Below are 55549 nucleotides of genomic sequence, written 5' to 3'. Positions count from 1 at the left end.
GCCGAGGAACGCGGCCGACGCGCCGGGGGTGCCGTGGTCGCGCCAGAAGCCGCGCACTGGTCCGGAAGCGGTCTGGACGATCGGGGAGGGCTCCACGGTTGAAGCGTAGCCGGGTGGGCTGCTCGACTCTCCACAGCCTCTGAGAGGGGCGGGCTCAGCGTGCGTTGCGTCGGGCTTCCCAGCCCGTCCGCACCATCTCGTCGACCGTGTAGCGCATCTTCCAGTCCAGGTCGCGGGCGGCGAGGTCACCCGCGGCGACGATGCGGTCGGGGTCACCGGGGCGACGCGGTCCGATCTCGGGCGTGAAGTCGACGCCGGTGACGCGCACCATGGCGTCCATGATCTGCTTCACGGACAGCCCGTCGCCGGAGCCGAGGTTGTAGGCCGCCTCGATCGGTGTGCCGGCGGCGAGGCGCTTGGCGGCTTCGACATGTGCGGCAGCGATGTCGCCGACGTGCACGTAGTCGCGCACGTTCGTGCCGTCGGGGGTCGCGTAGTCGTCGCCGTTGATGCGCGGGGTCTTGCCGGCCAGCAGCGCCTCGAACACGATGGGGAAGAGGTTGTGCGGGCTGACGTCGTAGACGGTGGGGTCGGCGGAGCCGACGACGTTGAAGTAGCGCAGCGAGGTGTGACGCAGCGGATGCTCGGACTCTGCCGTCGCGATCGCCTGGTCGCGCAGCATCCACTCGCCGATCAGTTTGGATTCGCCATACGGGCTCGCGGGCTTCTTGGCGGTGTCTTCGACGACCAGCTCTTCATCGGGCGTGCCGAACACTGCGGCCGACGACGAGAAGACGATGTTGCGGACTCCGGCCGCCTCCATCGCCTCGAGGATGACACGGGTGCCCTCGACGTTCTGGGCGTAGGTGTGCAGCGGACGCTGCACCGAGACGCCGGCGTACTTGAAGCCGGCGACATGGATGACGCCGTCGGCGTCGTGGTCGCGCAGCGCCTTCTCGACGAGCTCACGATCGAGGATGCTGCCCTGTACGAACGGCACGCCTTCCGGCACGAACGACGGGATGCCGCTGGAGAGGTCGTCCAGGACGACGGGGGCGAGCCCGGCATCCGCGAGTGCGCGTACGACGTGCGATCCGATGTAGCCGGCGCCGCCGGTGACGATCCAGGACATGAACTTCCTCTCGGTTCTTGCGTCTCCCATCCTCCCATCCTTGCGAGATTGCATTCCGCGGCCGAGATGCCCGGCATTTCAGCCGATCTCGGCCGCGGAATGCAATCTCGGGGTGGGTCAGGCGTCGTGGTGGGCGCCGGCGGACGGCGTGACGGTGAAGAGGTGCGGTGCCGCGAACCCGGATGCCGCGAACGCGGCAGTGACGGCATCCGACACGGCCTGCACGTCGCCCTCCTCGACCAGCGCGATCGCGGCCCCGCCGAATCCGCCGCCGGTCATGCGGGCACCGAGCGCTCCGGCATCCAGGGCGGCGCCGACCGCCGTGTCGAGCTCGGGGATCGAGATCTCGAAGTCGTCGCGCATCGAGGCGTGCGAGGCGACGAGCAGGTCGCCGATCGCGCGCGCACCGCTCACACGCAGCGTGCGCACGGTGTCGAGCACCCGCTGGTTCTCGGTGACGATGTGCCGCACGCGGCGGAAGGCCACGTCATCCATGAGTTCCCTGGCGCGCGGGAGGTCGTCGACCGAGACGTCGCGCAGGGCGGGGACGCCCATGATGGCGGCGCCCTTCTCGCACGATGCGCGCCGCTCGCGGTACCCGCCGGTGGAGTGCGCGTGCGAGACGCGAGTGTCGATGACCAGGAGGGAGAGGCCCGTCATCCCGAGCGGCACTGCGTGTGCGTCGAGCGTGCGGCAGTCGAGGAACAGGGCCGCGTCGGACTCGCCGAGCATCGACGCCATCTGGTCCATGATGCCGGTCGGTGCGCCGACGGCCTCGTTCTCCGCGCGCCGGCCGATGCTTGCGAGTGCCGGGCGGTCCAGGCCGGTGCGCCAGAGGTCGTTCAGCGCGGATGCGGTCGCCCCCTCGATCGCGGCGGAGGAGGAGAGGCCCGCGCCGACGGGGACGTCGGAGGAGATGGCGATGTCGACGCCGCGGATGTCGGCTGGTTCGCCGGTCGCGGCGTGGGCGAGCTGGAGGGCCCACGCCACGCCGAGCGGATACGCCGCCCACTCAGGGACGGCCGGTCCGTCGCCGGCTGCGGTCGGGAACAGGCGCGGCAGCTCGTCCAGGGCGAACTCGACCGGCTCATCCGCGAACGTCGACGCCACGCGGATGCGACCGTCATCGCGTATACCGACTGCGGCATAGGTGCGGTGCGGGGTCGCGAACGGCAGCACGAATCCGTCGTTGTAGTCGGTGTGCTCGCCGATCAGGTTCACCCGTCCCGGCGCAGACCAGACCCCATCCGGCGTGCGGCCGGTGAGCTCGCGGAACAGGGCGGTCGCGGCATCCAGCGTCGTCATCAGGCGACCTCGCCGACCCGGGCGATGGCGTCGCGGAGCCGCTCGGCGGACTGCTCCGGGGCGACTTCGGCGGTCCATGCCCACATCGCCGCCTCGGATCCGGCGAGGAACTTCAGCTTGTCGGCGGCGCGGCGCGGGCTGGTCACCTGAAGGTGCAGTCGGACGGAGTCGCGGCCGACGTTCACCGGCGCCTGATGCCACGCGGCGATGTACGGGGTGGGCGTCTCATACAGCGCATCGACACCGCGGAGCAGCTTGAGATACAGCGGGGCGAGCTCATCGCGCTCGGCTGCGGTGGTCTCGGCGAAGTCGGGCACGTGGCGGTGCGGCATGAGATGCACCTCGAGCGGCCAGCGTGCCGCGAACGGCACGAACGCCGTCCAGTGCTCGCCGCGGAGCAGGACGCGCTCCGAGCCCTGTTCGAGATCGAGGATGTGCTGGAACAGCTCCGGCGCCGTGCGGTCGATGCTCTCCAGCAGGCGGGTCGTGCGCGGGGTGATGTAAGGGTAGGCGTAGATCTGCCCGTGCGGATGGGGCAGGGTCACGCCGATCGCCTCGCCGCGGTTCTCGAACGGGAAGATCTGCTCGATGCCCGGTAGCTGCGACAGCGCGGCGGTGCGATCGGCCCAGGCCTCGATCACAGTGCGAGCACGGGTGACAGACTGCGTGCCGAACGATCCGGAGTGGTCGGGGCTGAAGCAGACGACCTCGCAGCGCCCGACGGCTGTGCGGCTGCGACCGAGGCCGAGGGCGGCGAGGTCGTCGAGACCGCGCGGAGGATTGGCGGCGGCGGGCGCCGCTCCGTGGGATTCAGTGAGGGCAGGGCCGAAGGCCGGGGAGCGGTTCTCGAACACCGCGACGTCATACAGTGACGGCACCTCTGACGGATTCGTCGGGGTCTGCGGGGCGAGTGGGTCGGCATCGGCGCCGGGCATCATGACCCGGTTCTGCCGGCCTTCGGCGACGGTGATCCAGTCGCCGGTCAGCACATCCAGGCGCATCGTCGCGGTGCCGGGACGTGGGTCGAGCGTGCGTGCGTCGACCGAACGGTCGGGGCCGAGGGCTGTTCCCGGGTCGTCGTAGTAGATGAGCTCGCGGCCGTCGGCGAGTGTCGTGGGGCGCTTGATGACGCCGGCGCCGAGTTCGCACGCAGGACGTTCGGTTGCGCGGTCTTCGGCGGCGCCGCGCAACTCACGAGAATCTTCCATGTTCACGTCAACACGGTAACTCGCTGGCGGTGATAACGTCAACACGCAGGAGTTGTGCGGCGCGTTAGGACGCCGCGCATGTCAGGACCAGGAGGGATGCCGTGACCGACGACGTCTTCGGGCTCGAGCGCCCTCGCCGCCGCAGCGCGCCGTCCGGACGCGTGTCGATGGCGATGGTCGCCGGTCGCGCCGGGGTGTCGGGGCAGACCGTGTCACGGGTCGTCAACGACAGCCCGCGGGTGGATCCCGCCACACGCGCGCGGGTCGAGCAGGCCATGGCCGAGCTCGGATACCGTCCCCACCGCGCGGCCCGTGCGTTGCGCACCGGGCGGTCGCAGACGCTCGGGATCGTCGCGACGACGCTGGCGACGGTGGGGAACTCGCGGATGCTGCAGGCCACCGCAGAGGCGGCGGAACGCCGTGGCTACGCGCTGATGGTGGTGACCGCGGTAGGCGATGTCGCCGCGGCGTTCGAGCGTCTCCAGGATCAGGGGGTCGACGGGGCGATCGTGCTGAACGAGGCGTCTGCGCTCACCAGTGCATCTGATCAGCCGGAGGGGCTCCGTCTCGTTGTCGTGGATGCCGCCGCCGACAGCGGGTTCCGCGCGGTGAGCAGCGATCATGCCGGGGGTGCGCGGGCCGCGACGCGTCACCTGCTGCAGCTCGGGCACGCGACCGTGCACCACGTCGCCGGTCCGGAGGGATCGTTCGCCGCAGCCGAGCGTGAGCGCGGATGGCGCGAGACGCTCCAGGCCGCTGGCATCCAGGCCCCGCAGGTCGTGCGCGGGGACTGGTCGGCGGAGTCCGGCCATGCCGTTGCCGCCTCGCTCGAACAGGCCGCTGCGGTGTTCAGCGCGAACGATCAGATGGCTCTCGGTCTCATTCGCGGGCTCGCCGATCGCGGCCGCCGTGTGCCGGACGATGTGAGCGTGATCGGCTTCGACGACGTGCCGGATGCCGCCAACTTTCGCCCTCCGCTCACGACGATCCGTCAGGACTTCGCCGCGCTCGCCGAGGTGGCCGTGTCCGCGCTCGTCGCTGAGATCGAGAGCGCCGATGGTGATGCCGACGCGGGCTCGCACGTCGTGCCGACCGAGCTGATCGAGCGCTCGAGCACTCACTGACGGAGTTTTCCGGCCCGGAACTAGGCTCGAACCATGCCCACCACCGTCGTCGTCGCACCAGACAGCTTCAAAGGCTCGATCACCGCGGCAGAGGCAGCGGCGGCACTCGCCGAAGGGTGGGCGGCAGTCGAGGCGGATGCCGCGTTCGTGCTGCGCCCGATGGCCGACGGTGGCGAGGGCACGGTGGACGCGTTCGCCGCTGCGGTGCCCGGCGCGCAGCGCATCCCGGTCACGGTCGCCGGACCCGCGGGTGCGCCGGTCGACACCGCGTGGCTGCTGCTGCCGGATGGCACGGCCGTCGTCGACCTCGCCTCGACGTCCGGCATCGAGCTGGTGGGCGAGTTGCGACCGTGGGATGCCGACACCACCGGTTTCGGCCAGGCCATCGCCGCTGCGCTCGATCACGGCGTCACACGTCTGGTGCTCGGCATCGGCTCCAGCGCGTCGACGGACGGGGGGATCGGTCTTCTCGCCGCACTCGGCGCGCGCTTCACCGATGCTGCGGGTGTGCCGGTCGTACGAGGTGCAAGCGGGCTGTGCGACGTCGTGGATGCGGACCTCAGCGGGCTGCGGCGCGCGCCTGACGTCCTCGTGCTGTCGGACGTCACCAATCCCCTCACCGGGCCGCGGGGCGCCGCTGCGGTGTTCGGTCCGCAGAAGGGGCTCACGGATGCCGTCGATATCGCGCGCGTCGATCGGGCGCTTCTGCGGCTTGCAGAACTGGTCGGACTCGATCCGGAGCTGCCCGGGGCCGGTGCAGCGGGCGGCGTCGGGGCGGCGCTGGTGCGGTGGGGTGCCGAGCTCGCGCCCGGTGCGGCAGAGGTCGCGCGGTTGATCGGTCTGGCGGATGCCATCGGCACGGCGGATGTCGTCGCGACCGGCGAGGGATCGTACGACGGACAGTCCGGCGACGGCAAGGTCCCGTCGTTCGTGGCTGCGGCGGCCGCGGACGCGGACGTGCGCGCGGCGGTGGTCGCTGGGCGCATCACCGCTGACGCGGACACATCGCTGTTCGCGGCATCCGTCTCGCTCACCGAGCTCGCGGGCTCCGCCGAGGCGTCACAGGCGGATCCTGCCCGCTGGCTGCGCGAGGCAGGGGCGGAGCTCGCCCGCAGATTCCGCGCGTGAGTCGGACGAGTCGAAGCCTTCGGGGCAAGAGCAGAGGCTTCGACTTCGTCGCTGCGCGACTGCGCTCAGCCCGTTTCGTCTGCGCGGCCTGCGGCCGCTTCGCTCAACGCCCGGCGACTGATCCCCACGCGGGCGTGAGCCGAAACGGGGTGAGCGAGCCGCAGGCGAGTCCAAGCCTCTTCCCCTCCGCTCAGGCCTCCAGCGCCGCGGTGACCACGGCGCGGGCCTCCTCCTGCACCTCGGCGAGGTGCTCGGGTCCCTTTAGGCTCTCCGCGTACAGCTTGTAGACGTCCTCCGTGCCCGACGGGCGCGCGGCGAACCAGGCGTGCTCGGTCTGCACCTTCAGCCCGCCGATCGCGGCGCCGTTGCCCGGGGCGTGCGACAGCTTGGCGGTGATGTCCTCGCCGGCCAGGGTCGTGGCGGTGACGGCATCCGGAGCGAGACGCGACAGCGTCGCCTTCTGCTCGGGGCTCGCTGGCGCGTCGACCCGCTGGTACGCGGATGCGCCGAACGCCTGCTCGAGCTCGGCATAGCGTTCCGACGGCGACTTGCCGGTGACGGCGATGATTTCGGCGGCGAGCAGGCACAGCAGGATGCCGTCCTTGTCGGTCGTCCACGCGCTGCCGTCGCGGCGCAGGAACGACGCTCCGGCTGACTCCTCGCCACCGAACGCCACAGAACCGTCGAGCAGACCGGGCACGAACCACTTGAATCCGACCGGAACCTCCAGCAGGCGGCGTCCGAGCGACTCCGCGACCCGGTCGATGATCATCGACGAGACGAGGGTCTTGCCGATCGCGGCATCTCTCGGCCACTCCGCGCGGTGCGAGAACAGGTAATCGATCGCGACGGCGAGGTAGTGGTTGGGGTTCATGAGGCCGGCATCCGGGGTGACGATGCCGTGCCGGTCGGCATCCGCGTCGTTTCCGGTGAGGACGTCGAAGTCGCCCTTCTTAGCGACCAGCGAGGCCATCGCGGACGGCGACGACGGGTCCATGCGGATCTTCTCGTCCCAGTCGAGCGTCATGAAGCGCCAGGTCGGGTCGACCTCGGGGTTCACGACGGTCAGCTCGAGCCCGTGCATCTCCTTGATGAGGGCCCAGTAGTCGACCGATGCCCCGCCGAGGGGATCGGCGCCGATGCGGACGCCGGCCTTCTTGATGGCATCCACATCGATGATCGAGGGCAGATCGCGCACGTAGGCGTCGCGGAAGTCGTAGCTCGGCAGCGCGTCCCAGTCGATGTCGGCGAAACTCTGCGCCTTCACACCGGTCATGTCCGCCTCGATGAGTTCGTTGGCGCGGGCGGCGATCCAGCCGGTGGCGTCGGTATCGGCAGGGCCGCCGTGCGGCGGGTTGTACTTGAAGCCGCCGTCGCGGGGCGGGTTGTGGGAGGGGGTCACGACGATGCCGTCCGCGCGGCCCGCGGCACCCGCGGCGAGGTCGCGATTGTGGGTGAGGATGGCGTGGCTGAGCGCGGGGGTCGGCACCCACGAGTCGCGGGAATCGACGCGGATGTCGACACCGTTCGCGACGAGCACCTCGATCGCGCTGCGCTCTGCCGGCAGTGAGAGGGTGTGCGTGTCGCGGCCGAGGAACAGCGGTCCGGTGATCCCCTGCGAGCGGCGGTAGTCGACGATCGCCTGCGTCGTGGCGAGGATGTGGTTCTCGTTGAAGCTGCCCGTCAGCGACGAGCCGCGGTGGCCACTCGTGCCGAACACGACGCGCTGGGCCGGGTCGGAGGGGTCCGGATGCCGGTCGTAGTACGCGGCGATGAGCGCGTCGACGTCGATGAGGTCAGATTCCTCCGCGGGGAGGCCGGCACGGCTGGTCATGTGAACAGTCTGCCCCGATCCGGCTGCACGCGCATCCTGCCGCGCGAGACTGCGCCGCCTGCCCGCGAGACTGCATCCCGCGGCCGAGACGCACCGGAATTCCCGGTATCTCGGCCGCGGAATGCAGTCTCGGAGAAGGAGAGGTCGGGCGGGGCTAAGGTGAAACGCGTGACTGAACGGCGCACCTACAGCTACCTGGGCCCTGCGGGCACTTTCACCGAAGCGGCACTGGACCAGGTCGCCGAGGCCCGCGGCCAGGATTGGCGCCCCGTCCACAACGTCGGCGAAGCGCTCGCCGACGTCCTCGAGGGGCGCAGCCACGCAGCCATGATCGCGATCGAGAATTCGATCGAGGGCGGCGTCTCGACGACGCAGGATGCTCTGGCCACTCTGCCCGGTCTCCGGATCATCGGCGAGTACCTGGTGCGCGTGAACTTCGTGCTCGTCGCTCCGCACGGCACGAAGCTCGAGGACGTCTCGGTGATCGCCGCGCATCCCGTCGCCTACGCGCAGTGCCACGGCTGGCTGGGCGAGCACCTGCCGAACCACGCGCATGTGCCCGCCGCGAGCAACGTGGCATCCGCCATCGGCGTGCTCGACGGGTCATCACCCGCGCAGGCGGCCATCGCCCCGCCGAACATCGTGCAGCACTACGACGTCGACGTCCTGGCATCCGAGATCGGCGACAACACGTCCGCCGTCACCCGCTTCGTGCTTGTCACGCGCACGACGATGCCGCCGGACCCGACCGGTGCCGACAAGACCTCACTGATCGTCGAGCTGCCGCACGACCATCCCGGTGCCCTGCTCGACATGCTCGAGCAGTTCTCGACGCGCGGCATCAACCTGTCGCTGATCGAGTCGCGTCCGATCGGCGACGCCCTCGGCCGCTACCGGTTCGTGATCGACGCCGACGGGCACGTGGCGGACGAGCGGATGGCCGATGCGCTGCTCGGCATCCGCCGCTTCAGCCCGCGCGTGGTGTTCCTGGGGTCGTACCCGCGGGCGGATCGCCGGATCGTGCAGTATCCGGATCGCTACGCCGACGACGTCTTCGTGGAGGCGCGCGACTGGCTGCGCGCGCTCATCAGCGGGGAGCCAGAGGCCTGACGCGGATGCCGGGGCGGACCGTCTCGCCGCGCCAGCGGGTCGAAGCCTTCGTCAGTGCTGCTCGTATCTCGGCCAGGAGCTGCCGGGACGCATATGCGAGTACAGCGCGCCCTTGGCGACTTCGAGACTCGGGTATCGCCCGGTCTCGGCATCCGCTCCGACCATGACGACGACGTAATCGTCCTCCTCGTGACGGATGCTGCCGACGACTCCGTTCGTGCCGTGCGCGACCCACAGGCCGCGGGTGCCGATTGTGCTCATGACCGAACTCCTTCCGACAGTGCCGACCGTACTCGCGAGCGCGCGTTCCGGCTAGCCCTCCGGCCCGCGGCATCCGATGCCAGAAGGTTCCCGCCGGTTATGCGCGACGACAACCGACGAAATCCATACCGTCTAGGCTCCGGCGCACTCAGACCGCGGCGGCGACGAGCTCCAGGGTCTGGGCGCGGCCGGTCGCGGCATCCATCGCTTCCGATTCGTACGCGCCGGCGACGGGCGAGAGCATGACCTCGTCGACGCCGAACTTCGCGGCGAACTCGCACAACTCGGTCGCGATGGACGATCCGGTGCCGACGAACCAGCGTGAGCGGGCGGCTTCGACGACCTGATCTGTCGCGGGGTCGGATGCCGCGGACAGCGCCTCCTCGACGGTCTCGAGCGCGACGAGCGGCTTGTTCAGGCGCAGGCGCGCCATCATCCGCAACTGAGGCAGGGCGCGGGCCTCGGCCTCCTCCGCGGTCGGGGACGCGACGACGTTGACGGTCAGGAACGTGCGCGGCTCGGGGTGCGCCTCGCTCGGCTGGTAGCCGGTGCGGTACAGGTCGAGTGCGCGCTCGAGTCCCTGGCCGGAGAAGTGGTTGGCGAACACGTACGGCAGGCCCTGGGATGCCGCGAGCTGCGCCGAGTAGTCGCTCGAGCCGAGCAGCCACACCTCGGGGGTGCTGACCGCTGCGGGCGTCGAGTGCACGTTGTACTCTCCGCCGGAGGTGAAGCGCACGGTGGCACCCTCTCCGCCCAGGAGCAGCGAGATGTCCTGCACGTGGCGGGGGAACTGCTCGACGTCGCTCGTCGTGCCAGATCCGCGCAGCAGTTGCGTGATGACCGGATCGCTGCCGGGTGCGCGACCGAGCCCGAGGTCGATGCGGCCGGGCGCGATGGCCTCGAGGGCTGCGAACTGCTCGGCGACGATGAGCGGTGCGTGGTTCGGGAGCATGACGCCGCCGGAGCCCAGGCGCATCGTCTTGGTGCGCGAGGCGGCAGCGGCGATCAGCACCGGGGGAGTGGTGGACGCCACGGCCGGCATGTTGTGGTGCTCGGCGAACCAGTAGCGGCGGTAGCCGAGGCGGTCGGCGATCTCGGCGAGCGACAGGGAGGCGGCGATGGCCTCGGCGCTGGTCTGGCCGGTGCGCACCGGGACGAGGTCGAGCACGGACAAGGCGGGGGCTGAAGCAGTCATCGCTCGGTGCAACTGCTCCGGCGTCCGGCCCATTCCCGGCCGTCGCACGCAGATATTCTTTTTCAATGGACGCCACCCTCTTCTACGTGCTCGTCGGTGCTGTGATCGTGGCGGCGATCGCGCGTTGGCGAGGGTGGCCGGCGCCTCTACTGGTCACGGTCGTCGCGCTCGCGGCATCCTTCCTCCCGTTCATTCCGGAGATGGATCTCGACGGGCATCTGCTGCTGAATCTGGTTCTTCCTCCGCTGCTGTACTCGGCGGCGCTGGATGTCTCGTTCGTCGGGTTCAAGCGCAGCCTGCCTCAGATCCGCAGGCTCGGGATCTGGCTGGTGCTGCTCACGACCGCCGTGGTCGGACTCGTGGCGTGGCTGATCATGCCGTCGCTGACGCTGCCCGGCGCGCTGCTGCTGGGGGCGATCGTGGCGCCGCCGGATGCCGTCTCAGCTGCCGCGATCGGTCGCAAGCTCGGGTTGCCGAGGCGGATCATGACTGTGCTGTCAGGGGAGAGCCTCATCAACGACGCCACCTCTCTGACGCTGTATCGGGTCTTCGCGGCAGTGATCGCGGGCGCCACGCTCACGGTCTGGGACGGGATCTGGCAGTTCGCGATCGCGGTGGTGGTCGGCGTGGTCGTCGGGCTGGTGTTCGGCATCATCCTGCACCAACTGCGGATGCGCGTGGCCGACCCCGTGGTGATCGGAACGTTCGGGCTGCTGGTGCCGTTCGGCGCGTATGCGATCGCTGAGCACCTGGGCGGATCCGGTGTGCTCGCGGTCGTGGCGATGGGGCTGTATGTGGGTTTCAACGCTCCGCGCACCGATTACACGACGAGGCAGCAGGAGGCGCCCCTGTGGCTGTCGGCGGACCTGCTGCTGGAAAGTTTCGTGTTCGCGTACATCGGGCTGCAGTTCCGTCGCGTGCTCAGCGATCTGGGGTCGGAGTCGGTGGAGCACATCCTCCTGCTGTCGGGTGCGGTGCTGCTTGCGGTCCTGTTCGTGCGGCCGCTGTTCATCTATCCGGCGCACGCGTGGGCGCGGTGGCGTGAGCGGAGCCGGCTGCGGCGGCTGGAGCGGATGGTCGCAACCGGGCGGTTCGATGCGCGTCGGCAGAAGCGCGGGCGCGAGACGATCACCGAGGAGCAGATGCGCAGGCGCCTGACAGAGCCCGCGCTGGACTGGAAGGACAATGCGGTCATTTCGTGGGCCGGAATGCGCGGTGTGGTGACGCTGGCGACGGCGCTCGCCGCGGCGGACCTGGCGGCGCTCGATGTGAGGTCGTCGCACGCGATCGTCGTGGTCGCGTTCATCGTCACGGTCGCGACGTTGATGCTGCAGGGGCTCACACTGCCGGTCCTGATCAAGCGGCTCGGTGTCGCCGGTGACGTCGACCACGAAGAGGATGCCAAGGCGATCGCTGCCGTGCGCGCACGCAGCCGAGAGGCAGGAAAGGCGTTCCTCGCCGCGCAGCGCGAGCAGTGGGCGGCCAAGTACGGGGAGGCGGAGATGAAGGCCTTCGACGCGTTCACGATGCGGATGACGCGGGTGGAGACCGACACCGATCGGGTTCAGGAGGTCGAGGAGTCGATGCCGCGACCCTCGTACGACGACCTCGTCGCGCTGTCGAAGGGCTGGCTACATGTGAGGCGCGAGGTGCTGCTGGCGGAGCGCGACGCGGACAACCTCGACGAGGAGCTGATGCGTGAGCTGATGACGGCGATCGACGCTGAGGAGCTCGCGCTCGACACGAAGGGTGCGACCAGGCCGCAGTCGCGGGCTTAGGTCAGCCGCCGGCGCGGTGAGTCCGCGGCGCGTCCGTCGCGGCCAGCACCGATGTGAGCCCGTCTCGCACGTCGTCGACGAAGTACGCCGGCGCCTCGAGAGACGGGAAGTGCCCTCCGGAGCGGGGCTCGCACCAGCGGACGATGCGCCGGAATCGTTCCTGCGCCCACGGGCGCGGCCACCTCTCGATGTCGCGGGGGTAGGTGCTGATGGCGGACGGCACGTCGACGCGAAGATCGGGATCCAGCGAGGCGTGGCTTTCGTAATAGATGCGGGCGGCCGATGCCCCGCTGCGGGTCAGCCAATACAGCGTGACGTTGTCGAGGATGCTGTCGCGGGAGATCGTTTCGAAGGGGCTGTCTTCGGTGTCGGTCCATTCTGAGAACTTCTCGAGGATCCACGCGAGGAGACTCGCCGGGGAGTCGACGAGTGAGTAGCCGATCGTCTGCGGGCTGGCCGCCTGTACCTTCGCGTAGGCCGCCCGTCGGCTCCAGAATTCTTGGGACTCGTCGACCCAGTCGCGTTCTGCTGCTGTCAGTCCATCTGGGGACAGCCCGGGAGGCGGCTGCGCGACGGTGGTGTGGATGCCGATGACCCGCTCGGGGTAGCGGCCGCCGAGGATCGTGGTGATCACGCCGCCCCAGTCGCCGCCGTGGGCGAGGAACCTGGTGTACCCGAGCCGGTCCATCAGCTCCACCCAGGTCGCGGCGATCTTTTCGATCCCCCATCCGGTGGTCGTCGGTTTGTCGCTGTATCCGAAACCGGGCAGTGACGGGGCGACGACGTGAAACGCAGGTGCGGCGGGGTCGCGCGGGTCAGCGAGGTCGTCGATGACATGGGCGAACTCGGCGACGCTGCCCGGCCAGCCGTGCGTCAGGATCAGCGGTGTGGCATCCGCACGCGGTGATCGACGGTGCAGGAAGTGGATGCCGAGGCCGTCGATGGTCGTTCGGAACTGGCCGATTCCGTTGAGGCGCGTCTCGAACGCTCGCCAGTCGTACTCGGTGCGCCAGTAGTCCAGGACCTCGGTGAGGTCGGCGAGTGGAACGCCCTGTGCCCAGCGCTCGCGCCCGGCGGCGGCCCCGCGGACGGTCTCCGGCTCGGGCAGCCGGGCCGCGTCGAGTCGCGCGCGAAGGTCGGCGAGGTCGCGGTCTGGTGCGTGTGCAGTGAATGCCTGAATCTCGTGATCATTCATGAGATGACGAGCGTATGACGCGCCGCCGACATCGTCGAGGACGTCGGCCGGATGCTGCCGAGATTCACCGCCCGACGGCATCCATCCTGCCTGAACTGCCGAGACTCAGCGCCCGGCGTCCACCTGCGCCGGCTCGTCGTGTGCGTACGGGGCACCATCCCGTTCGAAGCCTCAATGTCGGTGGCCCCTGGGACTATGAATTATGGCCACCTTCACCGACGTCGCGGCGCTGATCCCCACCCTGTGTGGGCAGCTCGTCGACGGCGGTGATGCCGATTTCGCGCAGGCGTCGATGATGCTGATGACGGATGCCGACGTCGTGAAAGTTCTTGAAGAGACCGCCGCCGTGGCGCAGCAAGTGGAGCAGATCCAGGTGGCGGCGGCGGGCGTGATCGATGTGCGATCGAAGCGTGAGCGCGGTCACTCAGGCCTGTCGGCAGCACGGGGACATCGTTCGGCGGCGGCGTTGATCCAGGACGTCACGGGGTCGACGAAGGCAGATGCTAATCGGAAGGCGCGAGTCGGAGAAGCGCTCCTGGACGACGAGCCGGGGCCTGTCGACGGTGCAGCGCCGCAGCCGGAGGATGTCGGGGCGAGCGACGAGCGCCCCACGCCCAGTCCGTGGTTTCAGCCGTTACGTGACGCGCTGCGGGATGGCCGTCTGACTTCGTCGCAGTTCGATGCGATCCGACGCGGGCTGGGAGAGCTGCCTGAGATCGACTCCGACCCTTTGGATGCGGACGCAATTGCGTGCGCGAGGGAAGAGGCGCGCGCAGCATGGGCGGAGGCCGCCGAACAGCTGGTCGACGAGGCCGCCGCGCGGACCGTGGAAGAGCTGTGGCAGCAGGCACGGACGATTCGCGATCTGCTCGATCCGGAGGGAGCCGAGGCGCGCTATCTCGAGCGTTTCGAGAACCGCTCGTTCCGCACGTACCGCGGGCAGGACGGGCAGAAGCGTGCGTCGATGGCGCTCGATGATGAGGGCGATCTGTTCATCGAGACCGTGATGGCCGCCGCTCTGCGTCCGCGCCGTGGCGGTCCACGATTCGTGGATGCCGACGAGAAAGAGCGCGCCGCCGCGCTGACGGACGATCCTCGTACCAACGACCAGCTCGCGTACGACCTGATCATGGACGTCATCCGGGCCGGTGCGCTCGCCGATGCAGAGAACGTGTTCGGCACACGTCAAGCAGGTGTGCGGCTTGTGCAGACCGTGGATGCGGACGGCAAAACCGCGTCCGTCGCCCACAGTGAGGACTACCTGGTCTCGGTGCCCGGCGCCGTCGCGGAGCAGCGCATCTGCGACTCCGGATCTGTGACAGTCACGGTCGATTCGTGCGGGAACCCGCTCGATGTCGGTCGAGAACAACGACTGTTCACTTCGAAACAGCGCATCGCGCTCGCGATTCGCGACGGTGGATGCCGCTGGCGAGGGTGTGATCGGCCGGCGTCCTATTGCGAAGCCCATCACATCGATGAATGGGACCGGGACAAGGGCCGAACCGATATCGACCGGGGCATCCTGCTGTGCCGATATCACCACATGACGCTGCACCACGGTGGCTGGCGCATCACCCGCCGCGAGAAGGAAGACTTCGTCCTCCATCACCCATCGGGGGAGACGTTTGTAATGCGACCGCGAGCGGTGTTGACGTACGCCTGGGGTGGGATCGATCCACCGCCCAAACGGTTCAGGCCCGCCGCGTAACCGGGACCGGGTTCGACCCTTCGACAGGCTCAGGGATCGAGCATCTATCGCTTATTTCGCGGATGCTGCTTCGCCGTGCGCTCATTGCCGTGCTTGTAGTTCCCCGTCCAGCGAGCCATCGAACCCTGCGGATCGGCGCGCGCCTCATCGAGGAACTCCTCGGCTCGCGCGCCGCGGAGAACAGTCGCCTTGCGGCCATGGTGCGTGATGATGACGCTCCCGTCCGAGCGAACCTCGTACTCGAAGCCCCTGGCCATGCCCATCAGTCGTCCCTCGAGAGCACGAGCAGCTCACCGACCTCGCACTCAAGCGCGTCGCAGATCGCTCGCAGTGTCGAGTATCGAATAGCCCGCGCCCGATCGTTCTTCAGCACCGACAGATTCACGATGCTCACCCCGACCCGGGCGCTCAGCTGCGTCAGCGTCATGCCCCGCTCGGCGAGCAGCTCATCCAGCCGGCAGTGGATGCCGGTCTCCTCCTCGTCGGAAGCCGCTGGAGTCATACCAGCCCCTCCGTATCCTTCTGAAGCACGGAACCGCGACGGAACACGATGACCAGGACGCCGACTGCGAACGCCGCGATCAGTGTCGGAATCGCATCCATCAACAAGGCCGTCTGGCCATCGAACTCTCCCCCGATTGCTGCGAACACGCCATTCAGGCCCATGTTGTGGAACCACATGCCGCCGAGACCTGCGACCAGCAGTCCCACAGACGCGGCAAACGCCAGGCGAGTGTTCACTCGATCGAAGACGACGTTGCGCAGCAACCGGCGACAGACGAGCGTCGCGAAAACGGCAGTCGCGATGAGCCCGAGGGTCGATATCACGACGCCCAGCAGAAGGCTGACGATGCTCACGACGTTCACGTCCTCGACGGACAGTATGACGATGTCGGTGGACGCTGGCACCCCATCAGCGATGTCGGCGGTGATCGTCTGTGCCGATGCCGGCGCCCGGACGGTCACAGCATCCGGAGCGGAGAAAAGCTCCGTGATCTGGCGGACGCCATCGAAGAGAAGAAACCCGATGGCCAGAGCCCCGACTCCGATCGCCGTGGCGAGGTCTCCCCGGTCGCGCTTCGTTTGGAGGGCCGGGTCGCGCACAGCCATCAGACCAGCCCTTCCGTCTCGCGCTGCAGCCGCTGACCCACCTCGAACGCCGTCGCCACCAGAGCCAGAGCGATGCCCCATCCGACGGGTGCGAGATCAGCCGAGTAGAGGAATTCCCAGAAGCTTCCTGTGTCCGCGCCTGCCGTGGCCAGCTGCTCGACCGCCTGAGCGCGACCGATCGCGCCGAACAGTGGGCTGATCAGGCCGCTCACCACGAGCGCGAACGCCGCCGTCGCCAGAACCGGCACCATGGAACGCCGGAAGGCCAGCTGCCTGATCAGCGACAACCCCAGCCACCACAGCGACATGCACACGATCACCGTCGCCAGCGCCGGCAGGGCCACCTCCAGCAGGAAGAGCCAGCGTGTGCCGGCATCCAGAGCCTCGAAGCTCACGACCGACTGCGTATACGAAGCGGCCGCGACGCCGGACGCGTCCGCCAACGACTCCATCGGTGCGCCGTCGACCGGCAGGTTCACGGCCACCGGCGATCCGAAGATCTCCACACCGGCGCTGACCGCCCCCACGAGCGCGCCGACTCCGATGCTCACCGCACCGGTCGCGACCAGCCCCAGCGCCACCGCCTCGACCATCGATGGCCGTCCGTAACGAGACATCACACCCTCCTTATCGACATTCGTTGTTATCGATGTTCGTTAACATAACGACTCTCGATAACCCGGTCAAGACCCGGCTATGCCGACGGCGAACACGGCCTTACCCGGCGACGCAGATAGTTACTCTCGATGTACAGGCGCTGAAGAGCCGTCTGGCGTCAGTGCATTCGCCCCGTGCGAGCCAAGGAGTTGACAATGTTCGAGAGATTCACGGACCGAGCCCGTCGTGTGGTCGTCCTCGCCCAAGAAGAGGCGAAGATGCTCAACCACAACTACATCGGCACCGAGCACATCCTGCTCGGCCTCATCCACGAGGGTGAAGGCGTCGCAGCAAAGGCTCTCGAGAGCCTCGGCATCTCTCTCGACGCCGTGCGCGAGCAGGTGCAGGACATCATCGGCCAGGGCCAGCAGCAGCCCACCGGCCACATCCCCTTCACCCCGCGCGCCAAGAAGGTGCTCGAGCTGAGCCTCCGCGAGGCGCTGCAGCTCGGCCACAACTACATCGGCACCGAGCACATTCTGCTCGGCCTCATCCGTGAGGGCGAGGGCGTCGCCGCCCAGGTGCTCGTCAAGCTCGGCGCCGACCTCAACAAGGTCCGCCAGCAGGTCATCCAGCTGCTCTCGGGTGCCCCCGGCCGTGAGCCCGCCGCCGTCGGCGCGCAGGCCCACGACACCGCGCAGGCCGCACAGGGCGGGTCGGCAGTGCTCGACCAGTTCGGACGCAACCTCACCCAGGCGGCGCGCGACAACAAGCTCGACCCGGTCATCGGCCGCGAGAAGGAGGCCGAGCGGGTCATGCAGATCCTCTCGCGCCGCTCCAAGAACAACCCGGTCCTGATCGGTGAGCCCGGCGTCGGCAAGACCGCCGTCGTCGAGGGACTCGCCCAGGCGATCGTCAAGGGCGACGTGCCCGAGACGCTGAAGGACAAGCAGCTCTACTCGCTCGACCTCGGCTCGCTCATCGCCGGCTCGCGCTACCGCGGTGACTTCGAGGAGCGCCTGAAGAAGGTCACCAAGGAGATCCGCACCCGCGGCGACATCATCGTCTTCATCGACGAGATCCACACCCTCGTCGGTGCGGGCGCTGCCGAGGGCGCGATCGACGCCGCCAGCATCCTCAAGCCGCTGCTCGCCCGTGGCGAGCTGCAGACGATCGGTGCCACGACGCTCGACGAGTACCGCAAGCACTTCGAGAAGGATGCCGCGCTCGAGCGCCGCTTCCAGCCGGTGCAGGTCAACGAGCCGAGCCTGCCGCACGCGATCAACATCCTGAAGGGGCTGCGCGACCGCTACGAGGCGCACCACAAGGTTCAGATCACGGACGGCGCCATCGTCGCGGCGGCGAACCTCGCCGACCGCTACGTCTCCGACCGCTTCCTGCCGGACAAGGCCATCGACCTGATCGATGAGGCCGGCGCGCGCCTGCGCCTCAGCATCCTGTCCAGCCCGCCCGAGCTGCGCGAGTTCGACGACAAGATCGCCGACGTGCGCACTCAGAAGGAAGCCGCCTCCGAGGAGCAGGACTTCGAGAAGGCCGCGGCACTGCGCGACGAGGAGAAGAGCCTCCTCGCCGAGCGCCTGCGCCTCGAGAAGCAGTGGCGAAGCGGCGACGTCGCGACCCAGGCAGTGGTCGACGAAGGCCTGATCGCCGAGGTTCTCGCACAGGCCACCGGCATCCCGGTGTTCAAGCTCACCGAAGAGGAGTCCAGCCGACTCGTCTTCATGGAGAAGGCCCTGCACCAGCGCGTCGTCGGCCAGGAAGAGGCCATCGCGGCCCTCTCCCGCACGATCCGCCGCCAGCGCGCGGGTCTCAAGGACCCGAAGCGCCCCTCGGGCTCGTTCATCTTCGCCGGCCCGACCGGCGTCGGAAAGACCGAGCTCGCCAAGGCGCTCGCGGAGTTCCTCTTCGACGACGAGAACGCGCTCATCTCGCTCGACATGAGCGAGTTCGGCGAGAAGCACACCGTCTCGCGGCTGTTCGGTGCCCCTCCCGGGTTCGTCGGCTTCGAAGAGGGTGGCCAGCTGACCGAGAAGGTGCGCCGCAAGCCGTTCAGCGTGGTCCTGTTCGACGAGATCGAGAAGGCCCACCCGGACATCTTCAACTCGCTGCTGCAGATCCTCGAAGAGGGTCGCCTCACCGACGGCCAGGGCCGGATCGTGGACTTCAAGAACACGGTCATCATCATGACCACCAACCTCGGATCGTCCGCGATCGCCGGAGGACCTGTGGGCTTCCAGATCGAGGGCAACGCGCAGACCAGCTACGAGCGGATGAAGGGCAAGGTCGACGAAGAGCTCAAGCGCCACTTCAAGCCCGAGTTCCTCAACCGCGTCGACGACGTCATCGTCTTCCCGCAGCTGTCGAAGGAGGAGCTCGTCCAGATCGTGGATCTGTTCGTCAAGCGCCTCGGCGACCGTCTGCTCGACCGCGACATGACGGTGGAGCTGACGCAGGCGGCCAAGGAGCGGCTCATCGAGATCGGCTTCGACCCGGCGCTCGGCGCTCGTCCGCTGCGTCGTGCGATGCAGCGCGAGATCGAGGACCAGCTGTCCGAGAAGATCCTGCACGGCGAGCTGAACCCCGGCGACCACGTGAAGGTGGATGCTGACGGTGCACAGTTCCTGTTCGAGACCACCGCACGCGGCGAGAAGGTCGCGGTCGGCGTCAACACCACGGGCGGCGCGATCTCCGCGACCCCCGACCTGACGGCCGCATCGGGCGAGTAACTCGCAGATACGACGAACGGGCGGATGCTTCGGCATCCGCCCGTTCGTCGTTTGCGGGCGGGTGCCAGGGAAAGCCGCCCGACCGGTTCTAGGCTGAGAACGTGAGTGAGTACACCGTCCGCCCCGCCCGCAGCGCCGACATCCTCGGCATCCATCATCTGCTGGCGCCGCTGGTCGAACGACGCATCCTGCTGGGCAAGGATCTCGCGGTGCTCTACGGCGCCGTGCAGGAGTTCTTGGTCGCGGAGCAGGATGGGCAGCTCATCGGCTGCGGCGCCCTGCACGTGATGTGGGAGGACCTCGGCGAGGTGCGCACGCTGATCGTGCGCGACGACTGGCTCCGTCACGGCGTCGGCCGCGCGATCGTGGAGCGGCTGGAGGAGCGCGCCGAAGAACTCGGCCTCACCCGGCTGTTCTGCCTGACCTTCGAGGTCGACTTCTTCACCCGCCGCGGGTTCGAGCCGATCGGCGAGCAGGTCGTCGACCCCGACGTGTACTCGCAGCTGCTGCGCAGCCCGGATGAGGGCGTCGCCGAGTTCCTCGACCTCGCGCACGTCAAGCCGAACACGCTCGGCAACACCCGGATGCTGAAGAGCCTGTGATGGCTCGTCCCAGCAAGGCCGTCTACCGGCGCCGACGCCTCGTCTTCTTCACGGGGCTGATCGTGCTGCTCGCCGCGATCGGCGTCGGAGCGTGGCTGCTGATCGCGCAGCCGTGGGCTGCCACGGCTGGGCAGGACGCCGCGCCGACGAGCACCGCGACGAGCACGCCGGCGACGTCGCCCTCGCCGGAGGAGACCGGCGAGGAGAGCCCGTCGCCAGAGCCGACCACGTCAGCTCCCGCCCCGTGTCGTGCCGGCGACATCGTCGTAGACGCCGTCACTGACGCGGAGACATACCCGGCCGGCGTGTCGCCGCAACTGTCGATCTCACTGTCGAACAAGGGGGCGGTCTCGTGCACCCTGGATGTCGGATCGGCGACACAGGTGTTCACCGTCACCAGCGGCGAGGACGTGTGGTGGCGGTCGACCGATTGCCAGGAGAATCCGAGCAACATGGTGGTGACGCTCGAGGCCGGGCAGACCGTGACCAGCGCCGAGCCCGTGGTCTGGGACCGGACCCGATCGGACGTCGGCACGTGCGACCAGGAGAACCGGGCGCGCGCGCCGGGAGGCGGCGCCTCGTATCACGTCGCCGTCTCGATCGGCGGTTTCAACTCAGCGAACTCTCGGCAGATCCTGCTGTACTGAGGCGCGCCGGATCCTCACAGGGCTGACACGTTCCAGCTCTTTGGGATACCATTGAACGACTCTCGGGATACATCGGTGCAGCCATCCCCAGTGGCGTCGTATTCAGCGTCCCCAGCGCTTCGACATCCACCGATCGAGAGTAGAGGGCCCTTTCGAGTACTCCAGTCCCCAATGGATGACTCGAGAGGGCCCCGTTTATTTATGCTTGAAGTCATGGCAGCGAAGAAGTCGAAGTCGGCGGGCAAGCCCGCACCAGAGGAGTTCCGCTCCGATGCGCTCGCGCAGGCGCTCGAGAAGCAGGACATCGCCGCGGTCGCGCTGGCGCTCCGCCACGGGAACACCGTCGTGCCGCTGCTGCGTTCGGGAGACCGCGACAACCCGCTGGACGGCGGTGAGGTCTGGACCTTCCGCGACCCGAACACCGGTGACGTGGCGTTGCTGCTGTTCAGCGATGCCAAGAACAAGCCCGCGAACCTTCCGCCCGGGGTCGGGATCTATTCGCCCGAGTGGCTCCGGCAGTTCCTCGAGAATCACCGGGAGACGATCACCACGGTCTTCCTGGACATCGCAGGACCGCACCCGATGCAGGCGTCACCGGACGAGCTGCTGAAGGCGCTGGCGTAGGCGGAGGCGGCTGTGGACGTTTCGACTCGCTGACGTTCGCTCAACGCGTTTCGTCTCCGTCGCTGCGCGACTGCGCTCAACGACCCGCAGGGGAGCTGGGCGTCTCCGTCGCTGCGCGACTGCGCCCAACGACCCGCGAGTACAGGTTTGCGTTTCTTCCCGCGATTCCAGGTGGGCGTGCGGATGAGAGCTGCAGCGGTTCGGGTCGTTGAGCGGAAGCGGCGAAGCCGCTGAAGACGAAACGGGTTGAGCGAGCGGAGCGAGTCGAAACCGTGCTCACCTCAACAGGCCGAGCGGAGCGAGTCGAAACCTTGCTCACCTCGACAGCCCGAGCTGCGCGAGTCGAAACCTCGCGAACCTCAGAACGGCGGGATGTCGTCTTCGCGCCGGCGCGAAGCGGGCTGTGAGCGCCGGGGAGGGCGCGTCTTCACCGCGGCCAGAGCATCCGCCAGCTTCTCCGACCGCTCGTCGACGACCTGCGTGTAGCCGAGCCTTGCCGCCTCGTTGCGACGCTGGCCGGCCTGCGTCACCGGCCGGATCTCTCCGGCGAGCGACAACTCGCCGACCGCCGCGACGGTCCGCGGCACCGACACCCCCGTGATGGCACCGGCCACGGCGATCGCGATCGCCAGGTCGGCCGCCGGTTCCGTGAACCGCACACCCCCGACCGTCGACACGTATACATCCAGCTTCGAGGTGGGGATGCCGCCCCGCTTCTCGAGGATCGCCAGCACCATCGCGACCCGCGCGGCATCGAGCCCCGACACCACCCGACGCGGGTTCGGCGCCGCCGTGTCGACCGTCAGCGCCTGCACCTCGACCGGCAGGGCGCGACGCCCCTCCATCGCGATCGCGACGCACGTGCCCGGCTCCGCCTGACCATGCCCGAGGAACATACCCGACGGATCGGGCACCTCGGCGATGCCGTCTCCGGTCATCTCGAAGCAGCCGACCTCGTCGGTCGGTCCGAACCGATTCTTCAGCGCGCGGATGAACCGCAGCGCCGTCTGCCGGTCGCCCTCGAAATGACACACGACGTCGACCAGGTGCTCGAGGATGCGCGGGCCGGCGACCTGCCCGTCCTTCGTGACGTGCCCGACGAGGATGACCGGCAAGTGCCGTTCCTTCGCCACCCGGATCAGCGTCGCGGCGACCTCGCGCACCTGGCTGGGCTGGCCGGCCGCCCCGTCGGACAGCGAAGAGGCAACGGTCTGCACGGAGTCGACGATCACGAGCTGGGGCTTCACCTCGTCGATGTGCCCGAGGATCGTGGCGAGGTCGGTCTCGCTCGCAAGGTACAGCTCGTCGTGCAGCGCTCCCGTCCGCTCTGCCCGCAGTCGCACCTGGGCCTGCGACTCCTCGGCGCTGGCGTACAGCACGCGCCTTCCGCCGCGAGCGGCCTGGGCCGCCACTTCAAGCAGCAGCGTCGACTTGCCGACACCCGGTTCGCCGCTGAGCAGGATCGCCGCGCCCGGCACGATGCCGCCGCCCAGCACGCGGTCGAACTCGCCCACGCCGCTCGATCGGCGAGGCGTCTCGGCCGTGGTGATCTGCGTGATCGGCTTGGCGGCGCGATCGGCCCCCGGCGCGATCGGGCTCATCTGCCGGACGATGCCGGTCTTGGCCGCTTGCTCCTGCACCGTCCCCCACTGCTGGCACTCGCCGCACCGGCCCACCCACTTGGATGTCGTCCACCCGCATTCGGTGCAGACGAACGCGGGAGGAGCGGGTCGACGGGTTGCCATGAAGCAAGGCTAACCGCGGCATCCGACGTCGGTGCTCCGCCGCGGCAGTGTGGATATCTCCGGCGGTGGCGGGCCCGGGCGGCGCGGGCACGGGGATAGCCTGAGTCGCACGAGACCCGGGAGGAACGATGGGCGATCCGGTTCGACTCGTCCGGCATGCGGACGTGCTGGCCGCTGCCATGGATGCGACGACCTTCTCAAGCCGCACCTCGACGCACCTGCACGTCCCCAACGGCATGGACGGCGATGAGCACCGGATGTTCCGGGAGATCGTCGACCGGCAGATGACCCCGCAGATCGTGGCCGAGCTGGAGCCGATGCTCGCCGAGGTGGCCCGCGGCGTCGTCGCCGAGCTCCCGCGGGGTACGGTCGTCGACGCGGTCCGCGACCTCGGTGAGATCTTCGCGGTGCGCGCGCAATGCCGGTGGCTGGGATGGGCTCCCGGCATCGAGGCCGAGATGCTCGACTGGATGGCGGAGAACTACGCTGCGGCCAGGGCAGGGGATCCCGAACGCAACGCCGCAGTCGCGGCCGCATTCGACGAGATCGTCGCGAGTCAGGTGGCGGCGCACCGGGACATGTCCAACCGCACAAAGCCAGCCGACGCCACATCACGCCTGCTCGACGAGCAGGTCGAAGGACGTGAGCTGTCGCACGAGGAGATCGTGTCGGTTCTGCGCAACTGGACGGCGGGCGACCTCGGCTCGTTGGCGCGGTGCGTCGGCGTCGTCGTGCATCGCCTCGCCGAGCATCCGCGTTGGCAGCAGCGGGTGAGGATGCTGTGCCGCGCCCTCCACCAGCCGAACCGGTCACGGGCGGCGGAGAACACGGCCGAGCTCGACGCGATCCTCGCCGAGTGCCTGCGCATCGACGACCCGTTCGTCGCCAACCGGCGCGTGGCCACCTGCCCAGTGACCACACCATCGGGAGTGACGATCGATACCGGCGACGGCGTCCTGCTCGACTGGGTCGCAGCCAACCGCGACCCCGAGGTCTTCTCCGATCGATTCGACCCGGCCGCGCACGCCGACGACAACCTGGTCTTCGGAGCCGGTCCGCACGTCTGCCCGGGTCGCGACCTGTCGTTCGCCGAACTGCGGGCCGTCATCGGCGCGCTGCTCGATGCGACCGAGCAGATCGAACCCGCTCCCGGTCGGACCCCGACCCGCCACCGCCCGCCGATCGGCGGCTGGGAGGAGCTCCCGGTCGTCCTCCGCTGACCTCAGCCGCCGATCGCGTTCATCCCGCGATCGGGCTGCAGGAACGACGGGTCGTTGATCGCGTGCCCTGGAAGCTTGGCCCAGATGCAACGCCGCAAGGCGTCATCGATCGACACGTCGGGGGCTCCGCTGCGCAGCGTGGGCAGCAGATCGAACTCGTGCGTCGAGAACAGGCAGTTGCGCAGCTGACCGTCCGCGGTCAGCCTCAACCGGTCGCACGCACCGCAGAACGGGGCGGTGACGGATGCGATCACGCCCACCGTCGCGGGGCCGCCGTCCAGCATCCACCGCTCGGCCGGCGCGCCGCCGCGGCCGGGCACCGCCGTCAGCGACCAGCGCTCGGACAGCGCCGCCAGGATCTCGTCGCGGGTGACCATCTCCGACCGGCTCCAGGTGTGCCCGGCATCCAACGGCATCTGCTCGATGAACCGCAGCTCCGCCCCGTGCTCGGTCGCGAACGAGACGAGGTCGACGATCTCGTCGTCGTTCACTCCGCGCATCGCCACCGTGTTCAGCTTCAGCGGACGCAGACCGGATGCCGCGGCAGCGGCGACCCCGCGCAGCACGTCGTCCAGCCGATCACGACGGGTGAGAGCCGCGAACCGGTCGCGCTGCAGCGTGTCGATCGAGATGTTCAGGCGCGACAGCCCGGCGTCGATGAGCGCATCCAGATGCTCGGCGAGCACGATGCCGTTGGTGGTCATCGCGACCTGCACCGGACCGTCGGGCGACTGGATGGCCGCGAGACGGCGCACCACGTCGACGATGTCGCGCCGCAGCAGCGGCTCTCCGCCGGTCAGCCGGAACGTCGTGATCCCGGCATCCGCGGCGACCTGCGCGATCCGCACGATCTCGTCGGTCGACAGGATCGACTCCCGCGCCAGCCATTCGTTGCCCTGCTCCGGCATGCAGTACGTGCAGCGCAGCGAGCAGCGGTCGGTCAGCGAGATGCGCAGGTCGCGGTGCACCCGGCCGTGCGTGTCGAGGAGCGCTCCCGTCGACGGCATCCGCGCCGCTCCGAGGCCGGTGGATGCCGGGGGAGCGGTCTGGATGCTGACGGGAACAGCGGTCATCGTCAGGACTTCCTGCCCACGTCGCGCAGCATCCCGGCGACGACCAGCGCGAATGCGCCGACGATCACCAGCAGCCACAGACCCAGGGAGTACGAGTTCGTCTCCGGACTGTACGTGGCGCCCATCACCAGTGGCGGGAAGTAACCGCCGAGGCCGCCGGCCGCTGCGACGACGCCGCTCACGGCGCCCACCTTCTCCTTCGGGGTGGACGGGCCGATCCAGGCGAACACCGCGCCCATCCCCAGCCCCATCGCGGCCGCCATCAGGATGAACGTCACGCCCGTGACGATCCCCTCCGGGGGCTGCTGGCCGACGATGTACGCGAGCGAGACGATGCCGCCCAGGGACACCAGCGACACGATCTTCGGCCCGAGGCGGTCGGCGAGGACGCCGCCGATGGGGCGGGCCACCACGGCCGCGGCGGCGAACAGGGCAGTGCGTGCGCCGGCGCCGAGCGCGTCGACCTCATCCGGGTAGATCGTGGTGAGGTACTTCGGCAGGAAGTTCGAGAACGCCACGAATCCGCCGAAGACGATCCCGTAGAGGAACGCCATCTCCCACGTCACCGGCAGCTTCAGGGCGCCGATGACCTTCGGCACCAGGCGCTCGTTGTTCGCCTCCCACACCGGCGATTCGCGCATCAGGAACCACACCAGCGCGGCCATCACCACCAGCGCGCCGGCGATGACGAAGTGCGTCGGCAGATACCCGATCGAGTCGGCCAGCCCGGGCGTCGCCAGCGCCGAGACGGCGGTGCCGATCATGCCCATGCCGAACACGCCGGTGGCGAAGCCGCGGCGCTCGGGCGGGAACCAGGCGCCCGAGAAAGGGACGCCGACCGCGAAGATCGTTCCGGCGACACCGAGGTAGAAGCCGGAGATGATCAGCAGCGGGAAGCTCTGGATGCTGCCGGCGAGAGCGACCAGCAGCACGGCGGGTGCGGACAGCAGCAGCACGGCGGTGAACATGATGCGTCCGCCGAACCGGTCCGTCATGGCGCCGATCACGATGCGCCCGAGCGCGCCGACGAGCACCGGGGTGGCGAGCATGAGCGAGATCTGTCCCTCGTCCAACCCCATCTCGGTGGCGTAGGTCTGCTGCAGCGGCGAGATCGACATCCACGCCCAGAAGCCGATCGTCGAGGCCAGCGTGGCCAGCAGAACCTGGCCGAGTCCGCCTCGCAGTGAGGCCTCGGACGGAGTGCCGGCGCGCGTGCTCGGAGCAGTCATCTCGCATCCTTTCGCTACCGGCGAGAGTAGCGGCACCTCCGTACGCTGACCAGAGCCGAGGCCGTTTCAAATCCGATCGCCATCGACTCGAATAAAACCGGCCCACCCTTGTAGACCGATGCCTCGCACGGCATGATGCTGGGTTAACAGGCGTTCTCCGGAAGGAGCCCATATGACCCCCGGCATCCGCACTGACGGAGCACCGGCGACGGACGGCCCGCTCGCAGATGCACTTCTGAACATGGGCCGCTTCGTACGTCCGGGAGAGACCTCCGAGGACCTGCGGTCGGTGTTCCTCCAGGGCGGCAGATCGGGCGATGCGTTCTACCGGGATCGCTGGTCGCACGACAAGGTGGTGCGCTCGACGCACGGCGTCAACTGCACCGGGTCGTGCTCGTGGAAGGTCTACGTCAAAGACGGCATCATCACGTGGGAGGCGCAGCAGACGGACTACCCGTCCGTCGGTCCGGATTCGCCCGAGTACGAACCCCGCGGCTGCCCCCGCGGCGCGGCGTTCAGCTGGTACACCTACTCGCCGACCAGGGTCCGCTATCCGTACATCCGTGACACGCTCGCGCAGCTGTACCGTGCCGCGAAGGCGCAGCATCCCGACCCCGTTGACGCCTGGGCATCGATCGTCGAGGACCCGGAGAAGGCGGCGTCCTACAAGCGCGTGCGCGGCAAGGGCGGGCTCGTGCGCACGACGTGGGACGAGGTCATGGAGGTGGCGGCGGCAGCGCACGTGCACACCGTGAAGACGTACGGCCCCGACCGGGTCGCCGGCTTCTCGCCCATCCCCGCGATGTCGATGGTCTCGCACGGCGCGGGCTCACGGTTCATGAACCTTCTCGGCGGCACGATGCTGTCGTTCTACGACTGGTACGCCGACCTTCCGGTGGCGAGTCCGCAGGTCTTCGGCGATCAGACTGACGTTCCGGAGTCCGCGGACTGGTGGAACGCGGGATACCTCATCATGTGGGGCTCGAACGTGCCGGTCACCCGCACCCCCGACGCACACTTCATGGCCGAGGCCCGTTACCGCGGCCAGAAGGTCATCACGGTCTCACCGGACTACACCGACAACACCAAGTTCGCCGACGAGTGGGTCGCACCCCACCCGGGCACCGACGCAGCCCTCGCCTTCGCGATGGGGCACGTCATCCTGCGCGAGCACTTCGTGCAGCGGCGCACGACGCGCTTCCAGGACTACATGCGCCGGTACACCGACGCCCCGTTCCTCGTCGAGCTCGAGCAGCGCGGCGAGGGCTTCGTCCCCGGCAAGTTCGTCACGGCATCGGATCTCGACGGCGCCGCCGCCGAGCAGGCGCGCGCCGACTTCAAGCCGGTGCTGATGGATGCCGCCGGCGCCCCGGTGGTGCCCAACGGATCACTGGGCCACCGGTTCAGCCCCGAGGACGAGGGGCGCTGGAACCTCGACCTCGGCGGTGTCGTCCCGCCCCTGTCGGTCGCCGACCTGCCGCAGTGGACGGGCGAGGCCGCCGAGCTGCGCCTGCCGCGGTTCGATCTCGACCCGGAGCCAGGCCAGGAGCACGCCGGCGGTTCGGGCGTCGTGGTCCGCGGCGTGCCGGTGCGCACCATCGCCGGCAAGACGGTCACCACGGTGTTCGACCTCATGCTCGCGCAGTACGGCGTGAGCCGTCCCGGCCTGCCGGGGCAGTGGCCGGCGGATTACGAGGACGCGTCCACACCCGGGACCCCCGCCTGGCAGCAGGAGCACACCTCGGTGCCGGCGGAGCAGGCGATCCGCATCGCCCGCGAGTTCGCCGACAACGCGGATCGCTCCGGCGGGCGCTCGATGATCCTGATGGGTGCAGGCACCAACCACTGGTTCCACTCGGACACCATCTACCGCACGTTCCTCGCGCTGACCACGATGACCGGATGCCAGGGCGTGAACGGCGGCGGATGGGCGCACTACGTCGGCCAGGAGAAGGTGCGGCCGATCACCGGCTACCAGCAGTACGCCTCGGCCGCCGACTGGGGCCGCCCTCCGCGGCACACCATCGGCACGGCGTTCTTCTACCTCGCCACCGACCAGTGGCGCTACGACGGTCTGCCGGCGGACCAGCTGTCCTCCCCGCTGGGAACCGGCCGGTTCGCGGGACGCACCACGGCCGACTGCCTCGTCGAGTCCGTGCAGCGCGGGTGGATGCCGAGCTACCCGACCTTCGACCGCAACCCCCTCGATCTCGTCGACGAGGCCGATGCCGTCGGCAAGGAGCCGGCCGCGCACGTCGTCGACAGCCTCAACGAGGGGACGCTGCGGTTCGCCGTGGAGGACCCGGACGATCCGGCGAACTTCCCCCGCGTCATGAACATCTGGCGTGCCAACGTACTGGGCTCCTCCGGCAAGGGCAACGAGTACTTCCTCAAGCATCTGCTCGGAACCGATGCGGCCGTACGGGCATCCGAAGCCGCTCCCGATGCGCGGCCCGCGAGCATGACGTGGCGCGAGAAGGCGCCGGAGGGCAAGCTCGACCTGCTGATGACGGCCGACTTCCGCATGACCAGCACCACGCTGTTCAGCGACATCGTGCTGCCGGCGGCCACCTGGTACGAGAAGCACGATCTGTCCTCGACGGACATGCACCCGTTCATCCACGCCTTCAACCCGGCGATCGCTCCGCCCTGGCAGACGAAGACCGACTTCGAGACGTTCCGGATCCTGGCCGAGAAGTTCAGCGAGATGGCGCGCACGCACCTCGGCGTCCGCCGCGACCTGGTCGCGGCGCCTCTGCAGCATGACACTCCTGATGCGATGGCCACGCCGCACGGGCGGGTGGAGGATCTGCCGCGCGTTCCGGGTGTGACGATGCCGAAGCTGATCGTCGTCGAGCGGGATTATCCGAACCTGGCCGAGCGGTGGAAGGCCCTCGGGCCGCTCACCGAGAAGCTGGGCCTCACGACGAAGGGCATCACGTATCACGCGGAGCCCGAGATCGAACGGCTGGGCCGCGTCAACGGCACGGTGACCAGCGGCCCGTACGCAGGCTCCGTCCGGCTGGACTCGGACAAGCGCGCGTGCGAGCTGATCCTCGCGATGTCGGGCACGAGCAACGGCCGGCTCGCCGTGCAGGGGTTCAAGGCGCTCGAGAAGCACACCGGGCAGGAGATGGCGTTCCTCGCCGACGAGCACGAGGGCACGCATCTCTCGTTCACCGACGTCTCGGTGCAGCCGCGCAGCGTCATCACCTCGCCGGAGTGGTCGGGATCCGAGCACGGCGGGCGCCGCTACACCGCGTTCGCGATCAACGTCGAGCACCTGAAGCCCTGGCACACCCTCACGGGGCGCCAGCACTTCTATCTCGACCACGACTGGATGGACGAGCTCGGCGAGACGCTGCCGATCTACCGGCCGCCGCTGGACATGCACCGCCTGTTCGGCGATGAGATCCCAGGCACCAGCACGGCGACCGAGGTGGCCGTCCGCTACCTGACCCCGCATTCCAAGTGGTCGATCCACTCCGAATACCAGGACAACCTGTTCATGCTGTCGCTCTCCCGCGGCGGTCCCACGATCTGGATGAGCCCGCAGGATGCCGCGAAGATCGGCGTGCGCGACAACGACTGGATCGAGTCGTACAACCGCAACGGAGTCGTCGTCGCGCGAGCGAACGTGTCGCACCGGATGCCGGAGGGAACCGTGTACATGTACCACGCGAAGGATCGGACGGTGGATGTGCCGCTCTCGGAGACGAGCGGCCTGCGCGGCGGCATCCACAACTCGCTCACCCGCATCCTCCTCAAACCCAGCCACCTCATCGGCGGTTACGCGCAGCTCGCCTGGGCGTTCAACTATCTCGGCCCGACCGGAAACCAGCGCGACGAGGTCACCACCATCCGCCGCCGCAGCCAGGAGGTGCAGTACCGATGAAGGTCATGGCCCAGATGTCGATGGTGATGAACCTCGACAAGTGCATCGGATGCCACACCTGCTCCGTCACCTGCAAGCAGGCGTGGACGAACCGAACCGGCGTGGAGTACGTCTGGTTCAACAACGTGGAGACCCGGCCGGGCGTGGGGTACCCACGCGGCTACGAGAACCAGGAGAAGTGGGGCGGCGGGTGGGTGCGCAACAAGCGCGGCCGTCTGCAGCTGCGCAGCGGCGGTCGCCTGGCGAAGCTCGCACGCATCTTCTCCAACCCCAAGCTGCCCGAGATCGACGACTACTACGAGCCGTGGACCTACGACTACGACATGCTCGTCAACGCCCCCAGTGGCGACCACACGCCAGTGGCACGCCCGAAGAGCCTGATCACCGGCAAGGACATGAAGGTGTCCTGGTCGGCGAACTGGGACGACGACCTCGGCGGCTCGATCGAGACGATGCACGAGGATCCGATCCTGCAGAAGATGAGCGAAGAGGTGAAGGCCGAGTTCGAACAGGCCTTCATGTTCTACCTGCCGCGGATCTGCGAGCACTGCCTGAACCCTTCCTGCGTGGCATCCTGCCCCTCCGGCGCGATGTACAAGCGCGCGGAGGACGGCATCGTCCTCGTCGATCAAGACGCCTGCCGCGGCTGGCGGATGTGCGTGTCGGGATGCCCCTATAAGAAGGTCTACTTCAACCACAAGACCGGCAAGGCGGAGAAGTGCACGATGTGCTATCCGCGCATCGAGGTCGGGCTTCCCACCGTCTGCTCGGAGACCTGCGTCGGCCGACTGCGCTACCTGGGCCTGGTGCTGTACGACGCCGACCGCGTCGCAGAGGCGGCAGCAGTCGAGGACGAGCACGAGCTGCTCGACGCGCAGCGATCGGTGCTGCTCGACCCGCACGACCCCGCGGTCATCGAGGCGGCAAGAGAGGGTGGCATCCCGGAGGACTGGATCGAGGCCGCGCAGCGGAGCCCCGTGTGGCGCCTGATCCATGACTACAAGGTGGCCCTGCCGCTGCACCCGGAGTACCGCACGATGCCGATGGTCTGGTACATCCCGCCGCTGTCGCCCGTGGTCGACGTGGTCAGCGGTTCCGGAAACGACGGCGAGGATGCCAGGACGCTCTTCGCCGCGATCGACAAACTGCGCATCCCGATCGGGTATCTCGCCGAGCTGTTCACGGCGGGCGACGTCGCACCGGTCGACGAGTCGCTGCGCAAGCTCGCTGCGATGCGTTCGTACATGCGCGGGATCAGCATCGACGACGAGCGCGACGAACGGATCGCGCAGGCGGTCGGCATGACCGGTCGCGAGATCGAGGAGATGTACCGGCTGCTCGCGATCGCGAAGTACGAGGAGCGCTACGTGATCCCCGCTGCGCACTCCGAGCAGGCGCACGATCTCGAGGAGATGGCGTGCTCGCTCGACTTCGACGGCGGGCCGGGGATGGGTGGCGCAGGCGGACCGTTCGGAGCGGCCAGCGGCTCGGCCGTCCCGGTCGCGGTGGAGAACTTCCACGCTCTCGCCGACCGCCAGACCGCCGACCAACCGTCCACCTCCGGCCGCGTCAACCTGCTGAACTGGGACGGCAACGGCAGCCCGACGGGACTGTTCCCGCCGACCACCGATCGATCCGAAGAGCGCTCCTACGAGGGCGAGTCGTGAGCACCGTCCTCCCGCCGCGCGTGACGCCGAAGCGGAAGCTGCCCGACACCCTCGCGCCTGCGACGCTGGATGCTGCGCAGCGGAGCACCGTGCACATGCTCGCCTCGCTGCTGCTCGACTATCCGGACGCGCAGTGGTTCGACCGCCTCGACGTGTTCGAAGCGAACGCCGCGTCACTTCCCGCCACGGTCGCGGAGCCGCTGGAGCGGTTCATCCGCAGTGCGCGCGAGGCGGGGCCCTCCGCCTGGCAGAAGATGTACGTCACGACCTTCGATCTCAAACGCAAGTGCTCGCTGTATCTCAGCTACTACGCGACCGGAGACACGCGCCGGCGCGGCACGGCGCTGGTCACCTTCATGGATGCGTACCGGGCGGCGGGGTGGGAGTTCGACGCGGCAGAGCTGCCCGACTACCTTCCTGCGGTGCTGGAGTTCTCGGCGAGGTCCCGGTCCGACGTCGCCGACGCAGTGCTGGCCGCACACCGCGAGGGCATCGAGGTGCTGCGCGCAGCCCTCGAGAGCATGGACAGCCCCTGGGCGGATGTCGTGCGCGCGATCACGCTGTCCCTGCCGAAGGTCGACCAGCGCACGCGCGAACGCGTGCTGGCGCTGGTCAACGAGGGACCGCCGACCGAAACGGTCGGACTCAGCCTGCCCATGCCCGCGTTCCGGGCGGTCGGGACGTCAGCCTCGCGAACGGGGGAGCAGCCGTGAACACCATGCCGATCCTGCTGTGGGTGGTGCTGCCGTACGTCTGCGCGGCGGTGTTCATCCTCGGCCACATCTGGCGGTACCGGTACGACAAGTTCGGCTGGACCACCAGGTCGTCGCAGACGTACGAGAACCGGCTGCTGCGGTGGGGCTCGCCGATGTTCCACCTCGGCATCCTGATGGTGATCGCCGGCCACGTCGTCGGACTGCTGATCCCGCGGGAATGGCTGTACGCGATCGGGATCACCGAGGAGATCTACCACATCGGGGCGACCGTGCTCGGGACGTTCGCCGCCGTCCTCACGCTCGCCGGACTCGCCATCCTCGTCTTCCGACGCCGCACGGTGCCGGCGGTCTTCCTGGCCACGACGGTGATGGACAAGATCATGTTCGTGTTCCTCGGAGCGACGCTGGCCTTCGGCACCGCGGCGACGGTCGTGCACCAGGTCTTCGGCTCGGGCTTCCACTACCGCGAGACGATCTCGCCCTGGATGCGCGAGATGATCATCTTCCGTCCGCGCCCCGAGCTCATGGTCGATGTGCCGCTGCTGTTCCAGCTGCATGTGATCACCGCGTGCGTGCTGTTCGCGCTGTGGCCGTTCACGAGACTCGTGCACGTGTTCTCGGCGCCGGTCGGGTATCTGTTCCGGCCGTACATCGTGTACCGGTCGCGCGACGATCACCGCGGCTCGCGCGATCCGAAGCGCGGCTGGGATCCGGTCGCCCCGCCCGACCCCGCCCGCCTCCGCCGCCCCTAGCGGCGTCGCGTCCAGCGGCCCGCTCAGGTCCCGCGGGACCGCTCAAACGCCGGGCTCCCGTATGGCGATCAAACACCGGGCTCCCGAATGGTCGTCAAAGACCACTCATACCGCGGGTCGTTGAGCGAGCCGCAGGCGAGACGAAACGCGTTGAGCGAGCGGAGCGAGTCGAAACGGACCTGGTCACAATTCACCGAGCGCTCGCGGCCACAGCAGCGGCGAACGGCGTCGCCGGCGAGGCGAGCACTTCGGCCAGCGCCCCCTGTTGTGTGATCCGGCCCCGCTCGAGGATGATCAGGCGGTCGGCGAGCGCCTCGGCATCGGCCACTCCGTGCGAGACGAACAGGGTCGTCGTCCCGCGCAGCTGCGCGCGCACGACGTCTCGCAGCCGCGCGGCCGCTTCGACGTCGAGCGAGGAGAACGGCTCGTCGAGCAGCAGCACCCGCGGCCGAGCCGCCAACGCGCGCGCCAGGGCGACCCGCTGCCGCTGCCCGCCGGAGAGCTGATCCGGCCGCCGCTCTCCGAAGCCCTCGAGCCCGACGCGCAGCATCCACTCCTCGCCGATCGCGCGGGCCTCCCCGCGGGACGCTCCGGCCGACCGCGCGGCGAACGCGATGTTCCCGGCTGCCGTCATGTGCGGGAACAGCAGCGCGTCCTGCCCGAGCAGCCCGATCGCTCGCCGCGACGGGGGAGTGTGCTGCCTGGCGTCGGCCAGCGTCGCCCCGTCGATCGCGACGTGCCCGGCGTCGAGACGCGTGAGGCCGGCGATGGCATCCAGCAGGGTCGTCTTACCCGCCCCGCTCGGACCCATCACCGCGAGGACCTCTCCCGGGGCGAGCGACAGCTCGCCATCCACGGCGGCGTGCGCGACGACGACGTGCGCGTCCAGCGCGCCGGTCACCTCCGCGCCGGTCGCTCCCGCAGCGGTCATTCCCGTCCCGGTCACTTCAGCGCCCCCGGTCGCCAGGCCCGTACGAGCAGCAGCACCACCACCGCGGTCGCGAGCAGCAGGATCGACAGCGCCACGGCCGTCTCGCGGCCCGTGCCCGCCCCGTTGAACGCGGTGTAGATCGCCAGCGGCATCGTCTGGGTGACACCCGGCGCGTTGCCGGCGAACAGCGCTGTCGCACCGAACTCCCCGATCGCGCGCGCGAAGCAGAGGATCACGCCGACGACGATGCCGGGGGCGGCGAGCGGCAGCGTCACCCGCCACAGCACCCGCCACGGCCGGGCGCCGAGGGTCGCTGCCGCGCGCTCGTAGCGTCCGCCGACCCCGCGGATGGTGCCCTCGACCGCGAGCACGAGGAACGGGAGCGCGACGAAGGCCTGTGCCAGCACCACCGCGGCCGGGGTGAACGGCAGAGTGAGGTCGAACCACGCGGACAGGGCCTGGCCGATCGGACTCGTGCGCCCGAACAGGAACAGCAGCGCCGCACCTCCCACCATCGGCGGCAGCACCAGCGGCACCGCGACAAGCGCGCGCAGCAGCGCCGAGACCCGGGGACCGGAGCGGGCCATGAGCAGCGCGAGCGGCAGCCCGAGAACCAGGCAGAGTGCGGTGGCGGCCAGTCCGCTCACCAGTGACAGCCGCAGCGCGTCGAGCGCGGCCGGCGAGGTGATGTCCTGCCAGAGCGTCGACCACGACGCCCGTGCGATGAGCGCGACCAGCGGCAGGATCAGCAGCGCGACACTCAGCACGGCCGGCGCCATCAGGACGAACGGCGTATCCGTGCCGGTGCCACGATGACCCGATCGGCGCGAGCGGCTCACGGTGCGCCGAACCCGTGGTCGCTCATGATCTGCTGCCCCTTCGCGCTCAGCACGAAGTCGACGAACGCCGCACCCGCCGCATCCGAACCCGCGAGCGTGACGATCGGATAGCGGTTCACGACCTCTTCCGCGCCGTCGGGGACGACGCTGTCCACCGCGTCGTCGCCGATGACGTCGGTCGCGTAGACGAGTCCGGCATCCGCCTCGCCGGCGGCGACCTTCTGCAGCACGGCGGTCACGTTCTGCTCCAGGCTGGCCGCGGTCACGTCGACTCCCGCCGCGTCGAGCAGCTGAGCGGAGGCGGCACCGCACGGCACCGCGGGGGCGCACAGCACGGTCACCGCATCCGCCAGGTCGGCGAGCCCGCTCACCCCGGCGGGGTTGCCGACCGGAACCGCGATGACGAGGGTGTTGGTCGCGAACAGCTCGGGTTCCGTGGCGAGACCGGAGTCCACGAGGTCCTGCATGTTGCGCTCGTCCGCCGTGGCGAGCACGTCCGCCCTGGCGCCCTCCTGCAACTGCGTCACCAGCGTGCTCGAACCGTCGTAGACGATCGGGTTCACGGTGACGCCTGGGTTCTCGGCGGTGAAGGCGGCCCTGATGTCGTCGAAGGCGGTGCGCAGCGACGCGGCGGCGAAGATGGTCACCTCGCCCGCGGGCTCGGATGCCGCGGCTTCCGGCGCGGGCGAGTCAGAGGCGGGTGCCGCGCAGCCGGCCAGCAGGAGGAGGCCGACCAGCGGAGCGGCGAGAGCGACGCGACCGAGGGCCTTCACGACCTCTCCCTCGGTGTCTCGACGATGACGTTGGTGGCCTTGATGACGGCCACCGCGAGGGAGCCGGGCTGCAGGTCCAGCTCGCGCGCGGCCTCGGCGGACAGCAGCGAGACGAAGCGGTGGGGGCCCGCCTGGATGTCGACCTGGGCCATCACGCCGTCGATCTGCACCCGTGTGACGAGGCCGGTGAAGCGGTTGCGCGCACTGGAGAGCCGGTCGGAAGAGTCCCTGGCGGACGCGGCATCCTTGAGCACATGCTCGGCGAGAGCGGCCCCGGGGATGCGGGCGGGCGAGTCGCCGGTGACGGGCAGCGCGCCCTGGTCGACCCAGCGCCGCACGGTGTCATCGCTCACCCCGAGCAGTCGGGCGGCTTCGGCGATGCGATAGGACGTCATGGCTCAGAGCCTAGGGATGCCGCAGCCGCAGATCCAGAACAACAGCCGTTATATTTCCGCAGATGCGGGATTGCAGATCGAGACGACAGGCTGAGGTTTTCCCTGGCAGCCGAAGCTGGCGCCGGAAGCGCGGTATCCGTAGCCTCAGAAGCATGGCGCTGTCTCCGCTCGTCGACCCCGTCGACACCCTGAGCGACGCCGAACGCGCCCGCACGGCCCGCCATCAGGTGCTCGCAGGTCTCGGGGAGATCGGGCAGCGCCGACTGCGCGCCGCTCACATCGCCGTCGTCGGAGCCGGCGGCCTCGGCGCCCCGGTAGTCCTCGCGCTCGCCGCGGCGGGCGTCGGGACGCTCACGATCATCGACGACGACGTCGTCGAGCTGTCGAACCTGCAGCGCCAGGTCATGCACCGCCTCGGGGACGTCGGCGACCCGAAGGTCGACAGCGCCGTGCGCGTCGCCGCGGATCTCTCGCCCGAGACCACGGTGCGCGCAATGCGCGAGCGGATCGCCGACGAGAACGCCGATGCCCTGCTCGCGGGCGCCGATCTCGTCATCGACGGCACCGACACGTTCGACACGCGCCTCGTGGTCGCCGCGGCGACCGAGCGCCTCGGCATCCCGTTGGTGTGGGGCGTCATCCAGGAGTTCGCGGCTCAGATCACGGTGTTCTGGTCCGCTCCGTCGGATGGCGCGGATGCCGTCGTGCTCGGCGACCTGTATCCGCCCGGCAGCGTCGGCGAACTGCCGACCTGCGCCGCCGTCGGAGTGTTCGGAGCGCTGTGCCTGCAGGCTGGCGCGATCCTGTCGATGGAGGCGATCAAGCTCATCACCGGCATCGGCGACCCGCTGCTCGGCCGCGTGCTCGTGATCGACGCGCTGCGCGCGAAGACGAGCGAGGTGCCGCTGAGACCGTCGAGGGCACGCAAGACCCCGGCCCCGACAACGGCCGCAGCCGACCCGACGATTCCCGTCGAGATCCCGGTCGCAGCGCTGTCCGCTGAAACCGTCGCCGGCGCACGACTGCTGGACGTGCGCGAGGACGCCGAGGTCGCGACCGGCACCATCCCGGGTGCTCGGCACGTGCCGCTGGCGCAGGTGCTCGCCGAGCCGTCGGCGCTCGGCGCGGGGCGGATCGTGGTGATCTGCCAGGCCGGCGTCCGCGCCCGACGTGCGGCGGCCGCGCTGCGCGCCGCCGGTGCCGATGCCGTCGTACTCGCCGGAGGCATGGATGCCTGGGCCGCTGAGCGGGTGTCATGACCGCGCGCCCGCACCCGATTTCAGTGCCCAGGTGGCGCAATCTGCCGCTCACGAGGACCAGAAGCGACAACTTGCAACACCTCGACCGGGGAGAGGGGCGCCCGCGATGACGTACCGGACTGTCGAGGAACAGCTCGACCGCGTGCTTGCGCAGGTGCGGCAGCATCCGCCGGTCACCGTCCCACTCGACGAAGCGCACGGCCGCACCCTGCGCGTCGACGCGCGCGCCGCCAGCGCCGTTCCGGTCTTCGACAACTCGGCCATGGACGGGTTCGCGGTGCGCTTCGCGGACGTCGTGGATGCCGCGCCCGACCGTCCGGCGGTCCTGACGGTCGTCGCCGACATCCCCGCCGGCAGCGCGCTCGACCCCGCGATCGGTGCGGGCGAGGCGGTGCGCATCATGACCGGGGCTCCGGTTCCGGCCGCCGCTGATGCGATCGTGCCGTTCGAGGACACCGCCGGCGGGCTCGCCGATTCGCTCGGCGAGGTGACCGTGCAGCGCGCACCGAGGGCACGCGGCGCGCACATCCGCCGAACGGCCGAGGACACCGCCGTCGGCGACGTCGTCCTCGGCGCGGGGGCGCTTCTCGGCCCGCGGCAACTGGCCGCTCTCGCATCCGCCGGCATCGGCCTCGTCGAGGTCTCCGAGCGCCCGAGGGTCGCCGTCGTGTCGACCGGCTCCGAGCTCGTCGCCCCCGGCGAACCGCTGCGACGCGGGCAGATCCCGGAGTCGAACAGCACCCTGCTAGCGGGCCTCGTCGCAGAAGCCGGCGGCGAGGTCGTGCTGCGCCGCGTCGTCGACGACGAGGGCGACGGACCGGCGGATGCCGTCGCCGAGGCGCAGCGTTCCGGCGCCGATGCCGTCGTCTTCTCCGGCGGCGTCAGTGCCGGTGCGTTCGAAGTCGTCAAGCAGAGCCTCGGCGACAGCATGGAGTTCACCAAGGTGGGCATGCAGCCGGGCAAACCGCAGGGCTTCGGCACGACCGCGGACGGCATGCTGTTGTTCGGACTCCCCGGCAATCCGGTCAGCGCGGCGGTGTCGTTCGAGGTGTTCGTGCGACCCGCGCTGCTGCGCATGCAGGGCCGCCGCAGCATCCATCGCCCCCGGATGCACCTGCCGGCCGGCACCGGCTGGCGCACCCCACCCGGACGCGTTCAGTACCTGCCCGCGGTCATCGACCGCTCCGACCCCGCCCGACCCGTCGTGCGTCCCGCGACCGCCGGCGGATCGGGATCGCACCTCAGCGTCGGGCTCGGTATCGCCGAGGCGTACGCGATCGTCCCCGCCGAGACGGAGCAGGTCTCCGCCGGCGACCTCATCGAAGTCATGGAGCTGTGATGACCTTCACCCACCTCGATTCCACCGGTCACGCACGCATGGTCGACGTGACGGAGAAGACCCCGACCGTGCGTGCGGCGACCGCGCGCGGCTTCGTGCGCTGCGACCCGTCGACCGTGGCGCTCCTGCGCGACGGCAGCGTGCCCAAGGGCGATGTGCTCGCGGTGGCGCGGATCGCCGGCATCCAAGCAGCCAAGCGCACCCCGGAGCTTCTCCCGCTCGCGCACGTCATCGGCGTGCACGGGGCCGTCGTCGACCTCAGAATCGAGGACGGCGGGGTCGAGGTCGAGGCGACCGTCCGCACCGCCGACCGCACCGGCGTCGAGATGGAGGCGCTCACCGCGGTCTCGGTGGCGGCGCTCGCCGTGATCGACATGATCAAGGGCATCGATCGCACGGTCAGCATCGAGAACCTGCGCATCACCGCGAAGGAGGGTGGCCGCAGCGGGTCATGGGTGCGTCCCGGAGAACAGACTCCGTGAGCACGGGGGCGATCCTGCTCGTCGGCGGACGGTCTCGGCGCATGGGCGGGGGGACCAAGCCGCTGCTCGAGGTGGGTGGGCAGACGCTGTTCGCTCGCACCGTGCACGCGCTGACGGATGCCGGATGCACCCCGATCATCGTCGCAGGACCCGTCCTCGACGAAGACGCGCCGGTGCTCTGGGCAAGAGAAGAGCCGCCCTTCTCCGGCCCGGTCGCCGGGATTGCCGCAGCCCTCGGCGCGCTGCCGACCCCGGAGCCGGAATGGATGATGCTGCTCGCCGGCGACCTGCCGCGTGCTCCCCGGGTCGTCGATCGGCTGCACGAAAGGACCGGGAACAGCGACGACGTCGAGGCGCACGTCTTCACCGCCGACGAACACCCGCAGTGGCTCGCCGGCGCGTACCGCACGCAAGCCCTCCGCCGGGCGCTCGGCGCCCTCGACGGCGGGTTCGAGAACGTGTCCTGCCGTGCGGCGCTCGGCGGTCTGGAGATCTCCTGGCTGAACGACGAGGCTGGAGAGACCGCAGACATCGACACCCCCGCGGACCTTAACCGCATCCGCGCCGAATTCGAGGAGGAATCATGAGCGAGGCATCCCGCACACTGCCCCCGGAAGCGCTCGAGGAGTGGGCGCTGGCGCTGCGCGACAGGTTCGGTCTGGCGGCCGAGGACGTTCCGATCGCGCTGATCCTCGACCTGGCCCGCGACGTCGCGAACGGCGTCGCCCGGCCCGCCGCACCGTTCAGCGCGTTCGTCGCGGGACTCGTCGCAGGGCGCGCCGGAGGTTCCCCCGAACAGGTGCGCGAGGCCGTCGACGGCGTCGTCGCGCTCGCGTCCACATGGCAGAGCGCAGGGGACCGGTCGTGACGGCGGTGCGCTTCTTCGCCGCCGCTCAGGAAGCAGTCGGGCGCGACGCGATGACCACGGATGCCGCGACCCTCGGAGAGCTGAAGGCGGCTCTGCTCTCGGCCCATCCGGCCCTGCACGGACTGCTCCCGCGGTGCGCGGTGCTGGTCGACGGCGCCCGCGTCGACGACGAGTTCGCGCTCGCCGGCACCCAGACGATCGACGTGCTTCCGCCGTTCGCGGGCGGGTGAGGCCCGGCTACCCGCCGATCCCCTTCCACGCCGTCGTGCCGTCGACCTCGACCTGACGCTTCCACACCGGCAGGTCGCGCTTGATGGCCTCGATGACCTCGCGGCAGACGGTGAAGGCCTCGTCGCGGTGCGAGGACGCGACGGCGATGGCCACGGCCGCTTCGCCGACCCCGAGCCGTCCGATGCGGTGGCTAACAGCGATGACGGCATCCGTGTCACCGGCGGCGGCCTCGGCGATCCGGTGCAGTGCGGCCTCGGCGTCGGGATGCGCTGTGTACTCCAGCGCGACGACGGCGTCGGCGGCATCCGGGTCGTGATCGCGGACGCGACCGACGAACGTCGTGACCGCGCCGGCGGCCGTGTTCTCGACGGCGGCGATGTGGGCATCGAGGGACAGCGGCTGATCGCTGATACGGGCGAGTCGAACGGTCATGCGTGGTCTCCTCCGTCGAGTTGATCGAGTACGTGCCCGGCCAGGGACACCACGAGGGGCATTCCTTCGGCGACCGCGGCGGGGGAGCCGGGGAGGTTGACGCCGAGAGCGCTGACTGCCACGCCCGCGATGCCGCGGGTCAGCAGCGCGGCCGGCTTCGCCTGCGCACCGCGCCGTCGCAGTTCCTCGGCGATACCGGGCAGCTCGCGCTCCACGACGCGCGCCGTCCCCTCGGGAGTCTCATCGCGCGGGGCGACACCGGTGCCGCCGGTCGTGACCACCAGGCGGATGCCGGACGCGAGGAGTCCGCGCAGGGCGCTCTCGACGGCATCCGCACCGTCCGGGACGATCTTCGCCGTCTCGCAGGAGAATCCGGCGGCCCGCAGCGCCTCGACCGCAATCGGCCCCGCGGTGTCCTCTCGCAGGCCGGCGGCCGACCGATCGGACACGGTGAGGACGGCTGCCGGGATCATGCTCTCAGCCTAAGCGGCGCGGTCGCGATAGTCGCGATGATGGCGATCGGCAGGCAACGATGCAGGGACGCTATCGACGGGATCCGACATCCCTATCGCGAAAAGCGATTATTCACGGCCCAGAATTCGCCGCCTGATCAGGGGCTCGAAATAATGGATACATGGCCAACGGCGGGCTCGTCTGCGGGCCGATCTCAACGTTCTCCCGGGTGCAGATCCTGCATCTGGTCCAGTCGCAGTCCCCGCGCACGATCGCCGACATCTGCGATGCCACCGGCCTCCACCAGAACACCGTGCGCGAGCACCTGCAGCGTCTCATCGACGGCGGCTACGTCATCCAGGCCACCGAGCGCCGCACCACTCGCGGTCGACCGCGCACGCTCTACAGCGCGGCCACCGGAGCGCCGGAAGCATCCAGCCCTGTGGCCCGCGACAAGGTCACGGCGGCCGCCCGCCGCGGCGACCTCATGCGCCGGGCGCTTCCCGTCACGGAATCCGATCTGGGTCGCCCGGCCACCTATCAGCTCGATGCCCTCATCGAACACCTCGAGGAGAGCGGATTCGAGCCCGTCGTCGACGACCGGCAGCTCACCGTGGACCTCACGCCGTGCCCGCACGCCGCGGCGCGATCGAAGGATCGCCCAGTGCTGTGCCAGGTGCACCTCGGTCTCATGCAGGGGGTGCTCACTCAGGCCGGAGGCCCGCTCGCCGCCGCTTTCGTGCGCGACCCCGCGCTGCCCGAGGAATGCATCGTCCAGCTGACGGATTCTGCGGCCTGACGGTCGCTGGAGAGAGGGAGTCTCGTGATGGAGTGGCTCGATCCACTTGCGCTGGCCAGATGGCAGTTCGGTCTCACGACCGTCTACCACTACCTGTTCGTTCCGCTGACGATCGGCATGGCGCTCGCCGCGGCGATTTTCCAGACCGCGTGGGTGCGCACCGCGAAGGTGCACTACCTGCACCTGACCCGGTTCTTCGGCAAGATCTTCCTGATCAACTTCGCCATGGGCGTCGTGACCGGCATCGTGCAGGAGTTCCAGTTCGGCATGAACTGGTCGGACTACTCCCGCTTCGTCGGCGACGTGTTCGGTGCCCCGCTCGCCTTCGAGGGGCTGCTGGCGTTCTTCTTCGAGGCGACCTTCATCGGGGTCTGGATCTTCGGGTGGGACAAGATGCCCCGCAAGCTCCACCTGATGAGCATCTGGTTCGTCGCGATCGGCAGCATCATGTCGGCGTACTTCATCATCGCCGCCAACGCCTTCATGCAGAACCCGGTCGGCTACGAGTACAACCCCGCCACCAACCGCGCCGAGCTCGTCGACTTCTGGGCGCTCCTGACGAACCCGGTCGCGCTCGCCGCCTTCCCGCACACGATCTTCGGCGCGTTCATGTTCGCCGCCGGTGTCATCATCTCGGTGTCGGCCTGGCACCTCTACCGCGGCCAGCACCTCGAGACGATGCACGTCTCGCTGAAGTTCGGCCTGTGGGCGATGCTCGTCTCCACCGCCGGCGTCGCCCTCACCGGCGACCAGTTGGGACTCGCGATGTACGCCGCGCAGCCGATGAAGATGGCGGCGGCAGAGGCGACATTCGACACGGTCTGCGGGGCGGATGCCTCGTTCAGCCTGTTCACGCTCGGCACTCCCGACGGCTCGTCCGAGCTGTTCTCGATCCGCGTGCCGTACCTGCTTTCACTGCTGTCGACGCACACGCTCGACGCCTGCGTGCACGGCATCAACGACCTGAACGCCGAGTACGCGGTGCAGTTCGCCGACCTCGGCATCGACAACTTCGCGCCGGTGCTCTGGATCACCTACTGGTCGTTCCGCTGGATGATCGGCCTGGGCATGCTGCACGCCTTCATCGCGCTCGTGGGGCTGTGGGTCACGCGCAAGAACGCGAAGAAGCCGGTCGCTAAATGGATGTGGAAGATCGCGATCTGGTCGTATCCGCTCGCCCTGTTCGCCAACATCGTCGGATGGGTGTTCACCGAGATGGGACGCCAGCCGTGGATCGTGTTCGGGCTCATGAGCACCCGTGACGGCGTCTCGCCTGGCACGTCCGGGCTCGAGGTCCTGATCTCGCTGATCGCGTTCACGGCGATCTACGCCGCACTCGCTGTGGTCGAGATCCGGCTCATCGTCAAGGCGGCCCAGAAGGGGCCGGACACCACCGAGACCCACGACGAGGCGGCGCCCGCGCCGTCGGTCGTCTACTGATCGGAAGGAAGCCAAATGGATCTCGCAACGCTCTGGTTCGGAATCATCGCCTTCCTGTTCGTCGGCTACTTCGTGCTCGACGGGTTCGACTTCGGCGTCGGCATGTCGCTGCCCTTCCTCGGCAAGGATGACGTCTCCCGCCGCCAGATCATCAACACGATCGGACCGGTCTGGGATCTCAACGAGACCTGGCTCATCGTCGCAGGGGCCTGCCTGTTCGCCTCGTTCCCGGAGTGGTACGCGTCGCTGTTCAGCGGCTTCTACCTGCCGCTGCTGGTGATCCTGCTCACGCTCATCATGCGCGGCGTCTCGTTCGAATACCGTCACCAGGGCAAGACCGAGAAGTGGAAGGCGGGGTTCGACCGGATGATCATCATCGGCTCGGCGGTTCCCGCATTCCTGTGGGGCGTCGCGTTCGCGAACATCATCCAGGGCGTCGCGCTCGACGAGCGGCACGTGTACGTCGGCACGGTGTTCGACCTGCTGAACCCCTACGGCCTGCTCGGCGGCCTGACGACGCTGCTGCTGTTCTTCACGCACGGTGTCACCTTCGTCGCGCTGAAGACCGACGGGCAGCTGCGTTCGGATGCTCGCCGGCTGGCGCTCCGCGCCGGGCTGATCACGCTCGTGGTGGCTGCGGTGTTCCTGATCTGGACGGTCGCGGCGCACTTCTCGATCGTCGTGCTGGCTCTCGCGGCGCTCGCCGCGGTGTCGCTGGTGCTGTCGCTGGTGGCGAACATGCGCGATCGTGAGGGCTGGGCGTTCGTGTTCGGCGCCGCGACGACGCTGTTCGCCGTGGTGACGCTGTTCGCCGCCCTCTTCCCGAACGTGTTGCCCTCGACGATCGACCTGGCCTTCAGCCTCACGATCGAGAACGCGTCGAGCACGGAGTACACGCTGCAGATCATGACGTGGACGGCCCTGGTCGCCCTGCCGCTGGTGCTGCTCTACCAGGGGTGGACGTACTGGATCTTCCGCAAGCGCGTCACCCGCGCATCGATCGAAGGAGCTCCGGTTCACGCGTGAAGCCCGTCGATCCGCGTCTGCTGAAGTACGCCGGCGCTGCGCGAGGATTCTTCGTCCTCGCCGCAGCGCTCGGCGTGCTCCAGACCGCGGTGGTGATCGCCTTCGCCTGGTTCCTGACGGATGCCGTCACCGGCGCTCTCGCCGGAAGGTCCGTGATTTCTTCCCTGATGTGGATGCTCGGCCTAGCGCTGCTGCGCGGAGTGCTGATCGCGGCATCCGACTTCGCGGGGATGCGGGCCGCGGCGAAGACCGGCACGCAACTGCGCGGAGCGCTGATCAGGGCCATCGGTCGCCTGGGCCCCGGCTGGCTGGCGACGCGGAATCAGGCCTCACTCGCGGTCACGGCAGGTCACGGACTCGAGGCACTGGACCAGTACTTCGCGAAGTACCTGCCGCAGCTGGTGCTGACCGTCATCGCGACGCCGGTGATCGTCGTGGTGATGTGGTGGCAGGACTGGCCGAGTGGATTGACCGCGGTGATCACGCTGCCGCTGATCCCGATCTTCATGATCCTGATCGGCATCGCGACCAGGACCGTGCAGCGCAAGCAGTGGCAGACGCTGCAGCACCTGGCGGCGCGATTCGCCGACACCGTGCAGGGGCTCGCGACGCTGCGGCTGTTCGGGCGCGAGCGGCGGGCGGCTTCGCAGATCGAGGCGACGGCCGACCGGTACCGCCGGGAGACCATGAAGGTGCTGCGGTTCTCGTTCCTGTCGGGCTTCGCGATGGAGCTGCTCTCGTCGCTCGCGGTCGCGCTCATCGCGATCGCGGTCGGGTTCCGGCTGCTCGCGGGGGAGCTGTCGCTCGAGGTGGGGCTGTTCGTCCTGCTGCTCGCGCCGGAGGCATTTCTGCCGATCCGGCAGGTCGGCGTGCAGTTCCACGCCGCGTCAGAGGGAGTCGCCGCGACCGAAGACATCTTCGAGGTGCTTGATGAGGCGGAGGCGTCATCCCCTGCCCCGCACAACTCCGGAGTTTTTCCGCAGAACACCGACTTCTCGGCTCCGGACCGGTCGGCAGCCGCCGATCCTCCTGAGTTGTGCGTGGCGGACCTCCGCGTCCGCGACCTCCCTCCGGTCTCGTTCACGGCATCTCCCGGCACCATCACCCTGATCGAGGGGTCGAGCGGCTCCGGAAAGTCGAGCCTCATCGCCGCCCTCCGGAGAGCCGCGGCGTTCGAAGGCATAGCCGCATTCGAGGGCACGGACGTCCGCGAACTCGCCCCCGCCGACTGGCTCGCGTGGGCAGGCCAGGCTCCCGGCCTCATCCGCGGCACCATCGCGGAGAACGTCTCCCTCGGTGGTACCACCGACGATGCGGCCGTCCGCCGCGCCCTCGACGCCGCCTGCGCCGAAGACCTCGACCCCGCGCAGGAGCTCGGAGTGCAGGGCAGCGGACTCTCCGGCGGCCAGGCGCAGCGCGTCGCCGTGGCCCGCGCGCTCTACCGCCACGCCGCCGGCCCAGACCGCGTACTCGTCCTCGACGAGCCGTCGAGCGCTCTGGATGCCGAGACCGAGCAGCGCCTGTGGGCGACGCTGCGGGCCCGGGCGGATGCCGGCGCGACGATCCTGCTCGTCTCGCATCGCCGCACCGCGCGCGAGGTCGCCGATCGCGTGGTCACCCTGGGGGTGTTCGCATGAGCGGCAGCGTCCGCGACATCCTCCGGCTCGCGCAGCCGCCGATCCGTCGCTTCCTCCCGGGGCTCATCTGGGGAGTCTTCTCGGCCGCCGCCGCGGTGTCGCTGCTCGCGGTCAGCGGCTGGTTGATCGTCAGCGCCTCGATCGTCGACTCGCTCGTGCCGCTGTCGGTCGCGGTCGTCGGAGTGCGGTTCTTCGCGGTGTCGCGAGCGGTGTTCCGCTACCTGGAGCGGCTGTCGGGGCACGACGCGGCGCTCCGCCAGCTCGCCGCGACCCGCTCGGACATGGTGCGCAGGCTCATCCCGCTGTCGCCGGCCGGGCTCGGACGCACCGACCGCGGGCAGGTGCTCTCCGCGCTCGTCGACGACGTCGAGAACCTGCAGAACCTGCCGCTGCGCGTCGTGCAGCCGCTCGCGGTCGCCGGTGTCGTCGCGATCGGCGCGGTCGGCTTCGTCGCCGTGATCTCCCCGCCGGCCGCCCTCACCCTCGTGGTGTGCCTCCTCGTCGCGTCGCTCGTCGCGATCGGCCTCGGCTGGGTCTTCGGCGCGCGCGCCGAAGCACAGGTGTCACACGAACGCGCCGAGCTCTCGGCATCCCTCGTCGACTACTTCGGCAGCCTCGACGTCCTGCTCGCGTACGGCGCCGAGCCTGCGGCGCGCGAGCGCATCGAGCGCGCAGACGCGAACGTCCGGCGCACCGTGACGCGCGCGTCGCTGGCGCAGGCGGTCGCTGCCGGTGTCGTGTCCGTGCTGGCGGGAGTGGCATCGGCGTGGGCGGTGGCCGCGGCATCCCCTGGGCTCGCCACCGGCGCGATCGACGGACCTTGGCTGGCTGTCGTCGTCCTCGTGCCGATGGTCGTGTTCGAGGTGTTCGGCGCGGTGCCGGTCGCCGCGGCATCCTGGCGGAGCGTGCGCGCGAGCGCCGAGCGCGTCGTCGACGTGCTGCCGGCGTCGGTGCCCGAAGAGCTGCGAGCGGATGCCGGCACCGACGATGACCCGGACGGAACGGCTCTGCGCCTCCGCGACGTCCGCGCCACTTGGCCCGGCGGTGCGCCGGCCCTGCGCGGCGTCTCGCTCGATCTCGCGCCGGGGGAGCGCGTGCTGGTGTCCGGCCCGAGCGGCGCAGGCAAGAGCTCGCTCGCCTCCGTGCTGGTCGGGTTCCTCCGCGCCGAGGGCGAGTTCACGATCGGCGGGACGGATGCCGCGACCCTCAGCGGGCCGGCACTGCGACGCACGATCGGGCTGTGCGAACAGCATCCGCAGCTCTTCGACGAGGACATCCGGCAGAACCTGCTGTTCGCGCGCGACACCGCGAGCGACGACGACCTGCGGGGCGTGCTCGATCGCGTGGGCCTCGGCGCCTGGGTGCGCGAGCGCGGCGGGCTGGACGCGCGGGTCGGCGACCGCGGCGCGCTCGTGTCGGGCGGTCAGGCTCAGCGGCTCGCGCTGGCGAGGGCGCTGCTGCGCGGGTTCCCGGTGCTCGTGCTGGACGAGCCGACCGCCGGCGTCGATCCCGAGGCATCCGATGCGCTGCTGCGCGACCTGCTCACTGCGGCCACCGGGCAGTCCGTGCTGCTCATCTCGCACGTCGCCCCGCCGGAGGGGACCGTCGATCGGGTCGTGAGAATCGAGGCGGGTCGCACGGTCTGACTCGGATAGTTGCTCAAGTGCGACAGTTGATGCTCAGCAACCATAGGCGTATAGTTGCTTCAGATCAACTTTCTGACGCAGGAGCAACCCCACTTTGACAACCAACACCTCACCCGCGACCGAAGCCACGCGCTCGGCCCGCGAGGTCTTCACCGCGATCTCCGGCCTCATCGTCGGCATGTTCGTCGCGGTCCTCTCCGGCACGGTCGTATCGACCTCGATGCCGGTCATCATCGCCGACCTCGGCGGCACGCAGTCGCAGTACACCTGGGTCATCACCGCCAGCCTTCTCGCGACCGCGGTGTCCACGCCCATCTGGGGCAAGCTCGCCGACCTGGTCGACCGCAAGATCCTCGTGCAGCTCTCGCTCATCCTGTTCACGGTCGGCACCGTGATCGCCGGCTTCTCGACCGACACGAACATGCTGATCGCCGTACGCGTGGTCCAGGGCGTCGGCGTCGGCGGCCTGATGTCGCTGGTCATGATCGCCGTCGCCCTCATCATCTCGCCCCGTGAGCGCGGCAAGTACATGGGTGTCGTCGGCGGCATCATGGCGCTCGGCACGATCGGCGGACCGCTCCTGGGCGGTTTCCTCACCGACGTGTGGGGCTGGCGCTCGAACTTCTTCGTCGGCGTGCCGTTCGCGATCATCGCCCTCGTGCTCCTGCAGTTCACGCTGCACCTGCCCAAGCCGCAGCGCGGGACCAAGGTCTCGATCGACTACTTCGGCATCGTTCTGCTCGCCGTCGGCGTCTCGACCCTGCTGATCTGGGTGTCCATGGGCGGCAGCCAGTTCGAGTGGGACTCCGCGACGAGCTGGATGCTGGGAGCCATCGCCGTCGCGGCCATCATCGCCTTCGTCGTGGTCGAGTTCTTCGTCAAGGAACCGATCGTGCCGATGTCGCTCTTCCGCAACCGCACCTTCACGCTTTCGGTCATCGCCTCGATCGCCATCGGCGTCTCGATGTTCGCCACCTCGGTGTTCCTCGCCCAGTACTTCCAGCTCGCCCGCGGTGCGACGCCGACCGAGTCCGGCCTGATGACGATCCCCATGATCGTCGGCCAGATGGGCGCCTCGATCATCATCGGCCAGCTGGTGAGCCGGTTCGGCAAGTGGAAGGGCTGGATGCTGACAGGCGCCGTGCTCGCGACGATCGGCGTCTCCCTCATGGCGACCCTGCGCTACGACACCCCGTTCCCGCTCGTCGCGGTCTACATGTTCGTTCTCGGCGCCGGCCTCGGCATGGTCATGCAGAACCTCACCCTGATCGTGCAGAACGACACCTCGCCGACGCAGTTGGGTGCTGCGTCTTCGAACGTGAACTTCTTCCGCACGATCGCCGGCACCATCGGCGTGACGATCATGGGCTCGCTGCTCTCCACCAGCGTGGGCACCTACATCAGCGACGGGCTCGCGGGCTTCACGCCGACCACGCAGGATGAGATCACGGCTCTGCAGCACCTCTCCACGGGCGACGTGCCCAAGGTGGCAGAGCTGCCCGAGACCATCAGGACCATCGTCGAGTCGGCCTACGGCAACGGCATCGCTGACGCGTTCATCATCGCGATCCCGCTCGCCGTGATCGGGATCATCGCGATCGCCTTCATCAAGAACAAGCCGCTGTCGACGAAGAACGCCGCCGAAGAGCTGCGCGAGCAGGTCGAGGAATCGGTCATCGAGGTCTCCGAAGCCGAAGTGGGAGCGTCGACCGGTGTCATCCGGCTCGTGGACGGCGAGTCCGCGGCGCCCTCGACCGGCTCCGTGGCGGTGCTCGAGCGCGAAGAGTCGGAGCCGGAGCGCTGACATGGCCAACGGCGAGACCGCTGCGTACGCCGACGTCGACGAGACGTTCGCGGAGTTCCAGGAGCGTCTGAACCTGGTCTTCGCGAAGGCTCGGTCGCTCTGGAAAGAAGCGGCCGCACGGATCCATCCCGATCTGCAGCCCTCCGGCTACAAGCTGCTGACGTTCATCGCCCGCGCGGGGAGCGCGAATGCGCATCGCCTCGCCGAGTGCTTCGAGATGGACAAGTCGGTGGTCAGCCGGCAGGTGCGGATGCTGGAGGATCTCGGCCTGCTCGAATCCCGACCCGACGACCAGGACGGCCGTCAGCGCGTGCTGACGGCCACCCCGGCGGCCTGTGAGGCGCTCGACGGGCTCAAGAGCGAGAACGCCGGCCGCCTGCGCGGCGTCCTCGATGAACTGACCCTGGAAGAGATGCAGGCCGCCTCGAAGGTGTTCCGCCTCATCGCGGAGCTCTGACCGGCAGCAGACCTGAGCCCCGCCGCATCGTACGGCGGGGCTTCGCCGTACACTGGCGATCATGAGCGCCTCGTCTGCCGACCCCGCGTCCACCCCCATCGGCGAGGGGCAGGATCTCGAGAACGCCGTCACCCGGGTCGAGCAGGAGCTGGGGCGTCTGTTCGCGCGGATCCGGGTGGGATGGCGCGAGGCCGCGGTCACGGTGCATCCCGATCTGCAGCCTCTCGGGTATCAAGTACTGATCTCGATCGCGAGCGGCAAGGCGACCTCGGCCGGAGCGATCATCGAGCGCCTGCAGACCGACAAGTCCGGCGTCAGTCGCCAGGTGCGTCAGCTCGAGGAGCTGGGGCTGGTCGAGAGCATGCCCGACCCCGAGGACCGCCGTGCGCGGGTGCTGGTCGCCACGGACCTCGCGCAGGAGCGGATCGCGATCGCGCGGGAGCGCTACGAGGGTCGCATCGGCGAGCGTCTGCGCAGCTGGTCTGCCGCAGACCTCGACCACTTCGTGGAGCTGCTCGGCGCGCTCGGCCGCTGATGCTCGAGCGGTGACACCCGCTCTTGACGGCTCAGTCCGTTCCGCCCTCGTCCTCGCCGCGGATCAGCTTCTGGATCTGCTCCTCCGACAGGGGTTGGATGGATGCCGATGACAGCTCGATTTCCGGATCTGTCGGCGACCCGCCGATCGTGCATGCGGACTCCGCGTCGTACCCGTTGGTCTGCGCGGGGACGAGCACCAGCCACTCCGGCGTCACCGTGCGCTTCTCGATGCGTGCTCCTGCGGCGTCGAACTCGACGCCGTCGTACCCGGAGCTGGTCGCGTCGATGCAGATCTGCACCAGCTCGCTCGCGGTGAAGGCGGAAGGCGTCTCTGGGGCCTTCGTAGGTGTTTGCGTGGGCGTCGGATCCGCTGTCGGCGAGGGATCGGGCGTGGCCGGGGTCTGCTCGGCCGCGGGGGTCGGGGTCGGCGTCGAAGACGAAGGCTCCGGGGCGCAACCGGCGAGAGCACCCGCGGCGAGGAGCAACAGAGTGACGGTCACAGAGGAGGCCTTGCCGACGGACGTCATGATCTCATCGTAGAGAGAGGCCGTGACCCGATCCGTCACCGACGCGTCACTCGATCTGGAAGTAGCCGCTCCAGCCGGGGCCGATGAGGCTTCGACTCTTGAGTCGCCCCGTCCCGTCTCCCGGGTAGAGGTAGAGCTCGCCCGCTGACGTGCGCGCGATCAGGTCCGGGTATTTGTCCCCGTTGTAGTCCACGCCGCCGGTGAGCGCGGTGATCGAGCCCCAGCCGGTGCTGAGCGCGACCCGGGTGCCGAAGCGGCCGCCCAGTCCCGGGTAGAAGTAGAGGGTGCCGTCGTTGCCGACAGCCATGATGTCGCCGTGGCGGTCGCCGTTGAAGTCTCCGCCGGCGATGAGGCGGATCGTGTTCCATCCGCTCCCGACCGTGATGTGCGGCCCCGGGAGAGTTCCGGTTCCGTTCCCGCGATAGATCGTGAGAACGCCGGACGCCGAGGCGCCCAGCACATCCTGGATGCCGTCGCCGGTGTAGTCGGCGCCAGAGGTCACGTGGAGCAGGTCGTACCAGCCCGCGCCGGGTGTGCCGAATTCGCCGAACCCGCCGGTGGTGTTTCCCGCGTAGTACTCGAGCACGCCGTCGCTGCGGGCGACGAGCATGTCGGCTCTCCCGTCAGCGTTGAGATCGGCGTGCGTCAGGTGCCGGTGGATCCCCCATGCACCGGTGACGATCTCCGGCTTGAGGAACCCGCCCCTGCCGTTGCCGGCGAAGAACTGCAGATCGCTGTCACCGGCGACCGCGAGGAGATCGGCTTTGCCGTCGCCGTTGTAGTCGGCCGAGTTCACCGTCGAGATCGGTGCGGTGCTGAGGCCGGGGAAGACCAGGGGAATCGGATTGCCCCGCGCGACGGTGGACAGGCAGACGAAGCCCTGGTTGATCGCGGTGTACACGGAGCCGTTGCGCCACACTTCGAAGTGCAGATGTGCGCCGGTCGAGGCGCCGGTGTTCCCCACGATGCCGATCTGCTGGCCCCGCGTCACACGCGAACCGATCGCGACGCTGCCCTGCGCTGCCATGTGGGCGTATCGGGTGACGTACCCGCCGGTGTGCTCGATGTCGACGTAGTAGCCGTATCCGCTGTTCGACGCACGAGTCTTGATGACGCCGTCGTAGGCCGCGACGATGGGTGTGCCGCCCTGGCCCGAGATGTCGATGCCGTCGTGATTGCGGTAGTTCGACCGGCATCCGTCGCCCACCCTGGACTCGATCCTGCCCGACGCCGGGATGATCATCTGTCCGTCCGTCGCCGCCGTCGCGGGAGCGGCCGTTGTGAGCGATGGGGCGATCGTCCCGACGAATACGGCGACCGCCGCCAGCATCGCGACGCGTGCGAGGCGCCATCGCGACGTACGTTTCATGTCGAGTCGTCTCCAGCTCGTCCGGCCCCGCGGGCGCAGAGTCCACCGAGGTCACGTTATCAGCGAGCACAGCGACTTCAGTGGATCCCGGCGGGTGTGCCCGCAGGTCCGGTAGCGTCAGGGGATGGTTCGTACCGACGAGGCGAGTCTGCACATCCGGGCGTCGCCCGGGCAGGTTTTTCCGAGCGCTGAGCACTCCGGACAGCGTGATCCGGTGGCTGCCGCCCGAGGGCATGACGGGCCGCATCGAGCACTGGGATCTGCGCACCGGCGGGACGTACCGCCTCGTGCTCACCTATCGCGACGCGAGCGGCGCTCCGGGCAAAAGCAACCCTGACGAGGACATCGTGGAGGGCCGGTTCGTCGAAGTGGCCCCGGATGCGCACCTCGTGCAGGAAGTCGAGTTCGAATCCGACGATCCGCGTTTCGCCGGGGTGATGCGGATGACATGGGCGGTGACCGCCGGCGGTGACGGCTCGGATGTGGTCTTCCGTGCTGAGGAGGTGCCGGAGGGGATCTCGGCGGCCGACCACATCGAAGGCCTGACGTCCTCGCTGCGCAACCTCGCCGCGTTGCTGGAGCGCCCGGGCGACGACGGCTGACGCGACGGTCGTCAGGCGGCCGGTGCGATGAGGCCCGCGACGCGTGCGGCGACGGCATCCGCCCCGAAGTGATCGGATGCCGTGATCGTCACGACCGCATGGCCGGCGAAGATGAGCAGCTGGCCGTGGGCTCCGTGCAGGCGCCATGCCTCGCCAGGGCCGTCCCAGCCGCTCAGCGCATAGCGCTGGTAGCCGGGGTTCTCACCCGAGCGGACCCAGTCGGAGTGCATGGCGTCGACCCACTTCTCCGAGACCAGCCGCCGTCCCTCCCAGCATCCGCCGTCTCGGATGAGCCTGCCGATGCGCGAGAGCTCCTCGGTGCGAAGGGCGAGCCCTTCGCCGGCGACGATACGACCGTTCGGGCAGCGATCCCATGAGACCTCGTCGAGGCCCAGCGGGGTGAGCAGACGGGGCGTGAGGAACTCCTGCACGTCACCGACCCGGGTGGCCAGCACGAACATGGCCGCATAGGTGCTCGCGTTGGAGTACTGGAACACGCGGCCGCGCGAGGGCCGGCTGAGGAACTCGAGCGCCAGATCCGGCCAGTCGGTCATCATGGACTCCGACCACGGCAGGTCGATGCCGCTCGACATCGACAGGAGGTGACGCAGCGTCACATCCTCGACGCCGGCTCCGAGAGGAACGCCCGCAAGGTACTCGGCAACGGGGATGTCGAAGTCGATCCGTTCCTCGTCCGCGGCGATGGCCGCTGCGAGGACGCAGACGCCCTTTGCGGCCGAATGGATGTCCTCACGCACGTCCGGCGCCCAGCGGTGCTCGGCGGTGTCCGCTCCCACTCGCACGTGCAGACCGTGCGCTCCGAACCCCGACGTCTCGATGTGCTCCACGATGAGGTCGCGGAGGGTCTGAGCGGAGGTCACCTCAGTACAGCTCGACCGGGGGCTCCATCACGATGCCCTGCGCCTCGAACGCGCGGCGGCGCTCCTCGATGCGGCGGTGGAGTTCGACCTGTGCCTCCTCGACCAGCGCCGGATCGAGCGTGACGCTTTCGGCGTGCGGGTCGCCGTGCTGCGCGCTTATGTACGCGTCGAGCTCAGGGCCGGAGGTCAGCGAGGTGATGAGCGAATAGCGCGGTGTCGCACCGCGATGCCAGACCGCGTGCCAGAAGCGCTGCGTGTCGACGATCATGCGGGTGCCGGCGGGAAGGGCGAGCCGCAGCTCGGTCGCCGGGTCGAAGCGGTCTTCGCGGAGGATGAGCATCGACTCCGTGTCCTCGGTGAGGTTGACGAACGAGCGGACGACCCAGCCGGTGCCGTCCTCGTTCAGGCGATTGTTGTCATCCTGGTGCAGGTTGTAGATCGCGTCGGCGTAGGAATTCGGCTGCAGCTCGATCACGCGGCACCGGCCGACGTTCGCGCCCGGCTCCTGGGCGAGGCGGGTCAGCGTCGGCGCCTTCTCGGTCTGGGAGGCGATCCATACGCCGTCCTTGTCGGTGCGCGGCGGGGTGTGGTTCCAGAAGCCGTTGCACTCGATGTCGCCTGCGTAGCTGGCCAGTGGGGCGAATCGCGTGACGCCGGAGGAGCGCCAGCCGACGTAGTCGAGATCGAGCCATTCGGCGGGATCGATCGGGCTCGTGTGCGGGGCGAGGACGACGTAGCCGGTCTCCGCCAGCGCCGGCGACGTGATGAAGCTCATGGAACAACCTCCGTGAGGTCATCCTAACCAGCCCCGAGCGATCATGGCGGGAGGTGTCACCGGGGATATCCGCCGGAGGGCGCGGCGGCTAGCGTTGAGGCATGACTCAGCCGCAGGGCGCCCTTCTCGTGGGCAGTGTGAACTACGACGACGCGGAGACGACGATCCGTACTGCGGCCGCTCTTCTCAGCGGTCATCTCAAGCGCATCCCCGACGGCGAGGTCGGCAAGAGGTTCCACTGGATCATGTTCCAGCCCGACGTGCTCGGGCAGGCAGAGGGCATCGAACGGGTGGGGGATGAGCCGATCCCGTTCAAGGCGGGCCTTGATGCGCGGCCGCTCCGGATCGCGGACGGCGTGGATGCGGCATCCATCGTCCTGCCTCCGCTCGGATACGCGGATGCCGCGATCGAGTCGTACCGGGTGTTCACGAGGCTGCGCGACGA

At 69.2% G+C, this 55549-nt stretch carries 55 protein-coding genes (2 of these 55 only partly in view); 30 read left to right on the top strand and 25 right to left on the bottom strand.

Annotation, left to right across the window (positions count from 1 at the left end):
- The 4 genes from MAE01_RS09545 to galT form a co-directional block, all read right to left on the bottom strand.
- Positions 1 to 96 carry the start of a carboxylesterase/lipase family protein gene (locus tag MAE01_RS09545; RefSeq protein WP_147039312.1) on the bottom strand. Its footprint begins 1371 nt before the window's first position, so the window shows 96 of its 1467 coding nt (coding positions 1-96); its start codon is at positions 94 to 96; its stop codon lies off the left edge, out of view.
- A gap of 58 nt (positions 97 to 154) precedes the next feature.
- Complete coding sequence (gene galE, locus MAE01_RS09540; RefSeq protein ID WP_147039339.1) at positions 155 to 1132, bottom strand: UDP-glucose 4-epimerase GalE; 978 nt, start codon at positions 1130 to 1132, stop codon at positions 155 to 157.
- Between the two features lie 117 nt (positions 1133 to 1249).
- Complete coding sequence (gene galK, locus MAE01_RS09535) at positions 1250 to 2437, bottom strand: galactokinase (protein ID WP_147039311.1); 1188 nt, start codon at positions 2435 to 2437, stop codon at positions 1250 to 1252.
- Complete coding sequence (gene galT, locus MAE01_RS09530; RefSeq protein ID WP_147039338.1) at positions 2437 to 3645, bottom strand: galactose-1-phosphate uridylyltransferase; 1209 nt, start codon at positions 3643 to 3645, stop codon at positions 2437 to 2439. Before galT ends, galK begins: the two co-directional genes overlap by 1 nt.
- A gap of 167 nt (positions 3646 to 3812) precedes the next feature.
- On the opposite strand from galT, the gene MAE01_RS09525 reads away from it, so the two are divergent.
- The gene (locus MAE01_RS09525) at positions 3813 to 4769 is read left to right on the top strand and encodes a LacI family DNA-binding transcriptional regulator (RefSeq protein WP_147039337.1); all 957 of its coding nucleotides are present in this window, start codon (positions 3813 to 3815) and stop codon (positions 4767 to 4769) included.
- A 33-nt stretch (positions 4770 to 4802) separates the two neighbouring features.
- Positions 4803 to 5897, top strand: a complete 1095-nt coding sequence (locus tag MAE01_RS09520; protein ID WP_147039310.1) for a glycerate kinase — start codon at positions 4803 to 4805, stop codon at positions 5895 to 5897.
- A 190-nt stretch (positions 5898 to 6087) separates the two neighbouring features.
- Here MAE01_RS09520 and pgm read toward each other — a convergent pair whose 3' ends face one another.
- The gene (pgm, locus tag MAE01_RS09515; protein WP_147039309.1) at positions 6088 to 7731 is read right to left on the bottom strand and encodes a phosphoglucomutase (alpha-D-glucose-1,6-bisphosphate-dependent); all 1644 of its coding nucleotides are present in this window, start codon (positions 7729 to 7731) and stop codon (positions 6088 to 6090) included.
- A 159-nt stretch (positions 7732 to 7890) separates the two neighbouring features.
- Here pgm and pheA point away from each other — a divergent pair, with 159 nt between their 5' ends.
- Positions 7891 to 8841 (top strand): prephenate dehydratase, encoded by a 951-nt coding sequence (pheA, locus tag MAE01_RS09510; RefSeq protein ID WP_147039308.1) that lies wholly within the window; start codon positions 7891 to 7893, stop codon positions 8839 to 8841.
- Positions 8842 to 8892: 51 nt separating this feature from the next.
- On the opposite strand, the gene MAE01_RS09505 is transcribed toward pheA, so the two are convergent.
- Positions 8893 to 9102 (bottom strand): methyltransferase, encoded by a 210-nt coding sequence (locus tag MAE01_RS09505; RefSeq protein WP_147039307.1) that lies wholly within the window; start codon positions 9100 to 9102, stop codon positions 8893 to 8895.
- Positions 9103 to 9250: 148 nt separating this feature from the next.
- The gene (locus MAE01_RS09500) at positions 9251 to 10297 is read right to left on the bottom strand and encodes an LLM class flavin-dependent oxidoreductase (RefSeq protein WP_147039306.1); all 1047 of its coding nucleotides are present in this window, start codon (positions 10295 to 10297) and stop codon (positions 9251 to 9253) included.
- A 65-nt stretch (positions 10298 to 10362) separates the two neighbouring features.
- Here MAE01_RS09500 and MAE01_RS09495 point away from each other — a divergent pair, with 65 nt between their 5' ends.
- Positions 10363 to 12075: a cation:proton antiporter gene (locus tag MAE01_RS09495; RefSeq protein ID WP_147039305.1), complete on the top strand. Its 1713-nt coding sequence runs from the start codon at positions 10363 to 10365 to the stop codon at positions 12073 to 12075.
- Position 12076: 1 nt separating this feature from the next.
- Here the strand turns inward: MAE01_RS09495 and MAE01_RS09490 are convergent, their stop codons facing one another.
- Positions 12077 to 13270 (bottom strand): epoxide hydrolase family protein, encoded by a 1194-nt coding sequence (locus tag MAE01_RS09490; RefSeq protein ID WP_147039304.1) that lies wholly within the window; start codon positions 13268 to 13270, stop codon positions 12077 to 12079.
- Between the two features lie 202 nt (positions 13271 to 13472).
- On the opposite strand from MAE01_RS09490, the gene MAE01_RS09485 reads away from it, so the two are divergent.
- Complete coding sequence (locus MAE01_RS09485; protein WP_147039303.1) at positions 13473 to 14978, top strand: HNH endonuclease signature motif containing protein; 1506 nt, start codon at positions 13473 to 13475, stop codon at positions 14976 to 14978.
- 44 nt (positions 14979 to 15022) lie between these two features.
- Here MAE01_RS09485 and MAE01_RS09480 read toward each other — a convergent pair whose 3' ends face one another.
- The 4 genes from MAE01_RS09480 to MAE01_RS09465 are packed head-to-tail and all read right to left on the bottom strand — an operon-like array spanning position 15023 to position 16705.
- Positions 15023 to 15241, bottom strand: a complete 219-nt coding sequence (locus MAE01_RS09480; RefSeq protein WP_147039302.1) for a hypothetical protein — start codon at positions 15239 to 15241, stop codon at positions 15023 to 15025.
- The gene (locus tag MAE01_RS09475; protein WP_147039301.1) at positions 15241 to 15480 is read right to left on the bottom strand and encodes a helix-turn-helix domain-containing protein; all 240 of its coding nucleotides are present in this window, start codon (positions 15478 to 15480) and stop codon (positions 15241 to 15243) included. The genes MAE01_RS09480 and MAE01_RS09475 overlap by 1 nt, the downstream gene beginning before the upstream one ends.
- Positions 15477 to 16088, bottom strand: coding sequence for a hypothetical protein (locus MAE01_RS09470; RefSeq protein WP_147039300.1), 612 nt, complete (start codon positions 16086 to 16088; stop codon positions 15477 to 15479). The genes MAE01_RS09475 and MAE01_RS09470 overlap by 4 nt, the downstream gene beginning before the upstream one ends.
- Positions 16088 to 16705 carry a hypothetical protein gene (locus MAE01_RS09465; protein WP_147039299.1) on the bottom strand — a complete coding sequence of 206 codons (618 nt, stop codon included), beginning with the start codon at positions 16703 to 16705 and terminating at the stop codon, positions 16088 to 16090. The genes MAE01_RS09470 and MAE01_RS09465 overlap by 1 nt, the downstream gene beginning before the upstream one ends.
- Positions 16706 to 16900: 195 nt before the next feature.
- Here MAE01_RS09465 and MAE01_RS09460 point away from each other — a divergent pair, with 195 nt between their 5' ends.
- From MAE01_RS09460 to MAE01_RS09445, 4 genes are all read left to right on the top strand, one after another.
- Positions 16901 to 19432: an ATP-dependent Clp protease ATP-binding subunit gene (locus MAE01_RS09460; RefSeq protein ID WP_147039298.1), complete on the top strand. Its 2532-nt coding sequence runs from the start codon at positions 16901 to 16903 to the stop codon at positions 19430 to 19432.
- 101 nt (positions 19433 to 19533) lie between these two features.
- Positions 19534 to 20034, top strand: a complete 501-nt coding sequence (locus MAE01_RS09455) for an amino-acid N-acetyltransferase (RefSeq protein WP_147039297.1) — start codon at positions 19534 to 19536, stop codon at positions 20032 to 20034.
- Positions 20034 to 20681, top strand: coding sequence for a hypothetical protein (locus tag MAE01_RS09450; RefSeq protein ID WP_147039296.1), 648 nt, complete (start codon positions 20034 to 20036; stop codon positions 20679 to 20681). The genes MAE01_RS09455 and MAE01_RS09450 overlap by 1 nt, the downstream gene beginning before the upstream one ends.
- A gap of 213 nt (positions 20682 to 20894) precedes the next feature.
- Positions 20895 to 21305 (top strand): dehydrogenase, encoded by a 411-nt coding sequence (locus tag MAE01_RS09445; protein WP_147039295.1) that lies wholly within the window; start codon positions 20895 to 20897, stop codon positions 21303 to 21305.
- A gap of 359 nt (positions 21306 to 21664) precedes the next feature.
- On the opposite strand, the gene radA is transcribed toward MAE01_RS09445, so the two are convergent.
- Complete coding sequence (radA, locus tag MAE01_RS09440) at positions 21665 to 23050, bottom strand: DNA repair protein RadA (RefSeq protein WP_147039294.1); 1386 nt, start codon at positions 23048 to 23050, stop codon at positions 21665 to 21667.
- A 128-nt stretch (positions 23051 to 23178) separates the two neighbouring features.
- On the opposite strand from radA, the gene MAE01_RS09435 reads away from it, so the two are divergent.
- Positions 23179 to 24270, top strand: a complete 1092-nt coding sequence (locus tag MAE01_RS09435) for a cytochrome P450 (protein WP_147039293.1) — start codon at positions 23179 to 23181, stop codon at positions 24268 to 24270.
- Between the two features lie 2 nt (positions 24271 to 24272).
- On the opposite strand, the gene moaA is transcribed toward MAE01_RS09435, so the two are convergent.
- Together moaA and MAE01_RS09425 are read right to left on the bottom strand one after the other, a co-directional pair.
- A complete protein-coding gene (moaA, locus tag MAE01_RS09430) occupies positions 24273 to 25343 on the bottom strand; it encodes a GTP 3',8-cyclase MoaA (protein ID WP_147039292.1) in 1071 nt (356 codons plus the stop codon).
- A 2-nt stretch (positions 25344 to 25345) separates the two neighbouring features.
- The gene (locus MAE01_RS09425) at positions 25346 to 26572 is read right to left on the bottom strand and encodes an MFS transporter (RefSeq protein WP_147039291.1); all 1227 of its coding nucleotides are present in this window, start codon (positions 26570 to 26572) and stop codon (positions 25346 to 25348) included.
- A 172-nt stretch (positions 26573 to 26744) separates the two neighbouring features.
- Here MAE01_RS09425 and MAE01_RS09420 point away from each other — a divergent pair, with 172 nt between their 5' ends.
- From MAE01_RS09420 to narI, 4 genes are read left to right on the top strand one after another with little or no spacing between them, the layout of a single operon-like run.
- Positions 26745 to 30467, top strand: a complete 3723-nt coding sequence (locus tag MAE01_RS09420) for a nitrate reductase subunit alpha (RefSeq protein WP_147039290.1) — start codon at positions 26745 to 26747, stop codon at positions 30465 to 30467.
- Complete coding sequence (gene narH / locus MAE01_RS09415) at positions 30464 to 32134, top strand: nitrate reductase subunit beta (RefSeq protein ID WP_147039289.1); 1671 nt, start codon at positions 30464 to 30466, stop codon at positions 32132 to 32134. The genes MAE01_RS09420 and narH overlap by 4 nt, the downstream gene beginning before the upstream one ends.
- Positions 32131 to 32847 carry a nitrate reductase molybdenum cofactor assembly chaperone gene (gene narJ / locus MAE01_RS09410; protein WP_229718094.1) on the top strand — a complete coding sequence of 239 codons (717 nt, stop codon included), beginning with the start codon at positions 32131 to 32133 and terminating at the stop codon, positions 32845 to 32847. Before narH ends, narJ begins: the two co-directional genes overlap by 4 nt.
- A 5-nt stretch (positions 32848 to 32852) precedes the next feature.
- On the top strand, positions 32853 to 33602 hold the full coding sequence (narI, locus tag MAE01_RS09405; protein ID WP_147039335.1) for a respiratory nitrate reductase subunit gamma: 750 nt from the start codon (positions 32853 to 32855) through the stop codon (positions 33600 to 33602).
- Positions 33603 to 33792: 190 nt separating this feature from the next.
- Here the strand turns inward: narI and MAE01_RS09400 are convergent, their stop codons facing one another.
- The 4 genes from MAE01_RS09400 to MAE01_RS09385 are packed head-to-tail and all read right to left on the bottom strand — an operon-like array spanning position 33793 to position 36540.
- Positions 33793 to 34533 carry a sulfate/molybdate ABC transporter ATP-binding protein gene (locus MAE01_RS09400; protein ID WP_147039288.1) on the bottom strand — a complete coding sequence of 247 codons (741 nt, stop codon included), beginning with the start codon at positions 34531 to 34533 and terminating at the stop codon, positions 33793 to 33795.
- A gap of 11 nt (positions 34534 to 34544) precedes the next feature.
- Positions 34545 to 35312, bottom strand: coding sequence for an ABC transporter permease (locus MAE01_RS09395; protein ID WP_147039334.1), 768 nt, complete (start codon positions 35310 to 35312; stop codon positions 34545 to 34547).
- A gap of 56 nt (positions 35313 to 35368) precedes the next feature.
- Positions 35369 to 36145, bottom strand: coding sequence for a molybdate ABC transporter substrate-binding protein (gene modA, locus MAE01_RS09390; RefSeq protein ID WP_147039287.1), 777 nt, complete (start codon positions 36143 to 36145; stop codon positions 35369 to 35371).
- Entirely contained in the window at positions 36142 to 36540 is a 399-nt protein-coding gene (locus MAE01_RS09385; RefSeq protein ID WP_147039286.1) for a TOBE domain-containing protein, read from the bottom strand. Before MAE01_RS09385 ends, modA begins: the two co-directional genes overlap by 4 nt.
- Before the next feature lie 152 nt (positions 36541 to 36692).
- On the opposite strand from MAE01_RS09385, the gene MAE01_RS09380 reads away from it, so the two are divergent.
- From MAE01_RS09380 to MAE01_RS09355, 6 genes are all read left to right on the top strand, one after another.
- A complete protein-coding gene (locus tag MAE01_RS09380; protein WP_147039285.1) occupies positions 36693 to 37799 on the top strand; it encodes a ThiF family adenylyltransferase in 1107 nt (368 codons plus the stop codon).
- A gap of 106 nt (positions 37800 to 37905) precedes the next feature.
- Complete coding sequence (locus MAE01_RS09375; RefSeq protein ID WP_147039284.1) at positions 37906 to 39138, top strand: molybdopterin molybdotransferase MoeA; 1233 nt, start codon at positions 37906 to 37908, stop codon at positions 39136 to 39138.
- The gene (moaC, locus tag MAE01_RS09370) at positions 39138 to 39620 is read left to right on the top strand and encodes a cyclic pyranopterin monophosphate synthase MoaC (protein WP_147039283.1); all 483 of its coding nucleotides are present in this window, start codon (positions 39138 to 39140) and stop codon (positions 39618 to 39620) included. Before MAE01_RS09375 ends, moaC begins: the two co-directional genes overlap by 1 nt.
- Positions 39617 to 40207, top strand: coding sequence for a molybdenum cofactor guanylyltransferase (mobA, locus tag MAE01_RS09365; RefSeq protein WP_186806193.1), 591 nt, complete (start codon positions 39617 to 39619; stop codon positions 40205 to 40207). Before moaC ends, mobA begins: the two co-directional genes overlap by 4 nt.
- Entirely contained in the window at positions 40204 to 40488 is a 285-nt protein-coding gene (locus MAE01_RS09360) for a DUF6457 domain-containing protein (protein WP_147039281.1), read from the top strand. Before mobA ends, MAE01_RS09360 begins: the two co-directional genes overlap by 4 nt.
- The gene (locus MAE01_RS09355; RefSeq protein ID WP_147039333.1) at positions 40485 to 40718 is read left to right on the top strand and encodes a MoaD/ThiS family protein; all 234 of its coding nucleotides are present in this window, start codon (positions 40485 to 40487) and stop codon (positions 40716 to 40718) included. Before MAE01_RS09360 ends, MAE01_RS09355 begins: the two co-directional genes overlap by 4 nt.
- A 7-nt stretch (positions 40719 to 40725) precedes the next feature.
- Here MAE01_RS09355 and MAE01_RS09350 read toward each other — a convergent pair whose 3' ends face one another.
- Together MAE01_RS09350 and MAE01_RS09345 are read right to left on the bottom strand one after the other, a co-directional pair.
- Entirely contained in the window at positions 40726 to 41151 is a 426-nt protein-coding gene (locus MAE01_RS09350; protein WP_147039280.1) for a molybdenum cofactor biosynthesis protein MoaE, read from the bottom strand.
- Positions 41148 to 41624, bottom strand: a complete 477-nt coding sequence (locus MAE01_RS09345) for a MogA/MoaB family molybdenum cofactor biosynthesis protein (RefSeq protein ID WP_147039279.1) — start codon at positions 41622 to 41624, stop codon at positions 41148 to 41150. Before MAE01_RS09345 ends, MAE01_RS09350 begins: the two co-directional genes overlap by 4 nt.
- A 161-nt stretch (positions 41625 to 41785) precedes the next feature.
- Between MAE01_RS09345 and MAE01_RS09340 the strand changes: the two genes are divergently transcribed.
- The 8 genes from MAE01_RS09340 to MAE01_RS09305 all read left to right on the top strand — a co-directional run bounded on the left by MAE01_RS09340 (position 41786) and on the right by MAE01_RS09305 (position 50948).
- Entirely contained in the window at positions 41786 to 42403 is a 618-nt protein-coding gene (locus tag MAE01_RS09340) for an ArsR family transcriptional regulator (RefSeq protein ID WP_147039278.1), read from the top strand.
- Positions 42404 to 42430: 27 nt separating this feature from the next.
- Positions 42431 to 43843 (top strand): cytochrome ubiquinol oxidase subunit I, encoded by a 1413-nt coding sequence (locus MAE01_RS09335; RefSeq protein WP_147039277.1) that lies wholly within the window; start codon positions 42431 to 42433, stop codon positions 43841 to 43843.
- A 15-nt stretch (positions 43844 to 43858) separates the two neighbouring features.
- Positions 43859 to 44869 carry a cytochrome d ubiquinol oxidase subunit II gene (gene cydB / locus MAE01_RS09330; protein WP_147039276.1) on the top strand — a complete coding sequence of 337 codons (1011 nt, stop codon included), beginning with the start codon at positions 43859 to 43861 and terminating at the stop codon, positions 44867 to 44869.
- Positions 44866 to 46506: a thiol reductant ABC exporter subunit CydD gene (gene cydD / locus MAE01_RS09325; protein WP_147039275.1), complete on the top strand. Its 1641-nt coding sequence runs from the start codon at positions 44866 to 44868 to the stop codon at positions 46504 to 46506. Before cydB ends, cydD begins: the two co-directional genes overlap by 4 nt.
- A complete protein-coding gene (gene cydC / locus MAE01_RS09320; RefSeq protein ID WP_147039274.1) occupies positions 46503 to 48152 on the top strand; it encodes a thiol reductant ABC exporter subunit CydC in 1650 nt (549 codons plus the stop codon). Before cydD ends, cydC begins: the two co-directional genes overlap by 4 nt.
- Before the next feature lie 94 nt (positions 48153 to 48246).
- Positions 48247 to 49956 carry a DHA2 family efflux MFS transporter permease subunit gene (locus MAE01_RS09315; RefSeq protein WP_229718092.1) on the top strand — a complete coding sequence of 570 codons (1710 nt, stop codon included), beginning with the start codon at positions 48247 to 48249 and terminating at the stop codon, positions 49954 to 49956.
- A gap of 1 nt (position 49957) precedes the next feature.
- Positions 49958 to 50413 (top strand): MarR family winged helix-turn-helix transcriptional regulator, encoded by a 456-nt coding sequence (locus MAE01_RS09310; protein WP_147039273.1) that lies wholly within the window; start codon positions 49958 to 49960, stop codon positions 50411 to 50413.
- A 61-nt stretch (positions 50414 to 50474) separates the two neighbouring features.
- Positions 50475 to 50948 (top strand): MarR family winged helix-turn-helix transcriptional regulator, encoded by a 474-nt coding sequence (locus tag MAE01_RS09305; RefSeq protein WP_147039272.1) that lies wholly within the window; start codon positions 50475 to 50477, stop codon positions 50946 to 50948.
- Between the two features lie 31 nt (positions 50949 to 50979).
- Here the strand turns inward: MAE01_RS09305 and MAE01_RS09300 are convergent, their stop codons facing one another.
- Together MAE01_RS09300 and MAE01_RS09295 are read right to left on the bottom strand one after the other, a co-directional pair.
- The gene (locus MAE01_RS09300; RefSeq protein ID WP_147039271.1) at positions 50980 to 51477 is read right to left on the bottom strand and encodes a hypothetical protein; all 498 of its coding nucleotides are present in this window, start codon (positions 51475 to 51477) and stop codon (positions 50980 to 50982) included.
- 46 nt (positions 51478 to 51523) lie between these two features.
- Entirely contained in the window at positions 51524 to 52846 is a 1323-nt protein-coding gene (locus MAE01_RS09295; protein WP_147039270.1) for a VCBS repeat domain-containing M23 family metallopeptidase, read from the bottom strand.
- 206 nt (positions 52847 to 53052) lie between these two features.
- On the opposite strand from MAE01_RS09295, the gene MAE01_RS09290 reads away from it, so the two are divergent.
- A complete protein-coding gene (locus tag MAE01_RS09290) occupies positions 53053 to 53448 on the top strand; it encodes an SRPBCC domain-containing protein (RefSeq protein WP_229718091.1) in 396 nt (131 codons plus the stop codon).
- Between the two features lie 11 nt (positions 53449 to 53459).
- On the opposite strand, the gene MAE01_RS09285 is transcribed toward MAE01_RS09290, so the two are convergent.
- Together MAE01_RS09285 and MAE01_RS09280 are read right to left on the bottom strand one after the other, a co-directional pair.
- A complete protein-coding gene (locus MAE01_RS09285; protein WP_147039269.1) occupies positions 53460 to 54329 on the bottom strand; it encodes a serine hydrolase domain-containing protein in 870 nt (289 codons plus the stop codon).
- Position 54330: 1 nt separating this feature from the next.
- Positions 54331 to 55104, bottom strand: coding sequence for a cupin domain-containing protein (locus MAE01_RS09280; RefSeq protein ID WP_147039268.1), 774 nt, complete (start codon positions 55102 to 55104; stop codon positions 54331 to 54333).
- A 101-nt stretch (positions 55105 to 55205) separates the two neighbouring features.
- Here MAE01_RS09280 and MAE01_RS09275 point away from each other — a divergent pair, with 101 nt between their 5' ends.
- Positions 55206 to 55549, top strand: partial view of a uroporphyrinogen decarboxylase/cobalamine-independent methonine synthase family protein gene (locus MAE01_RS09275; protein ID WP_147039267.1) — the 5' end (the start) only. Its footprint extends 703 nt past the window's final position; only the first 344 of its 1047 coding nucleotides appear in the window; it begins with the start codon at positions 55206 to 55208; its stop codon lies off the right edge, out of view.

This window comes from Microbacterium aerolatum (assembly GCF_007988825.1).
Lineage (GTDB): Bacteria > Actinomycetota > Actinomycetes > Actinomycetales > Microbacteriaceae > Microbacterium > Microbacterium aerolatum.
This window is presented reverse-complemented; position numbering and strand designations above follow the sequence as displayed.

What these genes read in the sequence shown, in the direction of transcription:
- MAE01_RS09525 (WP_147039337.1), top strand. Translation starts at nt 3,813, where the DNA reads ATGGCGATGGTCGCCGGTCGCGCCGGGGTGTCGGGGCAGACCGTGTCA.
- MAE01_RS09495 (WP_147039305.1), top strand. Translation starts at nt 10,363, where the DNA reads ATGGACGCCACCCTCTTCTACGTGCTCGTCGGTGCTGTGATCGTGGCG.
- galT (WP_147039338.1), bottom strand. Translation starts at nt 3,645, where the DNA reads ATGGAAGATTCTCGTGAGTTGCGCGGCGCCGCCGAAGACCGCGCAACC.
- MAE01_RS09500 (WP_147039306.1), bottom strand. Translation starts at nt 10,297, where the DNA reads ATGACTGCTTCAGCCCCCGCCTTGTCCGTGCTCGACCTCGTCCCGGTG.
- MAE01_RS09400 (WP_147039288.1), bottom strand. Translation starts at nt 34,533, where the DNA reads ATGACCGCTGCGGGAGCGACCGGCGCGGAGGTGACCGGCGCGCTGGAC.
- MAE01_RS09310 (WP_147039273.1), top strand. Translation starts at nt 49,958, where the DNA reads ATGGCCAACGGCGAGACCGCTGCGTACGCCGACGTCGACGAGACGTTC.
- radA (WP_147039294.1), bottom strand. Translation starts at nt 23,050, where the DNA reads ATGGCAACCCGTCGACCCGCTCCTCCCGCGTTCGTCTGCACCGAATGC.
- MAE01_RS09420 (WP_147039290.1), top strand. Translation starts at nt 26,745, where the DNA reads ATGACCCCCGGCATCCGCACTGACGGAGCACCGGCGACGGACGGCCCG.
- MAE01_RS09395 (WP_147039334.1), bottom strand. Translation starts at nt 35,312, where the DNA reads ATGGCGCCGGCCGTGCTGAGTGTCGCGCTGCTGATCCTGCCGCTGGTC.
- MAE01_RS09335 (WP_147039277.1), top strand. Translation starts at nt 42,431, where the DNA reads ATGGAGTGGCTCGATCCACTTGCGCTGGCCAGATGGCAGTTCGGTCTC.
- MAE01_RS09520 (WP_147039310.1), top strand. Translation starts at nt 4,803, where the DNA reads ATGCCCACCACCGTCGTCGTCGCACCAGACAGCTTCAAAGGCTCGATC.
- galE (WP_147039339.1), bottom strand. Translation starts at nt 1,132, where the DNA reads ATGTCCTGGATCGTCACCGGCGGCGCCGGCTACATCGGATCGCACGTC.
- galK (WP_147039311.1), bottom strand. Translation starts at nt 2,437, where the DNA reads ATGACGACGCTGGATGCCGCGACCGCCCTGTTCCGCGAGCTCACCGGC.
- MAE01_RS09350 (WP_147039280.1), bottom strand. Translation starts at nt 41,151, where the DNA reads ATGACCGTTCGACTCGCCCGTATCAGCGATCAGCCGCTGTCCCTCGAT.
- MAE01_RS09280 (WP_147039268.1), bottom strand. Translation starts at nt 55,104, where the DNA reads ATGAGCTTCATCACGTCGCCGGCGCTGGCGGAGACCGGCTACGTCGTC.
- MAE01_RS09340 (WP_147039278.1), top strand. Translation starts at nt 41,786, where the DNA reads ATGGCCAACGGCGGGCTCGTCTGCGGGCCGATCTCAACGTTCTCCCGG.
- MAE01_RS09470 (WP_147039300.1), bottom strand. Translation starts at nt 16,088, where the DNA reads ATGGCTGTGCGCGACCCGGCCCTCCAAACGAAGCGCGACCGGGGAGAC.
- MAE01_RS09505 (WP_147039307.1), bottom strand. Translation starts at nt 9,102, where the DNA reads ATGAGCACAATCGGCACCCGCGGCCTGTGGGTCGCGCACGGCACGAAC.
- moaC (WP_147039283.1), top strand. Translation starts at nt 39,138, where the DNA reads ATGACCTTCACCCACCTCGATTCCACCGGTCACGCACGCATGGTCGAC.
- MAE01_RS09435 (WP_147039293.1), top strand. Translation starts at nt 23,179, where the DNA reads ATGGGCGATCCGGTTCGACTCGTCCGGCATGCGGACGTGCTGGCCGCT.
- MAE01_RS09425 (WP_147039291.1), bottom strand. Translation starts at nt 26,572, where the DNA reads ATGACTGCTCCGAGCACGCGCGCCGGCACTCCGTCCGAGGCCTCACTG.
- MAE01_RS09445 (WP_147039295.1), top strand. Translation starts at nt 20,895, where the DNA reads ATGGCAGCGAAGAAGTCGAAGTCGGCGGGCAAGCCCGCACCAGAGGAG.
- MAE01_RS09480 (WP_147039302.1), bottom strand. Translation starts at nt 15,241, where the DNA reads ATGGGCATGGCCAGGGGCTTCGAGTACGAGGTTCGCTCGGACGGGAGC.
- MAE01_RS09465 (WP_147039299.1), bottom strand. Translation starts at nt 16,705, where the DNA reads ATGTCTCGTTACGGACGGCCATCGATGGTCGAGGCGGTGGCGCTGGGG.
- pgm (WP_147039309.1), bottom strand. Translation starts at nt 7,731, where the DNA reads ATGACCAGCCGTGCCGGCCTCCCCGCGGAGGAATCTGACCTCATCGAC.
- moaA (WP_147039292.1), bottom strand. Translation starts at nt 25,343, where the DNA reads ATGACCGCTGTTCCCGTCAGCATCCAGACCGCTCCCCCGGCATCCACC.
- MAE01_RS09490 (WP_147039304.1), bottom strand. Translation starts at nt 13,270, where the DNA reads ATGAATGATCACGAGATTCAGGCATTCACTGCACACGCACCAGACCGC.
- MAE01_RS09345 (WP_147039279.1), bottom strand. Translation starts at nt 41,624, where the DNA reads ATGATCCCGGCAGCCGTCCTCACCGTGTCCGATCGGTCGGCCGCCGGC.
- MAE01_RS09305 (WP_147039272.1), top strand. Translation starts at nt 50,475, where the DNA reads ATGAGCGCCTCGTCTGCCGACCCCGCGTCCACCCCCATCGGCGAGGGG.
- MAE01_RS09375 (WP_147039284.1), top strand. Translation starts at nt 37,906, where the DNA reads ATGACGTACCGGACTGTCGAGGAACAGCTCGACCGCGTGCTTGCGCAG.
- MAE01_RS09300 (WP_147039271.1), bottom strand. Translation starts at nt 51,477, where the DNA reads ATGACGTCCGTCGGCAAGGCCTCCTCTGTGACCGTCACTCTGTTGCTC.
- cydC (WP_147039274.1), top strand. Translation starts at nt 46,503, where the DNA reads ATGAGCGGCAGCGTCCGCGACATCCTCCGGCTCGCGCAGCCGCCGATC.
- narI (WP_147039335.1), top strand. Translation starts at nt 32,853, where the DNA reads ATGCCGATCCTGCTGTGGGTGGTGCTGCCGTACGTCTGCGCGGCGGTG.
- narH (WP_147039289.1), top strand. Translation starts at nt 30,464, where the DNA reads ATGAAGGTCATGGCCCAGATGTCGATGGTGATGAACCTCGACAAGTGC.
- MAE01_RS09295 (WP_147039270.1), bottom strand. Translation starts at nt 52,846, where the DNA reads ATGAAACGTACGTCGCGATGGCGCCTCGCACGCGTCGCGATGCTGGCG.
- MAE01_RS09380 (WP_147039285.1), top strand. Translation starts at nt 36,693, where the DNA reads ATGGCGCTGTCTCCGCTCGTCGACCCCGTCGACACCCTGAGCGACGCC.
- MAE01_RS09485 (WP_147039303.1), top strand. Translation starts at nt 13,473, where the DNA reads ATGGCCACCTTCACCGACGTCGCGGCGCTGATCCCCACCCTGTGTGGG.
- MAE01_RS09450 (WP_147039296.1), top strand. Translation starts at nt 20,034, where the DNA reads ATGGCTCGTCCCAGCAAGGCCGTCTACCGGCGCCGACGCCTCGTCTTC.
- MAE01_RS09460 (WP_147039298.1), top strand. Translation starts at nt 16,901, where the DNA reads ATGTTCGAGAGATTCACGGACCGAGCCCGTCGTGTGGTCGTCCTCGCC.
- MAE01_RS09385 (WP_147039286.1), bottom strand. Translation starts at nt 36,540, where the DNA reads ATGACGTCCTATCGCATCGCCGAAGCCGCCCGACTGCTCGGGGTGAGC.
- cydB (WP_147039276.1), top strand. Translation starts at nt 43,859, where the DNA reads ATGGATCTCGCAACGCTCTGGTTCGGAATCATCGCCTTCCTGTTCGTC.
- MAE01_RS09360 (WP_147039281.1), top strand. Translation starts at nt 40,204, where the DNA reads ATGAGCGAGGCATCCCGCACACTGCCCCCGGAAGCGCTCGAGGAGTGG.
- MAE01_RS09475 (WP_147039301.1), bottom strand. Translation starts at nt 15,480, where the DNA reads ATGACTCCAGCGGCTTCCGACGAGGAGGAGACCGGCATCCACTGCCGG.